Origin of the sequence: Serratia sp. 201, from assembly GCF_037027545.1 — a bacterium.
Lineage (GTDB): Bacteria > Pseudomonadota > Gammaproteobacteria > Enterobacterales > Enterobacteriaceae > Serratia > Serratia bockelmannii.
In genome coordinates, this window is the sequence record NZ_JAXCHC010000002.1 from 1,476,755 (window position 1) to 1,534,425 (window position 57,671).

General features: G+C 58.9%; 52 protein-coding genes and 1 riboswitch (2 of these 53 running past the window's edge). Of the genes, 25 read left to right on the plus strand and 27 right to left on the minus strand.

Annotated features, from left to right (window positions below; genetic code table 11):
- The 3 genes from WA302_RS15190 to WA302_RS15200 form a co-directional block, all read left to right on the plus strand.
- Window positions 1–203: the final stretch of a substrate-binding domain-containing protein gene (locus WA302_RS15190; protein ID WP_049204043.1), read on the plus strand. 721 nt of this gene lie to the left of the window's left edge; 203 of the gene's 924 nt are visible here — the last part of the coding sequence; its start codon lies off the left edge, out of view; it ends in the stop codon at window positions 201–203.
- Between the two features lie 67 nt (window positions 204–270).
- A complete protein-coding gene (locus WA302_RS15195; RefSeq protein WP_164067115.1) occupies window positions 271–1,446 on the plus strand; it encodes a Gfo/Idh/MocA family protein in 1,176 nt (391 codons plus the stop codon).
- Between the two features lie 10 nt (window positions 1,447–1,456).
- Complete coding sequence (locus WA302_RS15200; protein ID WP_025302851.1) at window positions 1,457–2,398, plus strand: sugar phosphate isomerase/epimerase family protein; 942 nt, start codon at window positions 1,457–1,459, stop codon at window positions 2,396–2,398.
- 43 nt (window positions 2,399–2,441) lie between these two features.
- On the opposite strand, the gene WA302_RS15205 is transcribed toward WA302_RS15200, so the two are convergent.
- Window positions 2,442–3,527, minus strand: a complete 1,086-nt coding sequence (locus tag WA302_RS15205; RefSeq protein ID WP_025302850.1) for an NAD(P)-dependent alcohol dehydrogenase — start codon at window positions 3,525–3,527, stop codon at window positions 2,442–2,444.
- Window positions 3,528–3,753: 226 nt separating this feature from the next.
- Entirely contained in the window at window positions 3,754–4,068 is a 315-nt protein-coding gene (locus tag WA302_RS15210; RefSeq protein ID WP_049204041.1) for an ArsR/SmtB family transcription factor, read from the minus strand.
- 185 nt (window positions 4,069–4,253) lie between these two features.
- On the opposite strand from WA302_RS15210, the gene WA302_RS15215 reads away from it, so the two are divergent.
- The gene (locus tag WA302_RS15215; protein ID WP_025302848.1) at window positions 4,254–4,676 is read left to right on the plus strand and encodes an MAPEG family protein; all 423 of its coding nucleotides are present in this window, start codon (window positions 4,254–4,256) and stop codon (window positions 4,674–4,676) included.
- Window positions 4,673–5,029: a thioredoxin family protein gene (locus tag WA302_RS15220; RefSeq protein WP_049204040.1), complete on the plus strand. Its 357-nt coding sequence runs from the start codon at window positions 4,673–4,675 to the stop codon at window positions 5,027–5,029. Before WA302_RS15215 ends, WA302_RS15220 begins: the two co-directional genes overlap by 4 nt.
- Here the strand turns inward: WA302_RS15220 and WA302_RS15225 are convergent.
- The 9 genes from WA302_RS15225 to WA302_RS15265 form a co-directional block, all read right to left on the minus strand.
- Complete coding sequence (locus WA302_RS15225) at window positions 5,010–6,545, minus strand: phospholipase D family protein (protein WP_060447167.1); 1,536 nt, start codon at window positions 6,543–6,545, stop codon at window positions 5,010–5,012. The two genes, WA302_RS15220 and WA302_RS15225, sit on opposite strands and share 20 nt — an antisense overlap.
- A gap of 186 nt (window positions 6,546–6,731) precedes the next feature.
- Window positions 6,732–6,905: a hypothetical protein gene (locus WA302_RS15230; protein WP_154649133.1), complete on the minus strand. Its 174-nt coding sequence runs from the start codon at window positions 6,903–6,905 to the stop codon at window positions 6,732–6,734.
- 4 nt (window positions 6,906–6,909) lie between these two features.
- Complete coding sequence (locus tag WA302_RS15235) at window positions 6,910–10,008, minus strand: efflux RND transporter permease subunit (RefSeq protein ID WP_192974067.1); 3,099 nt, start codon at window positions 10,006–10,008, stop codon at window positions 6,910–6,912.
- Window positions 10,005–11,114, minus strand: coding sequence for an efflux RND transporter periplasmic adaptor subunit (locus tag WA302_RS15240; protein WP_049295615.1), 1,110 nt, complete (start codon window positions 11,112–11,114; stop codon window positions 10,005–10,007). The genes WA302_RS15235 and WA302_RS15240 overlap by 4 nt, the downstream gene beginning before the upstream one ends.
- 74 nt (window positions 11,115–11,188) lie before the next feature.
- Complete coding sequence (locus tag WA302_RS15245; protein ID WP_089180905.1) at window positions 11,189–11,803, minus strand: TetR/AcrR family transcriptional regulator; 615 nt, start codon at window positions 11,801–11,803, stop codon at window positions 11,189–11,191.
- Window positions 11,804–12,193: 390 nt separating this feature from the next.
- Window positions 12,194–12,985: an AraC family transcriptional regulator gene (locus WA302_RS15250; RefSeq protein WP_025302842.1), complete on the minus strand. Its 792-nt coding sequence runs from the start codon at window positions 12,983–12,985 to the stop codon at window positions 12,194–12,196.
- A gap of 357 nt (window positions 12,986–13,342) precedes the next feature.
- The gene (locus WA302_RS15255; RefSeq protein ID WP_025302841.1) at window positions 13,343–13,660 is read right to left on the minus strand and encodes a cupin domain-containing protein; all 318 of its coding nucleotides are present in this window, start codon (window positions 13,658–13,660) and stop codon (window positions 13,343–13,345) included.
- A 314-nt stretch (window positions 13,661–13,974) separates the two neighbouring features.
- Window positions 13,975–15,021, minus strand: a complete 1,047-nt coding sequence (locus WA302_RS15260) for an NAD(P)/FAD-dependent oxidoreductase (RefSeq protein ID WP_261456369.1) — start codon at window positions 15,019–15,021, stop codon at window positions 13,975–13,977.
- Between the two features lie 17 nt (window positions 15,022–15,038).
- Window positions 15,039–16,211 carry an MFS transporter gene (locus WA302_RS15265; protein ID WP_225735576.1) on the minus strand — a complete coding sequence of 391 codons (1,173 nt, stop codon included), beginning with the start codon at window positions 16,209–16,211 and terminating at the stop codon, window positions 15,039–15,041.
- A 181-nt stretch (window positions 16,212–16,392) separates the two neighbouring features.
- Between WA302_RS15265 and WA302_RS15270 the strand changes: the two genes are divergently transcribed.
- The gene (locus tag WA302_RS15270; protein ID WP_336064407.1) at window positions 16,393–17,256 is read left to right on the plus strand and encodes a LysR substrate-binding domain-containing protein; all 864 of its coding nucleotides are present in this window, start codon (window positions 16,393–16,395) and stop codon (window positions 17,254–17,256) included.
- A gap of 82 nt (window positions 17,257–17,338) precedes the next feature.
- Here the strand turns inward: WA302_RS15270 and WA302_RS15275 are convergent, their stop codons facing one another.
- From WA302_RS15275 to WA302_RS15285, 3 genes are all read right to left on the minus strand, one after another.
- Entirely contained in the window at window positions 17,339–17,746 is a 408-nt protein-coding gene (locus WA302_RS15275; protein WP_043137360.1) for a DUF2000 family protein, read from the minus strand.
- 58 nt (window positions 17,747–17,804) lie between these two features.
- Window positions 17,805–18,653: an AraC family transcriptional regulator gene (locus WA302_RS15280; protein WP_043137364.1), complete on the minus strand. Its 849-nt coding sequence runs from the start codon at window positions 18,651–18,653 to the stop codon at window positions 17,805–17,807.
- Between the two features lie 71 nt (window positions 18,654–18,724).
- Entirely contained in the window at window positions 18,725–20,605 is a 1,881-nt protein-coding gene (locus WA302_RS15285; protein ID WP_336064410.1) for a diguanylate cyclase domain-containing protein, read from the minus strand.
- Between the two features lie 180 nt (window positions 20,606–20,785).
- Window positions 20,786–20,861, plus strand: a riboswitch (Fluoride riboswitch).
- Window positions 20,862–20,901: 40 nt separating this feature from the next.
- Here WA302_RS15285 and WA302_RS15290 point away from each other — a divergent pair.
- From WA302_RS15290 to eno, 3 genes are read left to right on the plus strand one after another with little or no spacing between them, the layout of a single operon-like run.
- Complete coding sequence (locus WA302_RS15290; protein ID WP_336064411.1) at window positions 20,902–21,867, plus strand: DHH family phosphoesterase; 966 nt, start codon at window positions 20,902–20,904, stop codon at window positions 21,865–21,867.
- Window positions 21,868–21,870: 3 nt separating this feature from the next.
- Window positions 21,871–22,299 carry a universal stress protein gene (locus tag WA302_RS15295; RefSeq protein ID WP_025302833.1) on the plus strand — a complete coding sequence of 143 codons (429 nt, stop codon included), beginning with the start codon at window positions 21,871–21,873 and terminating at the stop codon, window positions 22,297–22,299.
- Window positions 22,300–22,315: 16 nt separating this feature from the next.
- Window positions 22,316–23,599, plus strand: a complete 1,284-nt coding sequence (eno, locus tag WA302_RS15300) for a phosphopyruvate hydratase (RefSeq protein WP_049204031.1) — start codon at window positions 22,316–22,318, stop codon at window positions 23,597–23,599.
- Here the strand turns inward: eno and WA302_RS15305 are convergent.
- Window positions 23,596–24,003: a MerR family transcriptional regulator gene (locus WA302_RS15305; protein ID WP_025302831.1), complete on the minus strand. Its 408-nt coding sequence runs from the start codon at window positions 24,001–24,003 to the stop codon at window positions 23,596–23,598. The two genes, eno and WA302_RS15305, sit on opposite strands and share 4 nt — an antisense overlap.
- Window positions 24,004–24,073: 70 nt before the next feature.
- Between WA302_RS15305 and WA302_RS15310 the strand changes: the two genes are divergently transcribed.
- The 3 genes from WA302_RS15310 (at window position 24,074) to WA302_RS15320 (ending at window position 28,670) form a co-directional block, all read left to right on the plus strand.
- Window positions 24,074–25,294 carry an NADH:flavin oxidoreductase/NADH oxidase family protein gene (locus WA302_RS15310; RefSeq protein ID WP_025302830.1) on the plus strand — a complete coding sequence of 407 codons (1,221 nt, stop codon included), beginning with the start codon at window positions 24,074–24,076 and terminating at the stop codon, window positions 25,292–25,294.
- Window positions 25,295–25,799: 505 nt separating this feature from the next.
- Window positions 25,800–27,182: a diaminobutyrate--2-oxoglutarate transaminase gene (locus tag WA302_RS15315; protein ID WP_071826114.1), complete on the plus strand. Its 1,383-nt coding sequence runs from the start codon at window positions 25,800–25,802 to the stop codon at window positions 27,180–27,182.
- 18 nt (window positions 27,183–27,200) lie between these two features.
- Complete coding sequence (locus tag WA302_RS15320; protein ID WP_043137457.1) at window positions 27,201–28,670, plus strand: pyridoxal phosphate-dependent decarboxylase family protein; 1,470 nt, start codon at window positions 27,201–27,203, stop codon at window positions 28,668–28,670.
- 76 nt (window positions 28,671–28,746) lie between these two features.
- Here the strand turns inward: WA302_RS15320 and WA302_RS15325 are convergent, their stop codons facing one another.
- Together WA302_RS15325 and WA302_RS15330 are read right to left on the minus strand one after the other, a co-directional pair.
- Window positions 28,747–29,274, minus strand: a complete 528-nt coding sequence (locus tag WA302_RS15325; RefSeq protein WP_025302827.1) for a carboxymuconolactone decarboxylase family protein — start codon at window positions 29,272–29,274, stop codon at window positions 28,747–28,749.
- Window positions 29,275–29,277: 3 nt separating this feature from the next.
- Complete coding sequence (locus WA302_RS15330; RefSeq protein WP_336064414.1) at window positions 29,278–30,066, minus strand: cyclase family protein; 789 nt, start codon at window positions 30,064–30,066, stop codon at window positions 29,278–29,280.
- A gap of 106 nt (window positions 30,067–30,172) precedes the next feature.
- Between WA302_RS15330 and WA302_RS15335 the strand changes: the two genes are divergently transcribed.
- Together WA302_RS15335 and WA302_RS15340 are read left to right on the plus strand one after the other, a co-directional pair.
- On the plus strand, window positions 30,173–31,000 hold the full coding sequence (locus WA302_RS15335; protein ID WP_043137377.1) for a helix-turn-helix domain-containing protein: 828 nt from the start codon (window positions 30,173–30,175) through the stop codon (window positions 30,998–31,000).
- Window positions 31,001–31,069: 69 nt separating this feature from the next.
- Window positions 31,070–31,966, plus strand: coding sequence for a LysR family transcriptional regulator (locus WA302_RS15340; RefSeq protein WP_060447178.1), 897 nt, complete (start codon window positions 31,070–31,072; stop codon window positions 31,964–31,966).
- 116 nt (window positions 31,967–32,082) lie between these two features.
- Here the strand turns inward: WA302_RS15340 and WA302_RS15345 are convergent, their stop codons facing one another.
- On the minus strand, window positions 32,083–32,553 hold the full coding sequence (locus WA302_RS15345; protein WP_025302823.1) for a DUF2846 domain-containing protein: 471 nt from the start codon (window positions 32,551–32,553) through the stop codon (window positions 32,083–32,085).
- 413 nt (window positions 32,554–32,966) lie between these two features.
- On the opposite strand from WA302_RS15345, the gene WA302_RS15350 reads away from it, so the two are divergent.
- From WA302_RS15350 to pqqF, 7 genes are all read left to right on the plus strand, one after another.
- Complete coding sequence (locus WA302_RS15350; RefSeq protein ID WP_164099702.1) at window positions 32,967–34,016, plus strand: dipeptidase; 1,050 nt, start codon at window positions 32,967–32,969, stop codon at window positions 34,014–34,016.
- A 117-nt stretch (window positions 34,017–34,133) separates the two neighbouring features.
- Window positions 34,134–34,211, plus strand: coding sequence for a pyrroloquinoline quinone precursor peptide PqqA (pqqA, locus tag WA302_RS15355; RefSeq protein WP_004937827.1), 78 nt, complete (start codon window positions 34,134–34,136; stop codon window positions 34,209–34,211).
- Between the two features lie 58 nt (window positions 34,212–34,269).
- Entirely contained in the window at window positions 34,270–35,181 is a 912-nt protein-coding gene (gene pqqB / locus WA302_RS15360) for a pyrroloquinoline quinone biosynthesis protein PqqB (protein ID WP_197758730.1), read from the plus strand.
- 9 nt (window positions 35,182–35,190) lie between these two features.
- Entirely contained in the window at window positions 35,191–35,946 is a 756-nt protein-coding gene (gene pqqC / locus WA302_RS15365; RefSeq protein WP_261456367.1) for a pyrroloquinoline-quinone synthase PqqC, read from the plus strand.
- Window positions 35,946–36,224 carry a pyrroloquinoline quinone biosynthesis peptide chaperone PqqD gene (gene pqqD / locus WA302_RS15370; RefSeq protein ID WP_016927749.1) on the plus strand — a complete coding sequence of 93 codons (279 nt, stop codon included), beginning with the start codon at window positions 35,946–35,948 and terminating at the stop codon, window positions 36,222–36,224. Before pqqC ends, pqqD begins: the two co-directional genes overlap by 1 nt.
- Entirely contained in the window at window positions 36,217–37,353 is a 1,137-nt protein-coding gene (gene pqqE / locus WA302_RS15375; protein ID WP_025302818.1) for a pyrroloquinoline quinone biosynthesis protein PqqE, read from the plus strand. Before pqqD ends, pqqE begins: the two co-directional genes overlap by 8 nt.
- A gap of 2 nt (window positions 37,354–37,355) precedes the next feature.
- Complete coding sequence (gene pqqF, locus WA302_RS15380) at window positions 37,356–39,677, plus strand: pyrroloquinoline quinone biosynthesis protein PqqF (RefSeq protein WP_261456366.1); 2,322 nt, start codon at window positions 37,356–37,358, stop codon at window positions 39,675–39,677.
- Here pqqF and WA302_RS15385 read toward each other — a convergent pair.
- The 6 genes from WA302_RS15385 to WA302_RS15410 all read right to left on the minus strand — a co-directional run bounded on the left by WA302_RS15385 (window position 39,674) and on the right by WA302_RS15410 (window position 46,073).
- A complete protein-coding gene (locus WA302_RS15385; protein ID WP_261456365.1) occupies window positions 39,674–41,059 on the minus strand; it encodes a purine-cytosine permease family protein in 1,386 nt (461 codons plus the stop codon). The two genes, pqqF and WA302_RS15385, sit on opposite strands and share 4 nt — an antisense overlap.
- Window positions 41,060–41,220: 161 nt before the next feature.
- The gene (locus tag WA302_RS15390) at window positions 41,221–42,687 is read right to left on the minus strand and encodes an aldehyde dehydrogenase (protein ID WP_238969338.1); all 1,467 of its coding nucleotides are present in this window, start codon (window positions 42,685–42,687) and stop codon (window positions 41,221–41,223) included.
- 11 nt (window positions 42,688–42,698) lie between these two features.
- Window positions 42,699–43,736, minus strand: coding sequence for an LLM class flavin-dependent oxidoreductase (locus tag WA302_RS15395; RefSeq protein WP_043137401.1), 1,038 nt, complete (start codon window positions 43,734–43,736; stop codon window positions 42,699–42,701).
- 19 nt (window positions 43,737–43,755) lie between these two features.
- Window positions 43,756–44,685: a flavin reductase family protein gene (locus WA302_RS15400; protein ID WP_043137404.1), complete on the minus strand. Its 930-nt coding sequence runs from the start codon at window positions 44,683–44,685 to the stop codon at window positions 43,756–43,758.
- A complete protein-coding gene (locus WA302_RS15405) occupies window positions 44,672–45,499 on the minus strand; it encodes an alpha/beta fold hydrolase (protein ID WP_238969337.1) in 828 nt (275 codons plus the stop codon). Before WA302_RS15405 ends, WA302_RS15400 begins: the two co-directional genes overlap by 14 nt.
- Window positions 45,471–46,073 carry an amino acid synthesis family protein gene (locus tag WA302_RS15410; RefSeq protein ID WP_043137410.1) on the minus strand — a complete coding sequence of 201 codons (603 nt, stop codon included), beginning with the start codon at window positions 46,071–46,073 and terminating at the stop codon, window positions 45,471–45,473. Before WA302_RS15410 ends, WA302_RS15405 begins: the two co-directional genes overlap by 29 nt.
- Before the next feature lie 338 nt (window positions 46,074–46,411).
- Between WA302_RS15410 and WA302_RS15415 the strand changes: the two genes are divergently transcribed.
- Window positions 46,412–47,206: a GntR family transcriptional regulator gene (locus WA302_RS15415; protein ID WP_225735574.1), complete on the plus strand. Its 795-nt coding sequence runs from the start codon at window positions 46,412–46,414 to the stop codon at window positions 47,204–47,206.
- Between the two features lies 1 nt (window position 47,207).
- Entirely contained in the window at window positions 47,208–47,504 is a 297-nt protein-coding gene (locus tag WA302_RS15420; RefSeq protein ID WP_238969336.1) for a DUF1330 domain-containing protein, read from the plus strand.
- A gap of 54 nt (window positions 47,505–47,558) precedes the next feature.
- Here the strand turns inward: WA302_RS15420 and WA302_RS15425 are convergent, their stop codons facing one another.
- Window positions 47,559–50,594 (minus strand): autotransporter domain-containing protein, encoded by a 3,036-nt coding sequence (locus WA302_RS15425; protein ID WP_394852827.1) that lies wholly within the window; start codon window positions 50,592–50,594, stop codon window positions 47,559–47,561.
- Window positions 50,595–51,500: 906 nt separating this feature from the next.
- Between WA302_RS15425 and WA302_RS15430 the strand changes: the two genes are divergently transcribed.
- A complete protein-coding gene (locus tag WA302_RS15430; RefSeq protein WP_049207651.1) occupies window positions 51,501–53,594 on the plus strand; it encodes a putative bifunctional diguanylate cyclase/phosphodiesterase in 2,094 nt (697 codons plus the stop codon).
- On the opposite strand, the gene WA302_RS15435 is transcribed toward WA302_RS15430, so the two are convergent.
- Entirely contained in the window at window positions 53,591–54,787 is a 1,197-nt protein-coding gene (locus WA302_RS15435) for an MFS transporter (protein WP_049204017.1), read from the minus strand. The two genes, WA302_RS15430 and WA302_RS15435, sit on opposite strands and share 4 nt — an antisense overlap.
- Window positions 54,788–54,936: 149 nt before the next feature.
- Here WA302_RS15435 and WA302_RS15440 point away from each other — a divergent pair, with 149 nt between their 5' ends.
- Window positions 54,937–55,854 (plus strand): ABC transporter substrate-binding protein, encoded by a 918-nt coding sequence (locus tag WA302_RS15440; RefSeq protein ID WP_025302813.1) that lies wholly within the window; start codon window positions 54,937–54,939, stop codon window positions 55,852–55,854.
- A gap of 55 nt (window positions 55,855–55,909) precedes the next feature.
- Here the strand turns inward: WA302_RS15440 and WA302_RS15445 are convergent, their stop codons facing one another.
- Window positions 55,910–57,671, minus strand: partial view of a sigma-54-dependent Fis family transcriptional regulator gene (locus tag WA302_RS15445; protein ID WP_261456363.1) — the 3' portion only. 17 nt of this gene lie beyond the right edge of the window; the window shows 1,762 of its 1,779 coding nt (coding positions 18–1,779); its start codon lies beyond the right edge, outside the window — the gene reads right to left on this strand; its stop codon occupies window positions 55,910–55,912.

The following is a 57,671-nucleotide window of genomic DNA, read 5'->3' on the forward strand; positions in this document are numbered from 1 at the left end:
GCACACCCGACGGCCTGCAATTTATCAAAAATGGCGACCTGGCGGTGACCATTTTCCAGGATGCCAAAGCCCAGGCGATCGGCGCGGTGCAGGTGACCCGAGCGATGTTGGATCACGCCAAAACCGAGCCCTATAACTGGGTACCCTACGCCACCGTGACGCGAGAAAACTACCCGCAATTTGCGCAGATGAACCAGAAATAAGCCGTTGCCACTCTCTTTTTCAACCCACTTTGCACCCGAGTGCAAAACCACAGTATCAGGAGTCAGCATGTTAAATGGTGAAAGAAGCATCCCTCGCCCGCTGCGTTGGGCGATGATCGGCGGCGGCCGCCTCAGCCAGGTGGGCTACAAACACCGTTCCGGCGCACTGCGCGACAACACCGCCTATCGGCTGGTTGCCGGTGCCTTTGATATCGACGCGGCGCGCGGACGTGAGTTTGGCGTCAATCTCGGCGTGCCCGCCGAACGCTGCTATGACAACTATCAACAGCTGCTGGAGCAAGAAGCTAACCGCGAAGATGGCGTTGAGGTGGTAACCATCGCCACTCCCAACGGCACCCACTATGAAATCACGCGCGCCGCGCTGAATGCCGGCCTGCATGTCATCTGCGAAAAGCCGCTGTTCTTCACCACGGCGGAGGCGAGAGAAATCAAGTCGCTGGCGGCGGAGAAAGGCCTTATCGTCGGCGTAACCTACGGCTTCTCCGGCCATCCGCTGCTGATGCAGATGCGCGCCATGATCGCGAACGGCGACATCGGCGAAATACGCATGGTCGAATTGCAGTACACCCACGGCTTCAATGCCAACGAAAGCGCGGACACGTTCGAGGCACAAAAGTGGCGCGTCGATCCGAAAATCGCCGGCCCCTCTTTTGTGCTGGGCGACATCTCCACCCACACCTTCTACATCTCGCAGCTGGTGATGCCCGATATGAAGATTGCCTCCCTGCTGTGCGATCGCCAAAGCTTTATCTCTTCCCGCGCCCCGCTGGAAGACAACGCCATGGTGCTCATGCACTACGAAAACGGCGCCGTCGGCCGCATGTGGGCTTCTGCCATCAACGCCGGCGCGATGGACAGCCAAAGCATCCGCGTGGTGGGCTCACGCGCCAGCCTGCAATGGAGCGATTCCACGCCCGGCGAATTGCGCTATGAGATCCAGGGGCGGCCCAACCAAACGCTGCACCACGGCATGCCCTATCTGGACGACAGCGCGCTGGCCGAAGAGCGGCTCGGCGCGCTGCATACCGAAGGGCTGGCCGAATCCTGGGCCAATATCTACCTCAAGTTCGCCATCGCCATCAGCGCCAGCCAGCGCGGCGATCGGCAGACGCTGGCCGCGCTGATCTATCCGGATATCGATGCCGGATTGGAAGGCGTGCGCTGGATTGAAAACTGCGTTCGCTCCGCCGACAACGGCGCCACCTGGGTCAATTACCAATAAGGAAAGCACCATGAAACTTTCGTTCTGTACCGACAGCCTGGGCCATTTACCCTTCGAGCCGATGCTGGATCGGCTGCTGGAGCTGGGGGTGCGCGGCGTGGAAATGACCACCGGCGGTTGGTCCCCGGCGCCCCATCTGGATGCCGACGATCTGCTGGCCAATCCCGCCAAACGCCGGCAGCTGCAACAGGCGCTGGCCAGCCGCGGCATGGAGATTGCCGCGCTCAATGTCTCCGGCAATCCGCTCGATCCGGGCGAGCTGGGGCAGCGCCATCTGCGCCAAACCGACAATACGCTGGAACTGGCTGGCCTGTTGGGGGTGAAGAAGATCGTCATGATGAGCGGCCTGCCGCCGGCCAGCCCGCATGACACCATCCCCAACTGGATCACCTATACCGTCAGCTGGCCGCCGACGGTGAAAAACTGTCTGGATTATCAATGGAATGAGGTGGCGATCCCCTATTGGCAGGCACTGGTCGCCCGAGCCAAAGCGTGCGGCGTTGAGCGCTTTGCGCTGGAAAACTTCAGCGCCATGCTGGTGTGGAACCCGGAAACGCTGTTCCGGCTGCGCGAGGCCGTTGGCCCGATGGTGGGCCTGAACCTCGATCCCAGCCATTTGATCTGGATGGGCGCGGATCCCATCGCGGTCGCTCGCGCCCTTGGCCCCGCCATTCACCATGTACACGGCAAAGACGTTCGCCTGGAACGCGGTGTCGTCGAAGTTAACGGACTGCTGGAAACCAAACCGATCGACGAGGTGGCCGGCCGCGCCTGGAACTATGTCGCCGTCGGCTGCGGCCGGGATCTGCAGTGGTGGAAGGAATTCTTCTCGGTGGTGCGCATGATGGGCTACAACGACTGGGTGTCGTTGGAAATGGAAGATTTGACCATGTCGGTCGATGCCGGCATCGTCTCTTCCGTTCAGGCGCTACAGCAGACGATCAGCCAATAACACCCTGCGCGGCGGCCACGGCCGCTGCGCAGAGTTCATCACGTTACGGGGTTATCGCCAACTTAATCACGCCATCGCGCTTTTCGGAGAACAGGTGGTAAGCCTCGGCAATATTCTCCAGTTGAAAACGATGCGTCACGAACGGCGTGAGATCCAAACCGCCATGCTGGATCACGTTCATCATTCTGCGCATCCGTTCCTTGCCGCCGGGGCACAGAGCCGACCGAATCGTATGATCGCCAAGCCCATAGGCAAACGCCTCGACAGGCAATTGAATATCGTCGCTATAGACGCCAAGGCTGGACAATGTGCCACCGGGTTTTAAGACTCGCAGCGCCTGATTAAAGGTGGCCTGCGTCCCCAAACACTCGATGCTGGCATCCACGCCGCGCCCTGCCGTAATCTTGAATATTTCATCAATCACATCGGTTTCCTTGTAATTCAACAAGACGTTTGCCCCCATTTTTCCCGCCATCATCAGCTTTTCGGGAGAGCTGCTGATGGCAATAATCAGGCTGGCGCCCCGCAGGCGAGCCCCCGCGGTGGCACATAAGCCGATCGGGCCCTGGGCGAAAATGGCTACCGTATCGCCAATGTTAATGTTGGCATTTTCTGCCCCTTTGAAACCGGTAGACATCACATCCGGGCACATCAGCACCTGTTCATCCGTCAGACCGTCGGGGATGAGCGCCAGATTAGCTTCCGCATCAGGCACCAAGACATATTCAGCCTGAGTGCCGTCGATAACGTTGCCGAAGCGCCAACCCGCCGTGGCTTTATAGCCATGGCAGCGGCATTCGGGTAAATAGGAACCGTCCTGCGCGGGAAAGCCGTCCTGACATGAATAGGAGGTAAAAGAGGGGCAAATAGCCCCAGCCAATGCCCGCTGCCCCTCTTGAAAGCCTTTAACATTGCTTCCCAACTTTTCAATAATGCCGACCGGCTCATGGCCAATGGTCAACCTACGCGGTACCGCATACTCTCCCTTGAGGATATGAATATCCGTGCCGCAGATTGTCGTCGTGGTTATTTTGAGCAAGGCATCGTTGGGACCAGGGGAAGGAATAGGTTTTTCAATGAGTTCTATTCGCCCCTTTTCGATAAAGGCAGCGGCTTTCATCATGCGCATGGCGGAAGATCCTTTGGTTTCTGCCGAAGTGGCTACAGAAAAGAATAATCCAATCGGTCATTTTTTCCGATTTTACCGCCTTGGGAAATAATTAAACACGCCAGTAATCTTTATCGGTAAATAATATAAAAAATATAATTCAATAAAATAACATCCAATAAAATCTGCTTTGTCACGCTGCCGAAAAACACGGTCGATTTATCTCGGCCGGCGATCAACGCCCTGTTCACTTCGGCGCGTAAATCTCTCTGAGCGTGGCGATCACTTTCGCCACGTTTGGGTTATCGATGCGGTAAAACAAGGTTTGCGCTTCGCGTCGGTACGTCACCAGACCTTCATTGCGCATTTTCGCCAGGTGCTGCGACAGCGCCGATTGGCTTAGCGGCACCAATTGTTGTAGCTCCCCCACGGCAATCTCATCGTGTTTCAATAGCAGGCAAAGCACCAGCAAGCGGTGTTCGTTGCCTATCGCTTTCAACAGCCTGGCGGCTTCAATCGCCCCTTCGATCAGAAAGGGATCTTGGCTAGCTTTTGCATTCATGGTCAATCACGGCCCCGTCATCATTCAGCCGCATTATAGCGGCTTTCAGACGCTGGCACAGCATTATATTAGCACCATTTAAATTAGATGTTGCTAATTTATATAAATCTAATATAACCTTGTATTCATGCCAATTGGCTCTCCCTGAGGCCGCAGGCCTTCCCCAACACAAGTGAGAATGCATTATGAATATGCCAACCCTGGTACTGCTGGCGTTTGCCGGCTGGACCTTATTGATTCTATTCGGCACCGTCGGCGTTTATCGCTGGTCCAGAATTTTAACCGGCCGTGCCACGGTGAGCGAATGGCAAGCGAACAAACCACAGGGCAGCGATAGCTACCAGCGCGCCATTGCGGCGCATCGCAACTGCATTGAAAATTTGCCGGTTTATACGGCCCTCGTCGTGGCGATAGCTGTATTTCAGGTGGAAAGCACGACGCTGAATGTCTTGTCTCTGGTGCTGCTCGGCGCGCGCATGGCGCAGAGTCTGGTTCACATCGGTTTCGAGCAGACGGAAAACGTCGCCACATGGCGTTTCGCTTTCTTTTTCACACAAATCGTCACGATGTTTTGGATGGGGATAGAGATCGTCGGGAGCCTGCCATGACGATCACGAACCTGGCAGAGCCCCATGAGGTGGCCCATTTCCTCTATGATGCGGATAAACCCAAGGGGCAGCGGGCCATCCTCTACTTTTCCGCCTCCTGGTGTCGCCCCTGCCAGAATATGCAGGGGATCGTTGAACAGCTGCACCGTCACACCAACGAGATCGCCTTCGGCAGCATTGACGTCGCGCAGGCGCCGACGCTCGCCCCTGCATTCGGTATTAAATCCGTGCCCTCCCTCGCCCTGTTTGAGGATGCGCGCCTCGTTGCGATCATCGCGGGCGAGGTTCCCTTGCAGCGGTTGACTCAACAGGTGTTGGCGGCCTTCGCCGGCGTTACAACATCCACTCGATAGGCAACCAGCCGGCCACGGTAAGAACGATGCGTTTTACCCAGCCGGCACCGGGTTCTTGCTGGTGTACCTCGGTATGGCCGTCTTCGAAGGCTTCTTTCCACACCATTTTGCCTTCGGGCGTCAATGCCGGCCGATAGGCGGCGTACTCAAGCGGGCCATCAAACAGTTGGCGGGTGTCGGCCGCCAGCGCCGGGCTGTCGATCAAGAATCCCATTTCGCAGTTCAGGTGCGCCGAGCGCGGATCGAAATTGAACGAGCCGATAAACACCCGCTTATCGTCGATGGCGAAGGTTTTGGCATGCAGCGCCGCGCCGGACAGCCCCAGCGGCTTGAGCTCCTTGCGCCCGGTCGGTTGACCGGCGCGCAGCTTCAGCTCGAACAGTTCGACGCCCGCCTGCAGCAGCTCACGTCGGTATTTGGCGTAGCCCGCATGCACCACCAGCACGTCGGTGGTGTTCATCGCGTTGGTCAGCACGCGAATGGATTTCCCCTGTTTGGCAAGCGATTCAAAGAAAGTCGCCCCTTCTCGCCCCGGCACGAAATAGGCGGAGACCAGATCCAATTGCTGGCTGACGCCGCCGATGATCTTACCCAGTTGCGTCACCATCAAACGATCGCGCGAAGCCTTGCCCAACCCTTTCGCCGGATCGTCGGCCACCAGCTCTACCTGGGTGAATTCCGGCTGTACGGCGCCATCGCGAAAGCGCACCGCGCTGGTTTCCAGCTGCACCGCCAGTTTACGGGCGCGCTCGCTGGTTTCGGTGGCGGCGGCCTGCGTCAGGAAGGCGGAAAGATCGCCTTTTCCCCTAATAATCTGCTCAACGCCGAACACCGAGGCGCTGTTCCAGTAGCGATCGAAGACCTCGGCGGTCTCCGCCACCACGTTGCCGACGCTCAACACGTCGAGATCGAGGAAATAGTTTTCGTCACCGACCTGAAAATACTCGTCGCCGATGTTGCGGCCGCCGATGATCGCCACGGCGCCGTCGACGATGTAGGACTTGTTATGCATGCGCCGGTTCATGCGCATAAAGTCGAAGGCGTAACCGGCCAGCTTCGGCGTACGTACGGTGGACGGATTGAACAGACGGATCTCGACGTTTTCCTGGGCGTTCAGCGCCGCCAGCGTCTCATCCATGGCGACGCCGTTATCGTCCAGCAGCAGCCGCACGCGCACCCCACGTTGGGCCGCGTCATACAGGGTTTTCAGCAGGATCTGCCCGGAGGTGTCGTTATGCCAGATGTAGTACTGAGCGTCGATAGACCTTTCCGCCATCCGCGCCAGCGCCAGGCGGCTGGCGAACGCATCGTGGCCGCTGACCAGCGGCACCACGCCGCTCAGGCCGGAATGTGCCGCCATCTGTTCGGCGGCCCGCGCCGGCAATAGCGCGGTAGGATCAGCCGGCAATGCCGCCTGCGGCAGACGCTGCGAAATATCCGGCAAACGAAAGATGACTCTTGCCGCAATAATGGCGATCGTCACGGCGATAATCAGATACACGACAATTTTTATCACGGGAGGCGGCCTCGGAGGTTGACTGCTTTGCTTTATACGTCATTAGGTTGCTTCAATCTATAGGAGAAGCGCGCTATGCGCGAGGTCCGCTTGGAAAACGAAAAATATCTTACGTTACTATCCAAATCATGCCAGTTGCGCCGTATTGCGCAACTGGCATATCTATCGGCTTTAATTTATTCCAGCTTAGGCATGATGCTTAAATGACGAACATCCATTTCTGTCAGCGCAACGCCATTCAACGGCGAAGCGCCATCGATATCCCTGACGGTACCAACCTCTGGCTTTAAAAGCCAAGGCGGCAGCCCTGCCAATGCCTGATGAAACGCCGGCAATCAGAACAGCTTTATATTCAGACATTTTTTTATCCTTCAGACGTGGAATGGCTTTCGGTTGGCAAGGTTGCCGTTGGGCTCTTTATCCGGAACCAGATAGCATACATAGCAGGCAGGAACACCAGCGTAATAATGGTTCCACCCAGTGTCCCGCCTATCAGGGTATAGGCCAGGGTTCCCCAGAATACCGAGTGGGTTAACGGGATAAAGGCCAGAATGGCCGCCATCGCCGTCAGCAGTACAGGCCTGGAGCGCTGTACCGTTGCCTCAATGACCGCATGATAGGGTTCAAGCCCTTCCTGCTCGTTGTGATGGATCTGCCCAATGAGGATCAGCGTGTTACGCATCAAGATCCCTGACAGGGCAATCAAACCAACCAGCGCATTGATACCAAAGGGCTGGTTGAAGAGCAGCAAGGTTGGCACCACACCGACCAGCCCCAGAGGTGCGGTCATAAAGACCATCACCATCGCCGACATCGAACGCACCTGAAGGATAATGATCAGCAATGTCATGGCTATCATGATAGGGAATAACGGCACCATCGCTTGGGTAGCTTTCCCTGACTCCTCAATAGAGCCTGCCTGTTCAACCCGGTATCCATTCGGAAGCGTTGTGATGATGGGCTGCAGTTGTTTAAAAATCGCAGTGGAAACATCAGGTGCCTGAAGGGATTCGGCAATATCGCCTCGCACGGTAATGGTTAGCATACGGTCACGACGTCGCAGGACCGGGTCTTCCATGCGCACTTCGACCTCGCCAACCTGCGATAACGGAATACGCTGCCCTGCAGAACCGACCAGGGTGAAACCCTCTATTTTCGCCGGATCAAGTCTGATATCGCCGGCAGCGCGTCCCACGACCTGCACCGAACGGATATCTTCGCGCACCGCGGTGATAGGAACACCCGAAAGCAAGAATTGAAGCTGCTGGGCCACGGCATTTGACGTCAGCCCCACGGCCTGCAGGCGGTCCTGATTCAGGGTGAAATGCAGTGTTGGCACGCGTGAGCCCCAATCCGTGTTGACCGTTCTCATCAGCGGGCTGGCCTGCATCAGCATTTTCACCTTGTCCGCGATGTCTCGTAATACCGTCGGATCAGGCCCTGTCACACGGAAGGCAACCGGATAGGGTGAGTAAGGGCCAAACACCAGTTGGGTCACGCGAACTCGCGCCTCAGGAGCCAGTCCATCAGCCGCAGCCTGGCGAAGACGGAACTTGAGCGCCTCACGGGCTCCCTCACTGTCCGTCAGGATAACAATTTTCGCAAAAGAGGGATCAGGTAGCTCGGGTGCCATGGCGAGATAAAAACGAGGAGCCCCTTGCCCGATATAAGCCGTCACGATTTTTGCTTCTTTCTGGTGCTTCAGCCAGTCCTCAATTTTCGTCACGGCGGCGCTGGTTTGTTCAATGGACGAGCCATACGGCATCTGGACGTCCACAAGGACCTCTGGCCGGTCAGACGTCGGGAAAAACTGTTTTTTCACCAGCGCCATGCCGAGAACAGCAACGGTGAATACCGCGACGACAGAAGCCGCGACCAGCCATTTTCGCGCGATGACCTGCGCCAGCAACTGACGAAAACGGTTGTAGCGGCGGGTGTTGTAGATAGCTGTGTGCCCCCCTTGAACCGTTTTGATATCCGGCAGCATTTTCACCCCAAGGTAAGGGGTGAACACCACTGCCACCACCCAGGAGGCAATCAATGCAATTCCCACAATCCAGAACATATTGCTGGTATATTCACCCGCCGTGGATTGTGCAAAACCGTTGGGCATAAAGCCAACGGCCGTCACCAGGGTGCCTGCCAGCATCGGCGCAGCAGTGTGGCTCCATGCATAGGCCGAGGCTTTGATTCGGTCGTACCCCTCCTCCATTTTCACCACCATCATTTCAATGGCAATGATGGCGTCATCCACCAACAACCCCAGGGCCAGGATGAGCGAGCCCAGGGTAATACGGTCGAAGTTTTTACCTGACGCCTCCATGACCACAAAGACGACAGCCAGCGTCAGGGGCACAGCAGCAGCGACCACCACACCCACACGCCAACCCATACTGAGAAAGCAGACCACCATCACGACCAGCAACGCGACGAAAAATTTGATCATGAACTCATCTACGGCGGAACTGATGTTAACTGACTGATCGGTGACTTTCACGAATGTCATGCCGAGTGGCATGTCCGCATTGATGCTGGCGGCTTCCTTATCCAGCGCTTTACCCAGCTCCAGACCATTCCAGCCCTCACGCATCACGATACCCAGCAGAAGTGCAGGTTCGCCCTGATTACGCACCATAAAGGTCGCCGGATCTTCGTAGCCACGCTCGACCGTCGCCACATCGGAAAGCTTCAGCGTCCTCCCTTGCACCACAACCGGCGTTTCACGAATTTTTTCCAGTGTGTCAAAAGCCCCATCCAGACGGATAAAAACCTGCGGCCCACGGGTATCTATCGAGCCCGCAGGTGTCAGCACGTTCTGGTTGTTCAGGGCTGCAAAGATATCCTGGGCAGAGACCCCCAGGGTTGCCAGACGGTCATGGGAAAATGAGACAAATATCCGCTCGGCCTGCTCACCGATAATATTGACTTTTTTTACCCCGGGAACATGTAATAAGCGCTGGCGTAATGACTCGGCATCGCGCACCAGTAGCCGCTGTGACTCGCCTTTTGCCTTCAGCGCAAAGAGCGCAAACGTGACATCCGAAAACTCATCGTTAACCATCGGCCCAGACACCCCTGCCGGCAAATTTTTAGCCTCGTCGCTGAGTTTTTTGCGTGCCTGATAGAACGCTTCCTGGACCTCTGAGGGGGGAGTGCTGTCCAACAATGAGAGCATGGTAAAAGCCAGACCGGGACGCGTGTAGGTCTCTGTGCGGTCATACCACTTGAGCTCCTGGAGACGCTTCTCCAGCGGTTCGGCCACCTGATCCTGCATTTCCTTAGCCGTTGCTCCAGGCCAGGCGGAAATGATGGTCATCTGCTTGACCGTAAAAGGCGGGTCTTCTGCGCGCCCCAGCCCAAGGAACGAGAGAATACCGGCAACGGTGATCAACAGGATAAGAAACAGCGTAACGGAACGCTCGCGTACGGCGAGCGCGGAAAGATTGAAACGTCCGCGACTCATGGACGACTCCCGGCGACACGGATATCGCTCTGCTTCGCCAGCCGGACTGTCTCACCATCATGCAGTAGATGAGCGCCCAGCGCTACGACCTGTTCGCCAGGCTTAAGGCTGCCGGTTACGCTTGCTGCATCATCCTCGAGGCTCACGACCTGCACGGACCGCCAGGTCACTCTGGCGGGATTTCCTGAAATGCTCCAGACCCCCGGACCTTTACCCGCGTCAAAAACAGCCGCTAAAGGCACCTGCAGCAACGGCTGCGATGCTCTGCTCTGCGCAATATGGATGGTGACAGTGGCCCCCAGAGGGGCACCAGACAATGGACCGTCGAGCACGTACCTTGCTTCAAACGTGCGCGTCAGCGGATCGGCTGCATCAGAGAGTAACCGTAGCTTCGCGGAAACAGAGGGTGTATCGCTGCCGTACAGAGAGGCCTGTGCCACGCTTCCAATTACCGGGCGCAGCGTCTCAGGCAGTTGGACGACCGCTTCGCGTTGTCCAGCCCTCGCCAGCCTGATAACTGGCTGTCCGGCACTGACCACCTGACCTGGCTCGGCCAGCGTGTCCATCACCACTCCGTCGGCGTCAGCGACCAGGACTGCATAGCCCATGGCGTTTTGCGCCACATTCGCCTGCGCCTGGGCGGCACTGAGGTCAGCCCTGGCCGTCTCTGCGGCAGCCTTAACCTGATCGTAAGCGGATGCCGACACAGCACCTGTAGTGACCAGACCGCGATAACGCGATTCATCATCCGCTGTCTGTCGGGCTCGCGCTTTTGCTGCGGCGACTGCCTGCTGTTGAGCCTGAGCCTGTAGGCTCAGATCAACCGGATCCAGACGCATTAACGGCTGGCCACGTTTCACGGCCTGGCCGGTATCGACGAGACGTTCCAGGATTTTGCCTTGAACCCTGAAACCAAGGTCGCTCTGAATTCGTGCAACCACCACCCCCGTAAAAGCACGGGAAAAGTCGGTTGCATTGATCGCTGCGGCAGACCTGACCAGAGGTGGCAGACTGCGTGGATCGCGGTTATCGGAAGCCTCACCGCAGGCCACAAGGGCAAACGGCAACAGACAGACAGCAAAGGTGACAGGTTTAAGTCCGAGCATGGGTTCCCTTAATTAATTAACAGGACAGGAACCCATACTTATACTTGTGACCATTATTGTCAATGGTCACAAAGTCAGGGTGACAAACTTCTCAAGATCAGTGATGGCAGCAACACCGCCGCTGCTTGGACGGTGTCCAAATTATATTGCAGCTGAACCGGGCTGATATAGGGACGCATGACCATAAAAATCGCATCCGCCGCCTCATCCAGTGGCGTTTTTCTTTCGAACTCACCTGCCTGGCGCCCTTCAACAATGATCTGCTCGATTAGCTGCCGCAGGTGCTGCTCATGAGCTTGTGCTGAGGGCCATTTATCACGCACAGCAACAGCCGCAATATCGTGCAACTTACGGTCATGAAAAAATAAATCACAGCCAGATTCTGACAATGCCTTGAATAACCGCCTTATTTTCTCTGCAGCTGTCGGCGCATCCGCAATCGCTGCGTGGACAATATCCCTTATGATCGCCAGCCGATTAGCGCAGATCACTTCTCCAATCGCCTGCTTGGAATCGAAAAATTTATAGATATAAGCTTTTGAAAAACCAATTGCTTTGGCGAGGTCGGAAACCGTTGTTTTTTCGTAGCCATAGTGACCGAAATGCTCAGTGGCCGCGTCAACGACCTGATCGCGGACACTGTGGTCGGAAGGTCCCCTGGAAGGGGTTTCATTCATCTGTTTAGTCATTTTCCCATCCTAGCTCAATGAAGCCCGGCTGACAACGAGTGACCAATTGGTAATATGGTCACAATTCAAATTCGGTTCAAGGCTTCTTCCTGTTTGCCCTAAATACACTTGCACTCTGGCAGACTTTTCGCCGGATGATACAGCGCCCCCGGGCACTCCACTTAATCAACAAAACGGAACATCTCACCATGAATAATGACGTCATCATCATCGGCGGCAGCTTTGCCGGTCTCGCCGCAGCCCTGCTATCAATATGGTTAATGCCCGCGCGGACAGCCTCTCTGATACTCCCTCAGTCACCACGGCGCGATGGCGGGTATCTTCGCTCGGCAGTCGATGCTCACCTGAGTGCAAGCAACAACAATCTCCAAGCGGATCACTGCCATAAGGCTATAGCGTAAAGCGCGAAGGCGAAACGCCAAACAGTTTTTTGAACGCCACCGAATAGGCGCTGTGGCTCTCATAACCGCTTTCGAAGGCGGCGTGGATGATCGAGTTGCCCGCCAGCAGCAGCGGGATGGACGACAACAGCCGTAGACGCTGTTTCCACTGACCAAAGGTGATGCCGGTTTGTTGAGTGAAGTGACGCTGGAAGGTTTTCGCGCTGATCGACAATGAATCCGCCCAGATCTCAATGCCGCGATCGTCGGCCGGCGTGATGACCAACTGCCGGCAAATGTCAGCCATTCTCGCTTCCATCGGCCAAGGGAGATGCAGCGCCAGCTGCGGCTGCAGGCTCAGTTCCTCGAGGAACAATGCTCTGAGCAACGCGTGGCGTTTGGTCTCCTCGCCCTCGGGCGCCAGCGTCGCCAACTGGGCGATCAGCTCGCGCAGCAGCGGCGACACCTGCAAGACGCCGTCGCGCAACGGCAACCGCGCGGCGGTGAATTCATCAACAAAAATCCCGTAAACGCAAATGTTGCTCTGCATGACCAACTGATGTTCTACCCCCGGCCGCAGCCAGACTGCGGTGGTAGGCGGTACGATCCAGCGTCCGCAGCTCGCCTCGACCGCCATAACACCCTGTTGCGAATAGAGCAAATGGCAGCGTTTATGCGAGTGGTAAGGAATGACAAAGCCCGCCGGGTAGTGTTTCACCAGCCCCGTCACCTCGAACGCAGAGTTTTCGTGGCTGCTGAGGTCGATGCGTTTCGTTTCGGCGTTGTCGACGTCGAATCCCATGGTCGTTTGTCCCTTTTGATAACGCGAATGTCTTTTATTTGATAGAGAGGCCGCATGATCCTCCATATAGTGACGTTCTCGCAAGCCACACCAGGGGCCTTATGCGAAGAAACTCACTATTTACACCAAAATTTCATCGTTCTGCTTAAAACGAAGGCGATGACGTTGCGCATGCGCTGCGCAATGGCGGCTCGTTGCGGGGGCGACGCGGCCGAAAGTGATGGAAAGGGAAAGCGCGGTGGCTTAAATCAGGAGGTATGCGCATCAATCAGCAGGTAGCTCAGCCTGGGGGGCGGCTTAATGCTAAAGGGATAGGGAGAGCGCCTAGGCTCTCCTCCATCCAGAATGGTTATCTCGTCAACGGGCCAACTCGGCGCCGTCCAGCTCGGAAATCGCCAGACAAATCACTTCCGTGATGGCCTGTACCGTATAGGCGGTCTTGGCAGGAATGATTAACATCTCATGGGGTTGCAACGTCTGATCGTCAACCTTCAGTTCACCGCTCAGTACCATCAGTTTCACCCAGCCCGGATGAAAACGCGCCGGTTGTTGGCTGCCCGCATCCAGCTTCAGCAACGCCGTATGGCCAGGCGTCTCCCGTTTCAAAATGTGAAAGTGTACCCCATCGTAAGGCATGTTTTCGTAATGCAGTGACGCCAGTGTTCTCTTATGCATGGTAAGTGTCCTCGTGACCTGTGAGTAGCTGCTCCGCCTTCGGTCGCCGTAAAAACGATTGGCGGCTGTCCCTACCGAAAGCACCGGCTCGCAGCCTCTTGGCGAACGGATTAACTGTCGTACTTGCAGCGGCCAGATCGACCGCCGTTTCATGCCTAACCTGCCTCAGGCATGCTACTAAATATATAAGAGCCTCGCCGACGGCGCAAAAAACCGCTGCAGGGTTGAGCGTATTACGGTGCTGATCCGTAGTCGGAAAACCTGAACGGCGAGACCAAGGCGCCGTCTGCCGGAGATCGCGATGGTCTCCCCCTTCACACCCCATCATTAATAAATCGCGCCGGGCGATAAGCGTGCGGAATGGCGGAATTGACGCCATGCAGCAGCTCGTCTCCGATCAGCCGGCCAAGCGTCGGTGCGCACATCACGGCCGGATGCATCACCGCCACATAGAGGCAGGTGGCGCCCAGCGGCCCAACGATGGGATAACCGTCGCGCGGCCGGGGGCGCATCCCCACCGAACACGCCTGCAGTTTCAAGGGCGCCGTGCCTGGCAGGCGCCCTTCAATCGCCGATTGCGCTTCGCCCTCCACGCGATTTTCATCGCCGTGCGCAGGATAATCTTCCGCCGCCAGCAGATCGCCATTTTGTGCATGACGCACTTCGATGTCGTCGCCCGCAATCAGCGTGTTCACCACCTGCGCCGCCGCGTGATAGCGTAACAAAATGGCCGGCGACGCCTCGATCGGCAGCGAGAATCCGCTACCGTCCAACAGCGCCGAGATCCCCGTGCCGCAGGCGAGCACCACCCGATCGGCGGTAATCGCGCCTTCCTCGGTAACGATGCCGATTATCTGCCCGTCTTCACGCAAAAATCCGCTGACGGTTCGCCCCAGGAACAACTCCCCGCCCCACGCGCGAACGCATTCGAGCAACCGCTGCGTCACTTCTTGCGGATCGACGGCGCCGTCATGCGCCGCAAAATAGGCTTGGCTATCGGGCTGCCTGAGCCCCGGTTCCAGCGCGGTCACCTCGGCGGAGGGCAAAAGCCGATTATCGGGGTTTTGCGTCGCCGGCGCCTGACCATAGCTGAGCGCGCCGGACCAATTCACCCAGAGATCCGGGATCTCCTGCGTCAGGCGTATCCAGTCAGCCACGATCTCGCGCCGCAGAAACGCGTCGGGCGCGCCCTCAGGCACGCCTTCGCTGATCCAGCCAAACGAGCGGCCTGTGGCTCCCGCCGCGGGATGCGCCTGCTCAACCACGATAACGTGCTGCCCTTGGCGCGCGAGATGATAGGCGATCGATGCGCCGACAATCCCGGCGCCCACGATAACCATGCGTGATGATGTTCCATTCATTTAATGATGTCCGAACCTCATTTCAAGTGTTGTCGCCAAAGCAATCCTGCCGCCAGGCAGGCTACCCCGCCGCCGCAGGCCAACACGGCATAAGACGTGCCCCAGCTCTGGGTGGTATCCATCACGATGCCAAAGGATAACGGGGCGAACGAACCGATGCCGAACCCCAGCAACGATCGCCAGCCCATCACGCTGCCGAGCTGTTGCGGCGGCACGTTGTCCGCCATCGCCGCCGACAGCACGCCGGAGTCGCCAAGAATAAAGAAACTGCCGATGCTGACGAACAGCAGCGTCCAGCCCGGCCCCCAGTTCGCCGACCACCCCATCAGCAGCGATCCCAACGCACCGGCGGCGCCCACAAACGTCAGCACCGAGGCACGATTGAAATAGTCGGAAACGGTGCCGACAATCAGCGTGGCGATCATGCCGGCCAGGTGGATCACCGCCGCGGCGATCAATCCGGCGCTGAGCGGATCCAGAGAGAAACCGCTCAACGCCTCGCTGACCAGGCTGGGTGCCCAGGCCCAGTTACCGAGCAGTTCCCAGCTGTGAGCGATATACCCGATCAGCAACAGCAGGGTCGCATAGGTGATAGCATAGCTTTCTCGTTTCGTCTTCCTCCCCAGCGTGCGCGGTTGCGGTTCCTGATAACCGACCAGGGCCAACGAACCCGCCAGCGCCCCCAGTAGCGCACCGGCGGCGCACAGGGCAAACGCCACGCCGGCGCCCCAGCGCATGGCGCTCCAACCGGCGATGAAAACCGACAGAAAATACCCCAACGAACTGGCCGCCAGGATCATGCCGATGGCGTAACCGCGTCGGGCCGGGCCGTTCATCCCCATCGCTAACAGCAGCGCCGGCGTATAGGCGCCGCCCTGCGTCAGGCCGACGAAGGCCATCAACACCAGTGCGCCGATATACGAATGGGCAAACACGGCGAACAGCATCAGCGCACCGGCACCCAGCCAGGAAAACAGCAGATACACCCGACGCGCGCCCAGCGAATCACACCACCAGGAAGCCACCAGCAACGCCAGGGCGTTGGTCAGGCTGAACACCGTCTGCACTGTACCGGCGGAGGCGGCGTCGAGCTGCCACTCGCTTCTGATGGTCGGCAGCGCGCCGGCGAACATCATGGTGCCCAGGCAGAGGCCGGCCCGGCTCACGCAAAGCAAAAAGAAAGCTCGCATCTCAGGGGCGCCTCCCTGTCAACCGCAGGGTGAGGATAACGCCATTAACACGCATGACCGATAGCCAAAAGATCCGCATCATAAACTCAGCAATCAGAAGGAGATGCCTCATCATAGTGAGCAAAATCAACGGCTGACAAACGATCTTTCCTCCCTCACTTGGTTGAGCTAGACTCAACCTATGAAAAAAATTCACTCCCTGCCGCACCTGTCCGCTTTCGAAGCCGCCGCCCGTCTCGGCAGCTTCAGCGCCGCTGCGGATGAGCTGTTTCTCACCACCGGCGCGGTCAGTCGCCACATCCGCAGCCTGGAAGAACAGCTGCAGCTCAAACTGTTTTATCGCGGACACAAGTCCGTGCGGCTGACGCAGGCCGGCGAGAATTTTTCCCGCACTGCGTCCCGAGTGATAAGCGAATTGTTTTCGGCGGAAAGCGCACTGAAAGCGAGCGCCGGCCGGCAGCGGCTGGTGGTACACAGCCTGCCGACGTTCACCATGCACTGGCTGATGCCGAAATTGGCAGCGTTCAACGAGATTCATCCGGAGGTCGCGATTGATATCACCACCGCCACTGGGGCCGTCGATCGCAATATGCCGTTTGACCTGGCGATCCGGCGCGATCCCGCGCACTTCTCCGGACTGAAAGCGATCCCTTTTTTGCAGGAAGACAGCCTGCTGGTCTGCAGCCAGAGCTATTTGCGCACCATGCCGATCAGCGCGCCAGACAATCTGGCCGAGCATACCGCCATTCGCATCCGCGCCCGTGAGGATTTATGGCACAGTTGGTTGAATACCTATCCGACGGCGCTGGACGCCTCGCCGCCGCCGCTCGACCATACCTTCGCCGCCATTCAGGCGGCCGAAGACGGCCTGGGACTGGCCGTCGTGCCTTACCTGTTCTGCGCCAAACATCTGTCGTCTGGCCGGCTGGTGTCGCCTTTCCCAGCGTTGACTATCCGAACCGGCGTTTATTCCCTGCTGCTGCGCGATCGGGACGATGAGGTCGTGAGCCAATTCGCCGCCTGGCTGCAAACGTTCCAGGCGTAAGCGCCGTATCGGAAACGCGTCACCCTCCTGGACATGCGCGAGCGTTTCGCGCGTCCAGTCGGTAAACCAGGCAAAGACATTCTCAGGCGTGGAGCGTCAGGCCTTTTATCGCCTTATCCACCGCTTTCTTCGGCCCGCGCAACGCCAGGCCGACCAAATCCAGATTGTCCGCGTCTTCAGCGAGAAAAACCTGCCGGTTGGCTGCATCGTGCCCGGTCGCAAACATGGCGTGCACATAGGGAACCAACGTCAATTCCCGCTCCAGCCCTTTGCGATGCACCTTTTGCAGGCCCGGCAGATCCGCGGCAAAAATCAGCATCGGCTGCCCGGAAATGCCGCCGTAGCGTCTGCCTTGCGCATCCACATAACACTCGCCGATGATTTCCGGGGCGGCGGCGGCGATGCCCGTCGCCAGAAAGGCCACCACATTCAGCCGCTGCCAGGTCTGCAGATCGTCGCGTACGATAAACGCTATCTTGGTATCAAACATGTTTCGCTCTACTCCGTTGTGCTCTTAAAATAAAAGCGCATCATCGGCGATGGGCGAATCAGCGGTATAGAACGTTTGTGCACTGACGTTGATAGGCCGCCGGCGATAAACGGTAGGCGCGCTGGAACCAGCGGCCCAAGTGGCTCTGATCGGCAAAGCCCACCTGCATCGCGACCTGCGCCGGTTCTTCCCCCTGCGCCAACAACAAGCGTGCAGCCCGCAGCCTCAGCCGGACCAGGTAAGCATGCGGCGACTGGCCGAAGGCCCGGGTGAACTGGCGAGTCAGGCGGAAGCGGTCCAGGCCGCACTGAAGCGCAAGTTCATCCAGGCTGGGGTTACCTGCCATGTGCTCGTGCAGGTAGTCTCGTAAGCGATTCATCACAATCAAAGCATCATCGCTTTGGGAAGTCGGCCTGACGCGAATATGCCGCGCCAAAAGCGTCAGCAGTTGATCCAGGCTTTGATCGCGCGCCAGCCGGCCTTCCCCCTGATGCAACGCAAAAAAAGCCTGTTGTATCGCGGTCGCCAGCATCGGATCGTCGGTCAACGTGCTGTGGAACGCGCCTTCCAGCACAGAAACGTCCCCTAATCCGCGGCGGTTCATCGCATCGGAAACCCAATGCTGCGGCAGATAAAGCATGGCATAGGTAAACCCTTCGGCCTGCGGCGCATGACCATCGTGCACCGCGCCCGGCTCGATCAGCATGGCGCGTCCCGGCCGGCTGGTATGCAAGGAACGATGACAGTTGAAACGTTGTAAACCTTGCTGCGTCACGCCCACCAGCATTTCGTCATGATCGTGGGGATCGTAGGCATGCCCCTGAAAGTGGGCATTGACGCTCTCGATGCCGGTTTCGTCATCGCGCCGCAGTTCCAGCCAGTCTTTGTGTTGATGATTAGACGCCATGCAATCAGTCCGGAGTTCTGCCCATAGGAAAGAAGAAAACAGCTTACCCTGAGACGGTCACCGTTTCACGCTCATAACTTGCAGATGGCATAAGTGCCCTTTCCGGCCGATTTCGCCTGATACATCGCGCCGTCGGCACGGGTCAACAGCATCTCCTCCGTCACGTCAGTGTGTGAGGAAATCGCCGCCCCCAGGCTGGCGGACAGGCTCACCGTCTGCTGCCCGATCTGCGAAATATCAGCCAGCCGCGCCAACACGTTTTCGCAAAATTCGCTGACCTCGCGCTGCGGTTCCGCCAACGGCCATAGGATGACCGTGAATTCGTCACCGGCCAGGCGCGAAACGCTATGGCGCTCGCCGGCGCAGGCGCTGAGCAACCTGGCGAACGTCTTGAGGATCAGATCGCCGAAGTCATGGCCATAGCTGTCATTGAGGGCTTTGAAACCATCGAGATCGATGAACACCAGCGCCATTTGCTGCTGTTCGCAACAGGCCTGCACCGTGCTGGACAACCGACGCAGAAAAGCGCGGCGGTTGGTCAACCCAGTCAGCATGTCGTGCGTAGCATCGTACTCCAGCCGTTGCTGCAGGCGCTTCAACTCGGTAATGTCCATGGACAGAATGTAAAACCCCTGAGCCTCGCACGGCACCAGCGTAGTGTGGATCATCAGCAACCCCTTCTGGGTCTGGAGCTCATTTTCGAAGCTCACCATTTCCCCCGCCAGGGCCCTGTCTATCATCGGTTTCGCTATCTGATAAACGTTCTCCCCCATAAAATCGCGCACCGTCATTCCTCTAAGGCGGCTTTCTTCCAGGCCAAACCAGGTTTTATAGGCGCTGTTAGCGAACAGGTAGCGTTCATTACCGTCGATTTGGCTGATCAACGCCGGCATGTTGTCAGTAATGGCCCGCAGGCGTTCCTTCTCCGTGCTGAGCTGATATTCGGCGAGTACCCGGGTTTCAATCTCTTCGTTGAGTTTCTTGACGACCACGTTCAGCTCCCGCGTGCGGATTTCGACGCGTTGTTCCAGCTCGTGTTGCAGAGAGAACAGATCGGCCTCCGCCGCCTTGCGCTCGCTGATATCGACGATAACCGAGATGAAATGATCCGGTTTGCCGTTAGGCAGCCGGTTTAACGCCACCGTCAGCTGCACCCAGACGATCGAGCCATCGGCACGGAAATAGCGTTTCTCAAGCGAGTAAGTACTGATCTCGTTTCTCAGCAGTTGCTGCAGTTTTTCTAGATCGGTGTTGAGATCGAGCGGATAGGTAATGTCCTGAAAGGTGCGATCCATCAGCTCGCGCTCGGAATAGTGTAACATTTCGCAGATGCGCGGATTGACCCGCAGCCAATACCCCTGCAGCGACACCAGCGCCATCCCTACCGCCGCCTGGGCGAAGGTCTGTTCGAACAAGGCTTCCGAGCGTTGCAGGTTGGACTTCAGGTTTTCGGTATAGACATGGCGTTCAATGCTCTGCAGGTACTCTTCCACCACGGCGGCGAAGTCGTGCAGGTCGGCCACCTGTTCCGGAGAAAACGGCTGCGGCTGGCTGTCGATAATGCACAGGGTGCCGAGCGGCAAACCGTCGAGCGACAGCAGCGGTTGCCCAACGTAGAAACCGATTCGCGGCCCGCCGATCACCAGCGGATTGTCGAAAAAACGCGGGTCGTTGGCGGTATCGGGCACCACCAGCGCTTCACGTTGCAAGATCGCATGGCCACAAAATGAGATGTTACGCGGCGTTTCCCGGACATCCAGACCGTAGCGCGATAGAAACCATTGGCGATCCCGGTCGATCAATGACACCAGCGCAATGGTGACGCCGAAGTATTTCGCCGCCAGCCGTGTAATACGATCCAGTTTTTCCACCGAGTTCGAATCCAGCACGTTCAGCGAGTTCAGTACCGACAGACGTTCGGCTTCGTTTTCGGGGAAGCAGGGTTCAAGCATGTTGTCTCCCATTGTGTCACCCACGGATCCGGCGCAGCCAGCCTGCGTGATTCCGTTCAGCCTATCCGTCGGTTAGCGGCAAATATCCTTGTCCATCATAGACTCACTCAGTATCAATCCGATTGCGCATTCTCGCCAGCTTTGCCGGGCGTTGCGTTTGCCACCGCGCTGCGCTACAGTCGTTCACAAGGTGATGGTGTTCCACCTTTCCCAACCGCCGCGTTCGCTCGAACCGGATGATGACGCCTGATATACAACTTCGCTTTATTTTTTAGGCAGGTATGTCAGGAGTCGCTATGAATGAAATCTCACGTCTTACCCCTTTTCCATCCCAGCCTGATCTCGCCGTGCGGGAAATGCCGCTGTACGTTTTCGGCCATAAAAATCCCGACAGCGACAGCATCTGCAGCGCGCTGGTGGTCGCGGACTGGCTCAATCACCTCGGCAAACCGGCCGTCGCTTTCCGCCTTGGCGAATTGACGCCGGAAACCCGCTACATACTGGCCGCCGCCGGCGTACAAACGCCTGCGCTGCTGACAGACGATCTCCGTGACCGCAAAGTCTGGCTGGTGGATTTTACCGACGTCGAACAAGGGCCGGCCTCATTGCCCGACAGCGATGTGGCCGGCGTTATCGATCATCACCGGCTGGGCACCTTGATCACCCGCAACCCGCCCGATGTCTGGATCCGCGCCGTTGGCTGTTGCGCCACCGTGATCCTGTCCATACTGACGTCAGATACGCCGATGCCGCTTTCTTCCGCCCAGGCCACGCTGCTGCTGGGCGCGATTTTGAGCGATACCGTTGCGCTGAGCGCACCGACCACCACCGAACAGGATCGGGTGGCGGTCGCGCGGTTATGCGCAATCTCTCACGTTGACTATGACGCCTTCACCGCCGGATTGCTTGCCGCCAAAACCGATCTTTCGGGGCAATCCGCCCCGCAGTTGCTGCACCGTGACGCCAAGAATTACCGCATCCATAGCGTCTCGCTGCTGCTGTCGCAGATAGAAGTGCGGGCTATGAGCGATATCGATCCGCTGTTGCCCGCGCTGCAACAGGCGCTCGAGCAGGCTAAGCAGGAGGCCGGGCTGGAGATGACCGCGCTGCTGGTTACCGATATCACCCGCCACCGCTCCACCCTGTATTTCTCGTCGAACCGGGTGCTCGCCATTCGGCAGGTGTCGCTGCCCGGCATGACGAGCCGGAAAAAAGAGGTTTTACCGTGGTTAACCCTACAGATTGCTAACGCAGGGAGATAAGTCATGTCGCTCTATCAACATGCTTTACTGCTGGTGCAGGATGAACGCGACGGCCGGCTGCTGTTACGCCATGCCGAACGCCTCAATCAGCAGATGAATACGCGCATTACCGTGGCGCACATCAGCGCCGACTATGCCGAGCTGGACTACCTCAGCGATGCACAAACCAAAGATCGCCAGTCCAGCGAGGTGATCGCTGCCAAAGCCATGCTCAGCAGGCTGGTGGAAGACTGCACAATCCCCCTGGAGGTGCGCGCAATTGTCAGTATTCACCGCTTCAAAGACATCGAGGCCCTGATTGCCCGTGAAGGCGTCGATCTGTTGCTGCTCGGCCATCAGAACCGTCCGTTCGGCGTCTTTGCCTCCTTCGGCTTCGAGTTCATTAACCATTTGTCGATCGACGTGCTGATAAAGCACGTGCCCACTCCCTAGAATGAGGTGATCATCCATGAGCTATGAAATTGAAAACGTAACCGCCAGAGAGATCCTGGATTCGCGCGGCAACCCCACCGTCGAAGTTGAAATGACTGCGGCGGGCGTCGTGGCACGGGCTTCGGTTCCCTCCGGCGCCAGCACCGGTTCACGCGAGGCGGTGGAACACCGCGACGGCGATCCGCACCGTTACGGCGGTAAAGGCGTTCAGGAAGCGGTGCAAAGCGTCAAAACGGCGATCAATGAAGCGCTGCGCGGGGTGGATGTACGCCAACAAGGGGAGATTGACCGCCGGTTGATCGCACTGGACGGCAGCGAGAACAAGAGCCGATTGGGGGCCAACGCCCTGCTCGGCGTTTCTCTGGCCGCCGCCCGCCTCGCGGCGCAATTGTCGCAGCTGCCGCTGTATCGTTATCTGGGCGGTCTCGGCGCCAACCTGCTGCCGGTGCCCTGCATGAATATCATCAACGGCGGCGTGCATGCCCGCTGGCAAGGTGCGGACTTTCAGGAATTTATGATAGCGCCGCTGGGCGCGCCGTCGCTGCGCGAGGCCGTGCGCTGGGGCAGTGAAGTTTATCAGGCGCTGCGCCAAATTCTGTTGGAGAAAGGCCTGTCGGTCGGCGTTGGCGACGAAGGCGGTTTTGCGCCGGCGGTTGCCTCTAACCGGCAACCGCTGGAGCTGATCGTACAGGCGATAGAGAAAGCCGGTTATCAACCGGGAGACGATATCGCCATTTGCATGGACCCGGCCTCGAGTGAATTCTATGCCAACGGCAAATACCGCCTGCGCAGCGAAAACGCTGAACTGGATGCCGAACAGATGACGGCCTATTACCAGCGGCTGGTGCAAGATTTTCCCATCGTGCTGATTGAAGACGGTTTGGCCGAGGACGACTGGGCGGGCTGGCGCATTCTCAGCGACGCCCTGGGCGATCAGGTGGAACTGGTCGGTGACGATCTGTTCGTCACCAACGTGAAATACATCCAGCGCGGGATTGATGAAAGATTGGCCAATGCGGCGCTGATCAAGCTGAACCAGATTGGCACGCTGAGCGAAACTTTCGCCGCCGTGCAGCTTTGCCAGGCAAATGGCTGGGGCGCCTTTATCTCACACCGCAGCGGCGAAACCGTCGACAGCTTTATCGCCGATATGACGGTTGCGATGCGAGCTGGCCATGTGAAAACCGGCGCGCCGTGCCGCGGCGAGCGGATCGAAAAATACAATCAGCTGATGCGCATCGAAGACCAATTGGGCATCGCGGCGGTATATGCCGGGCGCGCCGCCTTTAAACACCGTTAATCTTTGCAGGCCGGCCACGCACCGGCCTGTTTTTCATTTTTTGCGCGGCATAATCCCGCCACGCCGGATTCCAACAGAATACGCCGCGTCGCCATCAACGTCTCACGCTGCTCGTTCAGCGTCGCCATCATCCGCTCGATTTCCGCCAGCCGGCTGTCGACGCCCTGTATCAACCCATCCTGATAGGCGCTGCCCTGCAGCGCCAATACCCCGCGGATCGCCTGCAGCGAAAACCCCAGATTCTGGCCGATTTGGATCAGGTGCAGCCGCTCCAGCGCGCTTTCGCTATACACCCGATATCCGTTAACGCCGCGCACCGCTTTGGGCAGCAGCCCCTGCTGTTCGTAGTAACGTATCGCCGAGGCGGCCATGCCGGCGCGCTCCGCCAACTCTCCGATTTTCATGCCCTATTGACCTTAAAGTTAACTTTAACCCTAGTATAGCGCCATTCCCCCTGCGACAGGAACGTACCCGATGTTTACCCCACTGATTCTGCCCAACGGCAGCCGCTTACCCAACCGTCTGGCCAAGGCCGCGTTGGAAGAAAATCTGGCCGATGAAGGCCAACTGCCCGGCCCCGCGCTATGGCGCCTGTATCGCCACTGGGGTATCGGCGGTGCCGGCCTCATCATCACCGGCAACGTGATGATCGACGGACGCGCCATGACCGGCCCCGGCGGCGTAGTGCTGGAACAGGATACGCCGCTCGAGGCGTTCAAAACCTGGGCGGCGGCCTCGCGCCAAGAAGGCGCGCAGGTATGGATGCAGCTCAGCCACCCGGGCCGTCAGGTGATGGCCAACATGGGCGGTAACGCCTGGGCGCCCTCCGCCATCCCAATGGCGATGGGCAAGTACAGCAAGCAGTTTGCCCCGCCGCAGGCCATGAGCGAAGCGCAGATTGCCGAGGTGATCGCCCGCTTCGCCGCCAGCGCGCACGCCGCCGAACAGGCCGGGTTTACCGGCGTGCAGATCCATGCGGCGCACGGCTACCTCATCTCCCAGTTCTTGTCGCCGTTGTCCAACCAGCGCAGCGATCGTTGGGGGGGCGAGCTGGCGAATCGCGCCCGCCTGCTGCTGGAGGTGGTGCGCGCGGTGCGCCAGCGTGTCTCGCCAGGCTTTTGCGTGGCGGTCAAACTGAACTCCGCCGATTTTCAGCGTGGCGGCTTTTCGCCGGACGAGGCCCGACAGGTATTGTTGATGCTCAACGAACTGCCGGTCGATCTGGTGGAGTTGTCAGGCGGGAGTTATGAGAGCCCGGCGATGCAGGGCGAAGCGGCGGACGACAGCACCCTGGCGCGCGAAGCCTATTTTCTGACCTTCGCCCGCGATCTCGCCGCAGTGGCCCGCATGCCAGTGATGACTACTGGCGGCATCGCCCGCCCGTCGGTGGCGCAACGGGTGCTGAACAGCGGCATCGCGGTGGTCGGCATCGCCACCGCCATGGCGGAAATTCCCGATCTGCCGCACCGCTGGCAAACCGGCGAAGCCCCTCATGCGCTGCCCGCACCGGTAAAATGGCGCGATAAAACGCTGACGCTGCTCGCCCGTATGGCGCTGATCAAGCGCCGCATGCACGCCCTGAGCCGCGATCGGACGCGCAACGTGCGTTACTCCCCGCTGTGGTCGCTGCTCATCGACCGGTGGCGCACCCGCCGCACTCTGCGGCGCTATCACGCCTGGTTACGGCAACGTTAATAACCGCGGTGCCGGCAGACTCGCCGGCACCGCACAAAAATCCCGCTTTTTTGATCGCGCTACGTAAAATCTGCAAGAAATCACCACTCTGGGTACTGCGCTTTTAACGCTCGACCGCTTATATTCATCACAAATTTTGTGTATATAACCGCTATAGGACTTAAGGTGGTGAATAGATGAAAATAAGCCGCTATTTTCTATTTATGTTATTAATCGGAAATTCACCTTAATAATAAATGCATTAAAGAAGTAGCCAAAGGAAAGCAGAAAAGGATTTTTACGCAATGTTAAAGAAATGTTGTTTTTTGCTGGCAAAACCAACGGTCAACAAATCAACAACATATTGATGAGCCTAAGAAAAAACTAAACAATTCAAAACAAAATCGGCTATTGAGTCCCAGGCAAAAAAGCCATATATTGGTCGCGCTTTTCACAAGGCAGTTACTTTTCTAATTCATTAATTCAATCGTTGCGTCTTGAGACCTTCGGTTGTAGGAGAGATATGATGACGGATAAAGTCCGTATTGATACTTTAGTTGCAAACTCATTAAACGGAAACAATGAAACCTATTTGGCGCGTCAAGCCGAATTTGAGTCGAATGTTAGGAGTTATCCGCGCAAATTGCCGTTGGCAATTGCGAAAGCCCAGGGCGTTTGGATCACTGATGTTGAGAATAATCAATATCTTGATTGCCTGGCCGGGGCGGGAACGTTGGCTCTTGGACATAATCACCCCGACGTCCTGCAAAGCATCCAAAATGTCATTACCAGCGGCTTGCCGTTACATACTCTCGATCTCACGACCCCGTTGAAAGATCGTTTCTCCGATTACCTGCTCTCTCTGTTGCCTGGCGAAGGCAAAGGGTATTGCCTGCAGTTCTGCGGCCCGTCCGGCGCCGATGCGGTGGAAGCCGCGCTGAAGCTGGCGAAAAAGCACACCGGCCGTTCCGGCGTGATCAGCTTCTCCGGCGGCTACCACGGCATGACCCACGGCGCGCTGTCGGTCACCGGCAACCTGTCGCCGAAAGCGGCCATCAACGGCATGATGCCGGAAGTGCAATTCATGCCTTATCCGCATGAATACCGCTGCCCGCTGGGCATCGGCGGCGAAGCCGGCGTCAAGGCGCTGACCTACTACTTCGACAACCTGATCAACGACGTGGAAAGCGGCGTGCGTAAACCGGCGGCGGTGATCCTAGAAGCCGTTCAGGGCGAAGGCGGGGTTAACCCGGCCCCGGCCGAGTGGCTGCAGCGCATTCGCAAAGTGACGCAGGAACACGGCATTCTGCTGATCATCGACGAAGTTCAGGCCGGTTTCGCCCGTACGGGCAAGCTGTTCGCCTTCGAACACGCCGGCATCGAGCCGGACATCATCGTGATGTCGAAAGCGGTCGGCGGCGGCTTGCCGCTCGCGGTGCTGGGCATCAAAAAAGAGTTCGATGCCTGGGAACCGGGCCACCACACCGGCACCTTCCGCGGCAACCAGCTGGCGATGGCCACCGGCCTGACCACCCTGCAGTACCTGAAAGAGCATAAGGTCGCCGATAAAGTGGCCGCTCAGGGCGAATGGCTCAAAGGCAAGCTGACCGAGCTGCAGAAACGTTATCCGGTGATCGGTCACGTCCGCGGTCTGGGCCTGATGATCGGCATCGAGATCGTCAAGCCGAACGAAGCGCAGGATCACATGGGCTGTTACCCGGCCGATGGCGAGCTGTCCGCGCTGCTGCAGAAAAAATGCTTCGAATCCGGCTTGATCCTGGAGCGCGGCGGGCGCAACGGCTGTGTGCTGCGCCTGTTGCCTTCCCTGCTGATCACCAATGATGAGCTGGGTATTTTCCTGGATAAATTTGAGCAGGCGCTGTTGGCCGCCGGCGTCAAGCCTGTCTGATTGGAGCGAATGACCGCGATGTCCAAGTTAAACCCGATTCTGGCTTCCTCGGCGCACAGCGCCGAGGCTTACCGCCAGGCGATCGCACAGAGCAGTGAAGCCGTCGTGCAGTGGCTGCAACAGCCCGAGATGTATCAGGGCAAAAGCGTTGCCGAACTGCGCGAGCGCATCCAGCTAGACTTTACCCCGCAAGGCCTGGGCAACCAGGCGGCGATCGAGCGCGCCATCGAGTACTTTTTGAAAGACAGCCTGTCGGTGCACCACCCGCAGTGCGTGGCGCACCTGCACTGCCCGAGCCTGGTGATTAGCCAGGCTGCCGAAGTGCTGATCAACGCCACCAACCAGAGCATGGACTCCTGGGATCAGAGCCCGTCGGCCACGCTGATCGAAATGAAATTGATCGAGTGGCTCCGCGCCCAGGTCGGTTACCCGTCCGGCGACGCCGGGGTGTTCACCAGCGGCGGCACCCAGAGCAACCTGATGGGGCTGATGCTGGCGCGCGACGCGTTCTTCGCGCGTCAGGGCCACTCCGTGCAGCAGGACGGTCTGGTGGGCGATCTGCGCAAGCTGAAGGTGTTCTGTTCTGAAAACGCCCACTTCTCGGTGCAGAAGAACATGGCGCTGATGGGCCTCGGCTATCAGTCCGTCACCCTGGTGAAAACCGATCGCTTCGCCCGCATGGACGTGAACGATCTGGCGGAAAAACTGGCGCAGGCCAAGGCCAACGGCGAGCAGGTGATGGCGATTGTCGCCACCGCCGGCACCACCGACGCCGGTGCCATTGACCCGCTGCGCGACATCGCACGGCTGGCGGCGGAGCAGCAGATTTGGGTGCACGTGGATGCGGCCTGGGGCGGCGCGCTGCTGCTTTCCGAGCAGTACCGCGACTACCTGGACGGCCTGGAGCTGGTGGACTCCATCACCCTGGACTTCCATAAACAGTTCTTCCAGACCATCAGCTGCGGCGCCTTCCTGCTGAAAGACGAGCGCCACTACGAGCTGATGCGCTATCAGGCGGCCTACCTGAACTCCGAGTTCGACGAAGCGCAAGGCGTGCCGAACCTGGTGTCCAAGTCGCTACAGACCACCCGCCGCTTCGATGCGTTGAAGCTGTGGATGGGGCTGGAAGCGCTCGGGCAGAAGCAATACGCCGAGATCATCGATCATGGCGTGACGCTGGCGCAACAGGTGGCGCGCTACATCGCCGATCAAGAAGCACTGGAACTGGTGATGCAGCCGCAGCTGGCCAGCGTGCTGTTCCGCTACCGTCCGGCGCAGCTGGCGGCGAACGGCGATGCGGCCGTCGCGCTGTTCAACCAGCGTATCGGTGACGCCCTGTTGGAATCGGGCCGCGCCAACGTCGGCGTGACCGAGTTCGATGGCGTGACCTGCCTGAAGATGACGCTGCTGAACCCGATCGTGACGCTGGAAGACATCAAGCTGTTGCTGGCGCTGGTCGAGAAAACCGCCCAGCAGCTGCCCGCGTAACCCTCTGCCACTGCGCATTAAAAGCCGATAACCCCAGGTTATCGGCTTTTTTATCGCGCTCACGCCGTGCGCGTATTCAATCCGTTGACATGTTTTCCCAGGATGTCGCTTGTAGGTCCAGATCGATTTCCAGCGTTTCCAAAAAGCGCGCCGTCATCATGTAGTGCCCAATCATTAATGCCAGTTCAGCCAGTTGAACCTCGTCATAATAGCGCCTGACCGCGTTAAATGTGTCGGCAGAGACCTTCACCTGCTTCACGCATTCATCGACAAAATGCAAGATGGCCGTCCCTCTGGCGTCGATGCCCACACCCTGCTCTATTTTCTCGATGTCGTCATCGCGCCACCCCGCAAGGATCGCCAGCGGATAGTGTTGCATACGCTCATAAGCGCTGTGGCTTAACGCGCCAACCCTTAATATGATCATTTCCCGATCTTTATCACACAGTCGCCCGGCCGGAAAAGAAGCGCCCAGGGACAGATATCCCTGCGCCGAACGGCTGGTTTTCAACAGACCCAGCGTAAGATTGGCGGGAAAACGGGCATATTGCTGCTGCTGCTCAGCCGTTAATTCACTCACTACCGGCAGTTTTATTCTGGCCATCGTTTATTCCCCTGCGCGTTCATCGATAATTGCAACCGGCCGAGCCCAGCCGGCGGATGCCTTATAAACCTTCACCGGCAGACTGATCACGTTAAATCCGCAGGGCGGCAGCAATTCAAGATTGCACAGTTTTTCAATCTGGCAATAAGGATATTGACTGCCGGCATAGTGCCCTTCCCAAATAAGCGAAATATCGCCGCTTTGTTCAAATTTGGTGCGCGTATGGCTGAATGGCGCGTCCCAGCTCCAGGCATCGGTGCCCACCACCCTGACACCACGTTCAGTAAGATACAGCGTCGCTTCACGGCCCATGCCGCAACCGCGATGAATAAAATCTTCGCTGCCGTAACGCCCGCCGGCCGCCGTGTTGACCAGGACAATATCGCCGGCGGCGATAGGATGGCCGATCCTCGCTAATTCACGCTCAATATCATGTGCAGTGGCTACATAGCCGTCGGGAAAATGCCGAAAATCCAATTTGACGCCAGGGCAGATACACCATTCCAGCGGTATTTCATCAATGGTTTTTGATGCAGAGCCGTCGTCCATATGCGAATGGTAGTGATACGGGGCGTCCATATGCGTCCCCGCGTGGGTGCTCATGCGGACAAATTCCACCGCCCAGCCCTCCTGACGCGGCAGCGCTAAGGGATCCAGGCCGGGAAATGATTCCGCCAGCTGCAACGCTCCGCGCTTGTTGTCAACATACTCGATTTCCGGCAGAAACCGCTCCGGATCGGAAGCGATCCCGCTCATCAGCGGCACCGAAAGATCAATGATTTTACCGTACATATTGTTACCTTTATCCAGGGGAATGACCTGCCCAGAGTAAGCTTTCCCCATAGAATAGAAATGCCGATTATCAGACAACTTATTGTTATAATAGGAAGGCGCAGCCATGAACGGACAGGAAGGCGTCATGAAACCGTCAGAATTGACCGGGGAAATCCCAATATCGATTTGGTTCAGAAATAAATCCTGGCCGGCAGGAACGCAATTCCCTTTACAGGCGTTGCCATGGGGCAAACTGATGTATTCCATGAAAGGGTTGGCGGAAATAAATATTGAGAACAATATTTATTTATCCACACCAGAATATGCCATTTGGCTCCCCGTTAATACCGAACATGAATCCGTAGCAAAGAGTGCAATTGACTATGTCATTCTTCATGTCAGCCCCTCGCTATGCCAATCCTTACCGAGCAGACCGCAAACCCTGCGGCTGAATAAGATCGTCAAAGCGGTGCTGGCCGATTTTTCAGAAAGGCTTATTGGCTATCCGCACACGCCTCAGGACCAGACGCTGGTTACCGCGTTGCTTGAGCAGCTGGCGCTGTCGGAGCGTTTTGACAGCTACCTGCCGCTCGGCAGCGATGACGTTGTCAAGATCATGACCGAAAAGATGAGCGCCGCGCCGCACGATCTCAACACCCTGACACAATGGTCGGGCATGCTGGGCTTGAGTGAGCGTACGCTGTCGCGGCGATTTCTCGCCGCTACCGGCATCTCTTTCAATGAATGGAAGCTGAGAAGCAAAACCCTCATGGCGATGACGCTGTTACAGGAAGGGAAAGCCGTCAAATATGTCGCCTCTACCCTGGGATATAACGATCCGTCCGCGTTTATCGCCATGTTCAGACGGCAAACGGGCCAGTCCCCCTCCGGTTTTTTAGCGGTAAGTCATGGCACAGCGAAAACAGGCTCAGGCATAATGCATGGCGACTGATGCAGCATTCGCACGCACAAACTGCATCGAACGCCTTTCCCCCTATTCAGCATGACAGGATGCGCACGCATGACCGACCCTGATTTCAACCTGCTGATCGCACTCGACGCGCTGCTGACGGCGGGCAGCGTTGCCGGCGCGGCGCGGCGTCTCGGTTTAAGCGCCTCGGCGATGAGCCGCACCCTCAGCCGGCTGCGCACGGCCACCGGTGATCCTCTGTTGGTGCGCGCCGGCCGTCATATGGTGCTGACGCCCTATGCCGAAACGCTGCGCGAACGGGCGCGAAACGCGGCATTCGAAGCCCGCGCAGTGTTGCGTCCGGCGCAGGGAGCATTGGATCCCGCCGCGCTGGATCGTACCTTCACGCTGCGCGCCAATGACGGCTTCGTCGAGGCCTTCGGCCCGGCGCTGATCGCCGCCGCCGCCGAACAGGCGCCGCGGGTGCGGTTGCGCTTTGCGCCCAAGCCGGAGAAAAGCGACCGCCCCCTGCGTGAAGGTCTGGTCGATCTGGAGATCGGCGTGTTGGGTGACATGGGCCCGGAAATCCGCCTGCAGGCGCTGTTCCGCGATCGCTTCGTTGGCGTTATGAGAACCGCACATCCGCTGGCGCAACAGCCAGAGATTGGCGTCGCCGACTACGCCGCCTGCGGCCACGTGGTGGCCTCGCGCAGCGGGCGCATTCTCGGGCCGGTAGATGCCGCGCTGGCGGAGCTGGGGCTGGCACGCCATATCGCCGCCGTGGTGCCAAGCTTTCCCGCCGCGCTGGCGGTGGCGCAAGCCTCAAACCTGTTGGCGTTGCTGCCCACCTCTTTCCTGCAGGCTCAACCTGCCGATGGCCCGCTGCGCGTCTTCGAGCTGCCGGTGAAAACGCCGCCCATTACCGTCTCGCAAATGTGGCACCCGCGCCTGGACGCCGAGGCGGATCACCGCTGGCTGCGGCAGTTGGTGTTGTCGGTTTGTCATTAAAGAAAAACGGAGTGACATCGTCACTCCATTCATAGCCGTAGGGTAAACAGCGAAGGTTTAAACAGATAATGGGAATTTCAGGAGGAATATCCCTGAAATCCCACGGGCAAGGAGCATTAGCTATCGCAACGGCCGCCCTTGGCAAGCTTTACCGCAGCTTTAGAAATAACACGTTTGCCTTCATCCTCTGTCGATTGACTCAGACCGGCACCGCCGACGAATACACCCATCTTAATATATTGTCTTACGAAGTAATTTTTCCCCGCTTCGGTATAAATGGAAAGATCGTTAGGAGAAAATTCAGATTCGGTAGAGATTTTATGCTGTTGTCCGCCGTCAACCTGGGTATAGAAAAACGTTTTATCCGCGGTCTCACCCACGCATTTGCCGTCAAGATAAACATCTTTCTTCAGCGCCTTGCCGACAAAACTGTCACGATAAATATAGAGGCCCGCTTTGTTTTCATCCAACGCAGGGAAGCTTTTGGCATGCGCTGATTCTTGATCTGTTGCGAGAGGGATGCTTGCACACCCGCTTAATAATAATGCGCTCGCCAGTGAGGCGGAGAGGAGTAGTCTTTTGGTCATGATCAATCCTTCGGTATAAAAATGTAGCAAGGAACAACGCTTAATTCACTGTGAACATTTAATTATCACATTAAATATAACCAACAGTTATTATATTGATAGTGGTGAAATTCATTTTCAAACAGTGAGTTAGGGGGGCGGCGTGCCCAACACACAAGCGATGACGATATTGCCACAAATAAAATTTGATTCAAGAAATCAATGTCTAAAATATTACAGAACCATCAATTTTATTGGCATAATCAACGCTGATCCACACGTTTAAATTACCTTGACCGCTGGCTGAAAATAATTTCGGTCAGGTTAATCTCCGTATGTTCACTGCATTCGAATCTCCCCATCGAGCGAGGGTTGTTCCCCCTCGCTCGATGGGAGAACATAGCGTTCACGATGCCTGACTCAGTGAAACGCCCATGACGCTTCCCCCTCTCTGGCCGGTCTTCGACGGCCATAACGACCTGCTGCTCAATCTGTGGCTGCAGCATGACGACGATCCGGTCGCCGCCTTTTATTCCCGCGTCACGCCGGGCCACCTCGATTTCTCCCGCATGCGGCGCGGCGGATTTTTCGGCGGGCTGTTCGCGGTATTTATTCCTCCGGTCAGCTATATCGCCCAGATGCGTAATCAAACGCAGGACGAGGCGCAGGCCACCTTCGATCCGCTGGCGATCGCCGAACGGCAGATCGCCATCCTGCAGCAGCTGGAGCAGGCTTCTCAGGGACAGCTGCGCATCTGTCGCACCGCCACCGAAATAGAACAGTGCCGCCTCAACCGGCAAATCGCCGCGGTGCTGCATATCGAAGGCGCCGGCATGATCGATGCAGAACTGACGCAGTTGGAGGCCTTCTACCGGCTGGGCGTGCGCAGCATCGGGCCATTCTGGAATCTGCCAAACGCCTTCGGTACCGGCGTCAGCGGGCCGTTCCCCGGCTCACCCGATACCGGCCCCGGCCTGACGCCGGCCGGCGAGGCGCTGATCCGTGCCTGCAATCAGCGCCGCATCATGATAGACGTCTCGCACATGAACGAGAAAGCCTTCTGGCAAACCGCCGCGTTGAGCACCGCACCGCTGGTCGCTACCCACTCCAATGCCCATGCCCTCTGCCCGCAGCCACGCAACCTGACCGACGCGCAGCTGGACGCCATCGCCCAGAGCGGCGGGATGGTCGGCGTCAATTTCGGCACCGCCTTCCTTCGGGCGGACGGTAAACGTGACAGTGCAACGACCGGCTTAACAGAAATTGTTAAACACGTTGAGTATTTGATCGCTAAACTTGGTGAAGATCGCGTGGGGTTTGGCTCTGATTTTGACGGGGTCAACGTACCGCAACCGTTGGAGGACGCCGCAGGCCTGCCGCGCCTGACGCAAGCGCTGGCGCAGGCCGGGTTCGATAACCGGCTGCTGGAGAAGCTGACCTGGCGCAACTGGCTGAACGTGCTCGCCGCCACCTGGGGTGAATAACCCGGTTACGCTTTAAAGGTTGCGATCTCCGTCACATTTCGTCAACATTGGGCCGGCCGAATGCGAACGTTTCTCATTGGGTTCGACATATTACGATGCATGCTAAGGAGCACCGCTATGACTACCTGGACTAAACCTGAGTTTGTTGACCTGCGTCTGGGGCTGGAAGTAACGCTGTACATTTCCAACCGTTAATCGCCCGTCTGCCCGCCCTTCGCGCGGGCATTTCTTTCCCTCTCTTTCTGGTTTAGACATGCAGATAAAAGTTCTCGGCTCGGCGGCGGGCGGCGGCTTTCCCCAGTGGAATTGCAACTGCGACAACTGTCGGGGCGTTCGCGACCACAGCATCAGCGCCACGCGCCGCACGCAGTCTTCCATCGCTATCAGCGACGACGGTAAAAACTGGGTGCTGTGCAACGTTTCCCCGGACATTTGCCATCAACTGTTGGCCTCGCCCGAATTGAATAACCCCGACGTGCTGCGTGGCACCGGCATCGGCGCGATCGTGCTGACCGACAGCCAGATCGATCACAGCTCGGGCTTGCTCAATTTGCGTGAGGGCTGTCCGCACCAGGTCTGGTGCACGCCTGAAGTACATGACGATCTCAGCACTGGCTTCCCGGTGTTTCCCATGCTCTCCCACTGGAACGGCGGGCTGATTCACCACCCGGTGACGCCCGGCGAGCCGTTCCACACGGCGGTCTGCCCGACCGTGCGCTTTACCGCCATTCCGCTGCTCAGCAACGCGCCGCCCTATTCGCCGTACCGCGATCGTCCGTTGCCGGGCCACAACGTGGCGCTGTTTATCGAAGATACCGCACGCGGGGTCGGGCTGCTGTACGCACCGGGCCTGGGTGAGCCGGACGAGGCGCTGATGCCGTGGCTGCACCGCGCGGACTGCCTGCTGATCGACGGCACGCTGTGGCGCGACAACGAGCTGGCCAACGCCGGCGTGGGCCGCAATACCGGCAAGGACATGGGGCATCTGGCGCTGGCGGAAGAACACGGGCTGGCGGCCCTGCTCGCCACCTTGCCCGCCAGGCGCAAAATCCTGATCCACATTAACAATACCAACCCTATCCTCAATGAAAACTCGGCAGAGCGGCAAAGCCTGACCGCCGCCGGCATTGAAGTGAGCTGGGACGGCATGAATATCGAACTGTAGGGAACCGCCATGACGCAACCACTCCCCCTTGACCCACAGGCGTTTGAAGCGGCGCTGCGCGCCAAAGGCGCTTATTACCATATCCACCACCCGTACCACATCGCGATGCACAACGGCGAAGCGACCCGCGAGCAGATCCAGGGCTGGGTGGCCAACCGGTTCTACTACCAGACCAGCATTCCGATTAAGGATGCAGCGATCATGGCCAACTGCCCACAACCGGAAACACGCCGCAAATGGGTACAGCGCATCCTGGATCACGACGGCTACGGCGGCAGCGAAGGTGGCATCGAGGCCTGGCTGCGCCTGGGCGAAGCCGTTGGGCTGCAGCGCGACACTTTGCTCTCTGACGAGCGGGTACTGCCGGGCGTGCGCTTCGCGGTGGACGCCTACGTCAACTTCGCGCGCCGCGCCTGCTGGCAGGAAGCGGCCTGCAGCTCACTGACCGAACTGTTCGCGCCGCAAATTCACCAATCGCGCCTCGACAGCTGGCCGCAGCACTACCCGTGGATCGACGCCGCCGGCTACGACTATTTCCGCAGCCGCCTCGGCCAGGCCAACCGCGATGTGGAACACGGCCTGGCGCTGGCTCTGGACTATTGCGACACCGTTGAAAAGCAGCAGCGCATGCTGGAGATCCTGCAGTTCAAGCTGGACATTCTGTGGAGCATGCTGGACGCCATGAGCATGGCCTACACCCTGAACCGCCCGCCTTACCACAGCGTGACCGCCGCGCGGGTATGGCACAACCAGAGGCTGGTGTAATGACGCTGAACCCTGAACACACCCCCGTCTTCCGCCGCGGTTACCGCCTGCAATGGGAGCAGGTGCAAAACAGCCATGTGATCCTCTACCCGGAAGGCATGGCCAAGCTGAACGACAGCGCCGCCGCCATTTTGCAACTGGTCGACGGCCACACTACGCTGAACGGCATCATCGCCCAGTTGAACGCCCGCTTCCCCGGCGCCGAAGGGTTAGCGGACGACGTGCTGGAATTTTTCCAGCGCGCCTACGAACAAAAATGGGTGACCTTCCGTGACTGAACCACGTGCGCCGGCGGTGAATCCGCCGCTCTGGCTGCTGGCGGAGCTGACCTACCGCTGCCCGCTGCAGTGCCCCTATTGCTCTAACCCGCTCGATTTTGCCGCGCAGGAAAAAGAGCTGACCACCGCGCAGTGGATCGAGGTGTTTCGCCAAGCGCGGGCGATGGGCAGCGTGCAGCTCGGCTTCTCCGGCGGTGAGCCGCTGGTGCGTAAAGACCTGCCCGAGCTGATCGCCGCCGCCCGCGATCTCGGGTTTTACACCAACCTGATCACCTCCGGCATCGGCCTGACCGAGAAAAAGCTGCAGACCTTCGCCGACGCCGGGCTGGATCACATTCAGATCAGTTTTCAGGCCAGCGATGAAACGTTGAACGCCGCGCTGGCGGGCTCCGCCAAAGCATTTCAGCAGAAGTTGGCCATGGCCAAGGCGGTCAAGGCGCTCGGCTATCCGATGGTGCTCAACTTCGTGCTGCATCGCCATAATATCGGCCAGATCGACCGCATTATCGAACTGGCGATCCAGCTGGACGCCGACGACGTCGAGCTGGCGACCTGCCAGTTCTACGGCTGGGCGCACCTGAACCGTGAAGGTCTGCTGCCGACCCGCGAACAGATCGCCGATGCGGAAACCGTGGTGAAACGCTACCGCGAATGCATGGCCGCCGACGGCAAGCTGGCCAACCTGCTGTTCGTCACGCCGGACTACTACGAGGAGCGCCCCAAAGGCTGCATGGGTGGCTGGGGCGCCATCTTCATGAGCGTGACGCCGGAAGGCATGGCGTTACCCTGTCACAGCGCCCGTCAGTTACCGATCGCCTTCCCGTCGGTGCTGGAGCACGATCTGCAGCATATCTGGTACCACTCGTTCGGTTTTAACCGCTATCGCGGCTATGACTGGATGCCGGAGCCCTGCCGTTCCTGCTCGGAGAAAGAGCAAGACTACGGCGGCTGCCGCTGTCAGGCGTTCATGCTAACCGGCAACGCCGACAACGCCGACCCGGTGTGCGGCAAATCGCCGCACCACGGCACCATTCTGGCGGCGCGGGAAGCGGCGAACCGTTCGCAGATCGGTATCGATCAGCTGCGTTTTCGCAATCAGACCAACTCCCGACTGATCTTCAAGGGTTGACGATGGCACTCGCCGGCGCCTCTTGGCAGCTCGAGAACGGTTTGGCCGTCAAGGCGATAAGCGACCCTGCTGCCGACTGCGCCGCCGCGCTGGTGCGCATTGAGGCGGGCAGTTTTCAGGCGCCCGTCGCCTGGCCGGGCCTGGCGCACCTGCTGGAGCATATGTTGTTTCGCGGCAGCGCGAACTTCAGCGCGCAAGAGGGCCTGATGAGCTGGGTACCGTCGGTCACTGGCCGACTGAACGCCACCACCCAGGCTACGCAAACCGCGTTTTTCTTCGAGGTGGGCACCGAACATTTGGCGCAGGGGTTGGCGCGGCTAAGCGATATGCTCTCCGCCCCACAGCTGGCGACCGAGGCGATTGAGCAGGAGATCGAGGTCATCGACGCCGAATACCGCCTGCTGCGCGCCGAGGTAGAAACCCGCTGCGAAGCGGCGCAGCGGCAGATGTTCGGCGGCCTTGGTGCAATGCATCGCTTTCATATCGGCAGCCGCGCCGCCTTCGGCAGCGACATTTCCGCGTTGCAGCTGGCGCTGCGGCAGTTTCACCAGCGCTATTTTCGCGCGCCAAACATGACGCTGTGGCTGCAAGGCCCGCAATCGCTGGCGCAGCTGCATGCGCTGGCACAGCGCTACGGCAGCCGCTTGCCATCGGGCAGCGCCATACCGCACGAAGCCTCACCGCCGCTAACCGCCGCGAAAGATTACACCCTGTCTCTTCCCGGCACGCCGCAGCTGAGGCTGGTATTTGCCCTGTCGCGTTCCCATTCACGCGGTTGGCTGCGGCGGCTGGAGCGCCTGCTGTTGGACGAAGCCCCCGGCGGGCTGCTGGCGCGGCTGCGCGCTCAGGCGTGGTGTGACGCCGTTCGGCTGGACTATTCGCGCTGCAGTGAGAACAACGCCCTGCTGAGTTTTATCTTTACCGTCAATCGCGGTTCAGCCGCTGAAGCTGCCCACATCGAAAGCGCCCTGCTGGCGTGGCTACAGGCGCTGCAGGTGCTGACACCGGCTCAGCTTGCGCATTACGAGCGGCTGGCAAATCGCGATTTCCACCGTTTGGCGCCGCTCGATCAGCTGCAGGCCAGAGCGCTTGGGCTACCGCCGGTGGAGTCGAACGACGATTGGCCGCGGCATATTGCGGCGCTGATTAGCGCGCCGCGCCGTCGCCTGGCCGTGCGGCCTGATGGCCACGGCGAAACCCGTGAAATTCAAGGGCTGCCGCTGGCGCTTGGCCCCTTCGCCGGCGCCGCGCTGACGTCTGCCGCGGAACCTTTCCGCTTTTTCGCCACCTCGGCGGCGCTGCTTAGTCCGACCTTGCCTTCCGGCCTGGCGCCGCTGCGGCATCTGCTCCCCGGCGAAGCGCAGCCTGTGCTGCTGCTGCGGCCGGCGCCGTCGAGCCGCTTCAGCGATGGACAGGCCTACGGCTTACAGGCGGCGCTGCGCACCGGGGCGGCAGAACTGGCGCATCGGGAGGGACATTTGAGCTTCGAGCGCCATCAGGGCGTGTGGCTGCTGCAACTGGCGGGCAGCCACGCGCTGATCTGCCACGGGCTGAGTGAGGTGAACCGAGCGCTGGCGGTGTTGCCGCCGACCGTTCTCAGCGAAGCGGCGAGAAACCTGCGCCATACGCAGCTGAAAGAACAAAGCGATATCGCCATTCGCCGCCTGTTAGCTCAATTGCCGGCGGCGCTCAGTGCGCCAACCGAAGCAGCACAATGGCATGCCACCTTGATCGGCGGCGATGGCGAGTTAAAACGGCAGCTGTCGCACCTGCTGTACGACTTCCCCTATTTCGTGGCCGCGGAGCCGCCGCTGCCGACACATCAACATCATTGCCCCATCACGCTGACGGAAAGCGGCGCCGAAAGTGCCTTACTGCAGTTTTACCCGCTGCAAAACGATGAAGCCGAAGGCCGTTGGGCGCTGCGCGTGCTGGCCCAGCTTTACGCGCCGCGCTATTTTCAGCGGCTGCGCGTGGAACGCAACGTGGGTTACGTGGTGCAATGCGCCTTCCACCGCTGCGCCGATGCCGAAGGCCTGCTGTTCGCGCTGCAATCCCCGACGTTCACCGTTGAACAGCTGAGGCAGTTAACCGACGAATTCTTATTGCAGATGCGTCATGAGTTGCCGCACGTTAGCGCGGGTGAACTGGCGCAAATACAACAGGCGACGCAACAAAACTTGCAGCGCCTCAGCATCGAATCGTTGCAGCGCGCCCGAGAAATTGCCTTGGAAGATCGCGTGGCCATGGCTGACGCGGCGCCAGTCACGCTGACCCAACTGTTGCACTGGCAGCAGCGGCTTTTCCAGGGCGATGACATTTAAAGCTGCACTGCCCAGTTAGCCCGTCGTGAACAACACAATGGGTATGCGATACCGGTCAGCACCATGCTGATCACCCAGGAAATGTCTGCGCCCGGGATCAGATTGGCGTAAGGGCCGGAGAAGAACGCGTTCTCAACAAAAGGCACCTGCACCGCAATACCGCCGAAATAAACGCCGAGCGCGCGGGTGTTAAGCAGGCCATAGCGCCCGCCGTCGGCGCTGAAAATGGCCGAAATGTCATAGCGTTGGCGGTTAAGCAGGTAAAAATCGATCAGGTTGATCATGCACCACGGGATCAGCACCGAGATCAAGGCAAAGATCAGGTTCAGGAACAGATGTACAAAGTTGGCCGAGGCGACCAACGCCACCCATACCGATCCCAGCAGAATCAATGTCGAGAACAGCGTGCGTATACGCGCATTCGGCATCCACTGCGGCAAGAAGGTTTGTACGGCGGTAATCAACGAGAGCACCGCACCGTACAAATTCATCGAGTTATGGCAGATGATGTTGATCAGAAACAGCACCATCAGCACCGGCCCCACCCCTCCCGTCGCCTGACGCACCGCCTCCATGACATCATCGCTGCCGGCGACCAGATTGACCGCCACCATGCCGAACACAAAGGCCAAAATGGTGCCGCTGCAGGCGCCGAAGTAGGTATACAGGAACGGTTTGGCAATGCCGACTTCCGCCGGCAGGTAGCGCGAATAGTCTGACGTGTAGGGCGAGAAGCTGATTTGCCAGACGGCGCCGATGCAGAACGTGGCGAACCAACCGGCAATGCTGAACGATCCCCGCAGCCAAAAATCCGCCGGCAGCGGTTGAGAAAACATCAATACCAGCCCGAGGATCAACGCGCTGCCCATCACCCAGGCGCCGATTTTGTTGATCTTATGGATGAAACGGTAGCCCACCACCCCGATCAGCGTCGCCAGCACCGCGCCAATCACCGTCGCCGCGCCCATGTTCAATGACGGGATGACGTTATGGATGACCTTGCCCGAGAGCGTGATGTTAGAAATGAAGAATCCCAGATAGATCACCGTGGCGAACACGATCACCAACAGCGACCCATAGCGGCCGAACTGCGCCCGACTCTGCACCATTTGCGGTATCCCGACCTGCGGCCCCTGGGCCGAGGTCAGCGCCAGAAAAATGCCGCCGAACAGGTGGCCGGCGATAATCGCGCTCAGCGCCGAGAGAATATCGAGATGAAACGTCTGCGTGGAGATGGCCCCGGTCACGACCGCCAGCGGCGCAATGTTGGTGCAAAACCACAGGGTGAACAGGCTGCGGGCATGGCCATGACGCTCCCCGGCGGGAACAAAATCGATCGACTTGTCTTCAATAAACGCGGTCTGCTCTGGCTGAGAATTCATATATCCCCCGGTTAACCTGGATTATTATTTTTTACAGCGTGTAGGGTGCCAATACGTCGAAAAAAGCGTGCGTTTGCCCCGGCGACATTGCGGTCGCCGGTTTCAACGCGATGAAAACTGGGTTGCCGGCGCGATCCGAGATCGCGCCTGATTGCGCTGGCTCAGCGCATGACGAAGGGATCGTCTATCGGATCGTCACTGGTGCGCAGCCATACCGTCTTGCTGGTGGTGTATTCCAGCGCGGCGTCAATCCCGCCCTCGCGGCCAAACCCCGACTTGCCGTAACCGCCGAACGGCGCCAGCGGCGATACCGCTCGATAGGTATTGAGCCACACCACGCCCACCCGCAGGCGACGGGTCACCCGGTGCGCGCGCGTCAGATTCTGCGTGAAAATACCGGCCGCCAGGCCATAGGCAGAATCATTGGCGAGCTGAATGGCTTCCGCTTCGTCCCTGAAGGTCAACACCGACAGCACCGGGCCGAACAGCTCTTGCTTCACGCACTCGGCGTCGGGTTGCGCGCTGCAATCGACGATCGTCGGCGGGTAGTAAAAGCCTGGCGAAGCGATCGCCGCATGGCCAATCACCAGTTTCGCCCCCTGCTCCAACGAACGGTTGACGATGGCGGCGATCCGCGCTTGCTGCTGCCGGGTGCAAAGCGGCCCGAACTGAGTGTCTGGGCGATCCGGCGGCCCGATGCGAATGCTGCGTATCTTCTCCGTCAGCCGGGCCAAAAACGCGTCTTTGATGCTTTCCGCCACCAGCAGCCGCGAACCGGCCACGCAACTCTGGCCCGACGCAGCGAAAATGGCCGCCACCTGCGCATTCGCCGCGCTGGTCAGATCCGCGTCGTCGAAGACGATAAACGGCGATTTCCCGCCCAGCTCCAGCGAGGTGCTGGCGAGATTTTCCGCACTGCCGCGAACGATGTGCTTCGCGGTTTCCGCGCCGCCGGTAAAAGCGATGTGGTCTACCTGCGGATGCGCCGTCAGCACCGCGCCGCAGTCGGCGGCAAATCCGGTGATCACATTGCACACGCCGCGTGGAAAGCCGGCCTCATCTATCAGTTTGGCGAACGCCAGCAGCGGCACAGGCGCAGTTTCCGCCGCCTTGACCACCAGCGTGCAGCCGGCGGCGATCGCCGGGCCGATTTTCACCGCCGCGAGAAACAGCTGGCTGTTCCAGGGCACGATCGCCGCCACCACCCCAATAGGTTCGCGTCGAACCCAGGTTTCCATGTCGGGTTTGTCGATCGCCAGCACGCTGCCTTCCATCTTGTCGGCCAGGCCGGCGTAGTACCGGTAGTACTCCGCCACATAGGCGATCTGCGCCCGGGTTTCCCGGATGATCTTGCCGGTATCCAGCGTCTCCAGCCGCGCCAGCTCGGGGGCGTGCTGCTCAAGCAAGTCGGCCAGCCGCAATAACAGCTTGCCGCGCGCGCCGGCGGTCATGTCGCGCCATTCGGCCCCCTGAAATGCCCGGTGCGCCGCCGCAACGGCGCGATCCACATCCTGGGTGCGCGCTTCCGCCACCTGCGCCCAGGGTTCACCGGTCGCCGGATTGAGCGAGGCGAAGGTCGCCGATCCGCCATCAAATCGGCCATCAATGTAAAGTTCGAACGACTCCATTAGCGCCTCCGTCAGTGAAATTCCGGCATCACGCAGCGAATGAACCGCTCCAGAGAGGCCTTTTTACGCGCAAAGCTCATGCCGCTGTCAATCCACAACGCAAACTCGTCATAACCCAGCGCCTCATATTTTTTCAGTCGCGTAATGACCTCATTGGCGGTGCCGATAGCTAGGTTGCTACGCATCATGTCGGCGGAGTAATAGGTATTGGCAGCAATCTCCTCGTCGCTGAGCGGCTGAATCAACCCTTTTTGAACCGGACGTTGATTCTTGAACCAGGCGCCGAAGTAGTGGTAGAAACGGTTGAGTTCTTCCGCCGCCAGGCGGGCGTCCGCCTCGTCTTCCGCCACGTAGCCATGCTGCAACAGCATGATCTTCAGCGGCTGCTCGGCGGCGAAACGCGCGCGAGCCTCGTTGAAACAGGTTACCAGCCTTACGATCTCCTCTTCCCCCTGATGCAGCGGCGTAACCTGAACGTTGCAGCCGTTTTGCACCGCAAATTCGTGACTGTTGGGATCGCGCGCCGCTACCCAAATCGGCGGATGCGGTTGCTGTTTCGGCAGCGGCGAAGAGGTGGTCGCCGGGAACGACCAGTATTCCCCCTGATGGGCATAGTCGCCCTGCCACAGTTTTTTCACCGCCGGGATCAGCTCGCGCATGCGCTGCCCGGCATCCCAGGCGGTTAAACCGGGCATCAGCCGTTCGTATTCATAGGAATAGGCGCCGCGCGCAATGCCCAGCTCCAGCCTGCCGCCGGTGATGATATCGGTCATCGCCGCCTCGCCCGCCAGACGGATCGGGTGATTGAATGGCGCAATGATGGTGCCGGTGCCGAGCCGCACCCTGGACGTGCGCCGGGCGATATCCGCCAGATTGATGAACGGATTCGGCGCAATGGTGAAATTCATGCCGTGGTGCTCACCGGTCCAGATGGCGTGCATGCCACCGCGATCGGCGATTTCACACAGTTCGATCATCTCCTGGTATAGCTTTTCCTGGGATTCTTCGGGTAACGTTCGTTCCATATGCACGAATAAAGACAGTTTCATCACACTCTCCCGCTTAGCTTCAACCGGCGAATTGCTTGATGGCACCGCTGTGCTCATCGCCATAATAGATACCGTAATTCCCCACGGCGTTTTCTTTGACGAACCGGCCCATCATCGACCGCAGCGCCGGATCCTTGATCGGCAACCGTGCCAGCGTCGGCATGTCGAACCATTCCGCCGTGCTCAGCTGCGGCGTCAGGCTGCCGGCGTCGGTCGGCAGCGCGCACAGAAAAACGATGTGTTGCTGGTTCTTCTGCCGGTCGTCGTAGACGGAATAGACGAAACCCGGATGGGCATTGATGCCCAACTGCTGCAGTAAATCCCCCAACGTTTCGCTGACGCTGCGTTTCTCCACCGGGCTGGACGGCAGCTGATAGCCGCCGTCGTTTTGCCGCACCATCACGGCGTGCCCTTCAAACTCGATCAGCGCGCTCACCACCACCTGCGGCCCGCCAATCAGCGACTGCGCGTTTTGATAAGGCGTGAAGTATGCACCGCGGTAATACCCCAGACCGGCGGTCGCGTTGGACTCGAACCCCTCTACTTTGCCGATCAGAATGGCATGGTCGCCGGCGTCCACCACCTGATGCAGCGCGCAGTCGAACCACGCCGAACTGTTATCGATAAGCGGCACCCGTGACGCGCTCCAGCGCCAATCGATCAGCGCAAAGCGGTCTTCGTTCTTTTGCGCAAAAATGGTTGAAGCCTCTTTTTGCCGTTCCGCCAGAATATTGATGGCGAAATGGCTGCACTGGGTAAAGTGCTCCAAGTTCGCCGAACGCTTATCGATGCTCACCAACAGCAGCGCCGGATCCAGCGAGACCGACGAAAACGAATTGGCGGTGAAGCCAATCGGCCGCCCGTGCTTGTCCACCGAAGTCACAATGGTGACGCCGGTCATAAAGGCGCCGAAAGCGTCGCGCAACTGCCTGCGTTTATCCGCGTCCATTAGCCGCTCCTAAAGTCAAAGGTTGCTCTGCGGTCAGAAAATCGAGCATCAGCGCGTTGACGCGTTGCGCATCGGTCAGACTGACCATGTGTTTGGCGTTCTCAATGATCACTGCGCGCCCGTTTGGGGCGGCCTGCGCCATTTGCCGCGCCATCTCAGGGCTGGAGTTGGCGTCGTGCTCGCCGGTCAGCACCAATACCGGGCAGCGGATAAGGTGCCAACGCTGGGCATACACCCGATCGCCGGTTGCAAATGCCTGATACGCGCGGGCATAGCCCGCAACGTCCACCTGTTGCAACCAGCCGCCCACCTGCCGGCGCAGATGCTGTTCGACAGGATCGGCGCCGAACCACCGGCTCAGCGGCGAGTCGAGCTGTGTCTGGCCGTTGGCCAACGCGCTGGCGCGTTGCGCGACCGCGGCGCTGGCTTGGGCCGTACGCTGGAACACGCCGCTCATCACCACGGCACGATTAACCCGCTCCGGATAATCGATCGCCAAACCGGCCGTGATCAAGGCTCCCATCGAGTGCCCCGCCACCGCAACGCTCGGCGCATCCAGGGTGTTTAAGAAAGCCGCCATCCAGCGCACGTAATCCTCCAGCGTCGCGGCGTGGGAGAAGCCTTCGCTTTCGCCGTGGCCCGGCATATCGACGGCGATAACCCGAAAGCGCGCGCTGAGCGCATCGAGCTGGGGATACCAGACCTCCGCATTCATGCCTACGCCGTGGATCAACACCAGCTGCTCGCCACGCCCGGCCTCCAGATACCCCACCCGCAGAGCGGGCTCAGACAGCTGCCGGATTGTTCTGATCATGGCCCAACTCTTTCAGATCCAAATAACGGTTTCCGATACGGTGATGCGGCCGCCCCCCCAGCGCCGCGCCCAGTGCAATGACGATTTCGTCGTCGAAAGGCGCGTCGTTGATGTTGAACTGGAATGTCAGGTAGTGCTCACGGCTGCCTTCGTCGTTTTTCCCCATCATCGGGATCAGAATCGGCGCGTTGGCCGGCCCACGGGTATTGTTGAACGCCAGATAGCTTTTGCCGTTGACCGCCGAGCGGTAGTGGTTGCCAAAATGCAGCGTGTGGATCAGCGCCGAGGCGTGTTCCAACTCGCCGCCCAGCCCCACCACCGCGCTTTTGCCGAAGGCTTCCACCCGCTCGCCGGAACCGGCCTCCTTGAGGATCAAACCGGTCAGCAGCTCACCCAGCACCGGCGCCATTTCTCGAATCTTTGGCGCCAGATCCTCGACAAAGCCTTGTCTGGCCCAGGGGTTTTTGATGACCGCCGCAGCGGCGATCATCACCAGCGGTTTGCCCGCCGATTTGCCGCCGTCGGTGTAGATCGTTTCGGTAGAGACCAGGGTCTTGCGAATGTCTTGATGCATAAGGGACCTCGAAAAGTAAATCGAATGTTAACCATGTGTCACGATTCGAGGGTATAGCATCGGGCAGATTGGCATGTCAAAATTTGGTATACCATAATACGGTATTCTTATTTTACGATGAGACGGCAAAAATAAATTGGAAATAACACTTATTAATCAATGCATTAATAAACTCGATTGGGCTTTGACTGGGGGCAAAACGCCGGCCATGACCGCCCCCACTCGGCAACCTGTGCCGATGCCGAACCCGTTGAGCCAGCGGGTATCGGCAACGAAAAGCGGTTTTTTTAGGCTATCTTTCGATTTTGTGAGCTGCTGCAACATTCACCGTTTTGGCGATGCGGCGCGAAATCGGCCGCCGTTGCTTTGCGGGTTGGAAAGATGTTAATAGTACCGGGCAAACGGGAATTCGCGTCGTTATCCGGATTAATGATGATCCACAAAAAATAGAGACAATTATGGTTCAGGCATCATTGAAGATTGAGAATGCACCGGTCACCTTGCGCGAATTGGCATTGGCGAAAATTAGGCAGGCGATTATCTCAGGGTATTTTCAGGCCGGCGATCGTTTGGTGGAACGCAGCCTGTGCGAGGAGCTGGGCGTCAGCCGCAGCGTAGTGCGTGAGGTGATCCGTTATCTCGAAGCGGAGGGACTCATTGAGACGCTCGGTAAGAAAGGGCCGATTGTCGCTATTTTAACCTGGGACATTGCCGAGCAGATTTATACTATTCGTCTGCTGCTTGAACAGGATGCCGCTCACGACTGCGCCTTGAACGCTGGGCCGGAAGATAAAAAGAAACTGCATGAAAAATTAATTGCAATTAATCAGGCTTCGGCCGGGCAGGACGATATTCAGCGCGTTGAAGCGTCGCAGGCTTTTTATGAAACCATTTTCCAAGTGGCCCATCACGCCATCGCCTGGGAAATCGTTCAACGCCTGAATAGCCGCATCAGTCGCCTGCGTGCCCTGACCCTGAAAACCCCGGAGCGTCAGCTGGCCGGTTTCGAGCGCATGACGCGGATCTATCACGCCATCGAGCAAAACAACCCGACGCAGGCCAGGCAAGAGGTCATCGAACATCTGACCGAGGCTGCCGCACTGGCCAAGCGCATTCTGCAGCAGGAGTCCTGAAATGCCCGCGTATTGGATTGCCCATGTCACCGTAAGAGATCCGCAGCAATATCAGCATTATATGAATTTGGCGCCCCAGGCGTTTCGCCAGTTCAACGCCCGTTTTCTCGCCCGCGGCGAACAGGCGCAAACGCTGGAAGGCCCGGCGTTCATAAAGCATGTGCTGATCGAATTCGACGACTACGCTACCGCGTTGGCCTGCTACCATTCACCGGCCTATCAATTGGCAAAACAACAGCGGCGCCACGTGGCGGAAGCCATGATTACCATCGTCGACGGCTTGCCGCCCGCACAATAAAAAACCCCCATCGTCACGATGAGGGCTGAATAAAGCGAAGCACGCTAACCGCGATCAGAAGCGCCAGGTCAGACCGGCGTTGACGCTGTTATCCTGGTGGTTGGACGACAGCTGCCCGCCGTAGCCAAGGGACAGGACGGCGTTTTTGTTAATCGACACATCGACGCCCGCTTTCAGAATCGCCCCATCGCGGGAAACCGGCACGCTGTTTACGTCGAACGCCGCATCAGTGCGTTTGAACATCAGCTGCGTTTTACGTTCCAGCTTGCCGTACTGATGTTGCCAACCCAGCTCGCCGCGCAGCGCGATCGCCACACTGTCGGTTTGCCACTCGGTGTCGGCGCGGAGACCCAGCGTCGAGGCGGTGGCGGACTGACTTTGTTTGTCGCCGCGCAGTGCCGCTGCCCCGCCTTGCTCGTTGATCTCCTCGTTACGGTAATGGGTATACGCCAGGTTGGCGAACGGCTCAAGGTTGACCGCATCGCTCGACCAATCGTAGCCGCTTTCGATGAACAGCTGACCGGTACGCGCGTTATACTTGGCCTTCTCGCGATCCGACTGCGCGCCGTAGTTCACCGAGCGCGAGGTGTCGATGCGATGCCAGGTATAGGTGCCGCCTGCTCGCAGGGCCAACGCGCCGAAGCGTTTGTCGCCGTACAGCCCCAGATGGTAGTTGTCGCTGTGGGCATCTGACTGATAACCGCCATCCAGCGAAGTGCGGGTATACCCGGTCATCACCCCAAGCCGGCCGTCGTCAAACAGTTCGCTGTCCAGACCTAACAGTACGCCATAGGTAGAGGTCTGGTAGCCGGTGGCGTTGTCGTTGCCGGAAGCATGCCCCCAGTTGCCCAGCAGTTTCGCCCAGGCCCCATTATCATCCGCCTTGATATCGGAAGCGATACGGCGGCCTTCCGCCTGGCGCAAGCGCTCGGTGGCGGCATCGCGCAGGTAACGGCTTTCGTTAATCTGGGCGGAAGCCATATCCGCGTGGATCTGGCCGGACAGTTGACGGGTCGCCTGTTGCAGCTCTCTGGCCGACGTGAAGCCGAGGAAGCTTTCATACACCGGATGGCCGGTTACGACGCCCGCATCTTCGGTAGCGGCTTGCGCTTTGCCTTCATCACCTTGCAGTGCGCTTAGCGCCTCAGCGGTAGGGGCAGCCACGCTGCGCTTCACCGTTTCCGTGACTGGCTCCGTCGCGTTGAGCGTCTCCACCGCACGAGCTACCGCTTTCTCGTTCTCAGTGCTGGCCAGGCTGTCAAAGCTGGCGTCGGTGCGCGTGATGCCAAGGCCGACGTCATTGCCCTGATAATCCAGCGCGACTTTAACAAACGGATACGCTGGGTTGGCGTTTTCGAACCGGCCGTTGACGCCGTCCGTCGTGGTCAGGATGGTGTACTTGTTGCCCAGCAGACTCTGCGCCTCATTCTGCGACAGCAGGTTTTGGCTGCGCTCCAGGCTGACATTCACACTGCCGCCGTTGAGGAAAGCGCGCCGCGCGGCGATCTTATCGCTGCGGCCATTGTCCGCCACTTCCACGTTATACTGCGAACCGCGATCAAAAATGGCGTCGTGCAACACATGCAGCGTGCCGATGCCGTTACCCGGCGCGACGCTGCCGCCCCGAACCGCTCTGAAGGCGCCTACGGTACCCTCACCGGACAACGTGCCGCTATTTTCGATATAGACGTTGGAGGCCACCGAACCGTTGATCGCCAACACGCCCTGTTTCACCCAGGTATCACCGCGATAGGTGTTATTACCCAACAACGCCAGCGTACCGGCGCCCGTTTTGGTCAAGCCGCCGTGCCCGCTGATGTCGTTACTCCACGAATCGAAGTCGCATTCGCTCGACGTGCAGCGCCGCTCAACAGAGGTACCGGGTTCGACGATATTTCCCAGGCCGGGGATATTCACCACGAACTGTTTTTCACTGTAGGAGCCCGGTACATAATATTCCTGCGGGATATCCTCTTGGGTAATAAACATTTTCGGGCCGTTGATCGCATCGCGTAAATTGACACGTCCCCAGCCGAACAGATTATCAATACCGGCAACACCCAAATCGGTGGCGGTGGTTTTAATTACCGCGGATATTTGATCGGCGCTCATATAAGGGAAACGTTGCATCAATACGGCGGCAACGCCGGTAACGTGCGGCGCCGCCATTGAGGTGCCGGATTTATTGCCGTAGCCGGGATTAACCGACAGCTCGCCCTTATTATAAGCTTCGCGATTCACGGCGCCACCGGTATTGGATTCCAGCCAGCCAACGGTGCTGTAAATATCAGAACCCGGCGCGGAAACGCAGTAGCTGGCCGTTTGTCCGCAGCTGGTCGAGGAAACGCTTAACTGATTTTCGTCACTCAGGTTGGTCACAATCAGGTAATTATTCAGTACGTCCGGGAAAGCGTAAGGCAGTGACTTTTGCGCTTCCGGGATATTGTAGTTGTTGTAATTTCCTGCCGAGAAGACGATCAGCTTGCCATGCCTGGCCGCCCGCAGCAGCGTCGACATGGCGCTGTGCCCGCCGGTGGGCACCGGTTGTTCGCTGCCCCATTCCACGCTGGATTTGCTGCGCATCATCTCGGCGATCACTTCGTTTTTTACAAATGCCACGTAGTCCGGCCTACCGTTCGGCAACCAGATGATATCGCCTTTGGCGTCTCGCCGTATATCTGGCGCGATCCCCCAGCTGTTATTGATGACGCGGGCTGCGCTCTGAATCAGCTCTTCACGGCCGTTGCGATTACCGTAATCATTCAATTTGGTGCCGATAATATCCGCGTCGAAAGCAACGCCGTGCATACCTGCGCCATCTCTTTTAGCCGCCGCGATACCGGCTACGTGCGTGCCGTGATCGCCGAAAGACATATTATCTTGTTTATCATACGAGAAGTTATAACTGCCGTTATCCAGGCGTGTCAGTTTACCGGCGAATTCAGAATGGGAAAGAATGGCGTTATCGATAATGCCGATGGTTATACCTTTTCCGGTATAGCCTCTGGCATAGGCGAATTCGGCGGAAATAGCCTTAAGCCCCCATTGGCGATTAAACTCCGCGGTTTTCCAACTGTCAGGCACGCCCAATCGACCGGGATCCTGATAAGCGGCAAGAGAAGAATGAATGGATAAGCCATAACAACCCAGAAAAACGCAATACGCTAACTTCAATCTTTTATTAAGTATCATTTTACGCTCCATGTTTATTTATACCCAGAAGAAAACTTACGTTTTAACCGCGCTGAAACCTCCTATGATCGTGAAACGACGGATAACACATGCGGGCCCGACGCGGGCCGCGCGAACAGACAGGCTGAGAGATGCAAATGGGCGCAGACTGACAAAGAGATGCCATCGCGCCGGGCGCCTATGGCGCAGACGTTTGGAGAGGAGGCGAATGTACGCTTGCCGGCGCCGTTGCGCCGAAATGCCCCGACCATCGGGTGCGGGCGTAAGGATCAGGCTGTGGGTGCATTTCGCCTCACCATCCAGTTTTGCTAATGATTATCATTCGCGAGGCTATCTTATACGTAAGTAAAGTGTCAACAGATGAAACAAAACATTTCTTGATTTGCATCATAACTTTTCTCTAAACGCCGGGCGACGGTGCTGCGACAACCGCTGAAGAGTGCATAAAATGGCGGTTATTGCCGCCATAAGTGAGATTTTCGTCAGTGAAGACGCATAGCGCCGGCAGAGCAACCGGTGGAAGAGCATAAAACACCTGAACATTTCATCAAATAGAAACATCAGATTGATTAATTTTTATGGCAAAACCCCATCGTGGTCCGATCACTTATTTTTCGTTGCAATATAAGGGGGGCTTATAAATAACAGGAGTATTCCTAATGCGTTCACGCTGGATGTATTCCATGCTAGCGGGCTGATTTTTAGCCGCGCCCGCTGGCTATTCCCAATTTCATTGGCAAGACTATATTGAAAGAGGCTCTGCTAGAGAGCGAGAATATGGGTAATTTTCCGAGGAAATGCCGCATGACCCTGTTGCCCAAGCAGACCAATAACAAAAATCCGATTGATCTCTATAGCGAAATCGTAGACGACTTGCCCGGTCTGATTTGCTTCGGCAACCGCCTTGGCGGCTACTTCAATAAACAGTGGCGCGACTATACCGGCGCAATCGCCGGTGAACACGGCGCCGCTGATTGGCTCGATACCCTGCACCCCGACGATCGCGAGCGGCTGGCCACACAATGGCGCCAGGCGATCGTTGCCCTCTCCTCATTCGCCGGTGAGGCCCGCCTGCGCGATCGCAGCGGCGCCTACCGTTGGTTTATGTTGGCGTTTAACGCCCGTCAGGACGGCATGGCGCTGGAGCCCAGCTGGTACCTCACCGCCACCGACATCCACCCGCAAATGCTGCAACGTCAGCAAAACGTTCAGGCGCTCTCTATCCAGCAAGACATGCTGGACGCCAGCGTCGACTGCATCAAAGTGATCAATCGCGACGGCACGCTGCGGCACATGAACCGCTCCGGCAGCCTGGCGCTCGGCCTGGATCCGGCGCAAAAAGAGTTTGGCATGCCCTGGCTGGGGCTGTTGTCGCCCGAAGTCCGCCGCCGTGGCAGCAAGGCGCTGCACAGCGTCAGAGCCGGTAAAAATGCGCGCTTCGCGGGATTAAGCGTGACGCCGCAAGGAAAAAAACAGCATTGGGACAACATTCTCTCTCCCGTCAGCGATGAACACGGCGCAGTGGCCGAGATCTTGTGCGTCTCGCGCGACGTGACGTCGCAACGCGTGATGGAACAGCGTCTGTTGCTCGCCAGCGAATATGACGAATTGACCGGCCTGCCCAACCGGCGCTTATTCAAGAAAAAGCTGAAGCAAGAGATGAAGCGCGCCCTGCATGGCAACAAGTCCCTCGGGCTGATGCTGCTGGATCTTGACCACTTCAAGCTGGTGAACGACACGCTGGGCCACGCGGCGGGCGACCATCTGCTGCGGGTTCTGGGTAAAAGGCTCAGCGCCTGCATGAATACGCATTCGTTCGTCTCCCGCCTCGGGGGGGACGAATTCGCGGTGGTAATCAGCGACGTTGAAAACGAGCAGGATATTTTCCGCATCGCCAACAAGTTTCTGCTGCAGCTGGAGACGCCGATCACCCACGGTGGCAAGACGCTGCATTGCGGCATGAGCATCGGCGGCGCCATCTACCCCAAAGATGCCCGCGACGCTTCGGAACTGATGAAATGCGCCGATACCGCGCTGTATGAGCTGAAAGACGGCGGCCGCGGCGGCGTCTATATGTTCGATCGCAAGATGATGGACAAGGCCCGTGCGCGCGCCAGCCAGCTCAACTACGCGCGCCAGATCGTGCGCGACAACTGCATCCGTCCCAGCTACCAGCCGAAGGTCAGCCTCTCCGACGGCAGCATCGTCGGCTTCGAAGCGTTGCTGCGCTGGCATTGCCCGCAAAACGGCATACAGCTGCCGGCGACGGTCAGCGAAGCCTTCAACGACTACGAGCTGGCGACCAAGATCAGCGAAGCCATGCAGCTGAAGGTCTTCGCCGATATCGCCCGCTGGCGCACGGCCGGCGTGGCGGTACGCCCTATCTCGCTGAACGTGTCGCCGATCGAATTTTTACGCGACAACTACGCCGAAACCTTCCTGCAGCGCCTGCTGAAATTCCATATTCCCCACCACCTGATCGAACTGGAAGTGACCGAGCACGCGTTCAACAAACATGGCTCCAAGTACGTGCTGCGCGCGCTGCAAATGCTCAAAGAGATGGGCATCCGCATCGCACTGGACGACTTCGGCACCGGCCATTCCTCATTCAGCCATATCATGGATTACCCGCTGGACTGCATTAAGCTGGACTGCGATTTCGTTCAACGCATGAACACCGAACCGGCGATCCTGGCGATCGTGGAAAGCATCGGTATCCTCGGTCAGAAGCTGTCGATCGATATCATCGCCGAGGGCGTGGAAACCGAGCAGCAGCGGCAAACGCTGTGCGAAGCCGGTTTCCATATTGGCCAGGGTTTTCTGTTCAGCCGGGCGGTGGAATCCCAGCGGGTGCCCGAGCTGCTGCAAGCGGTGCCGCAATCTGTCGAGGGCCGTTAAGCCCCCTGCCGTGCGCCAAACGGCGCCAGTTGCATACCGATAAGCGTCACTACGCAGATGAGTGCCCCGGCGTAGAAGGTGGAGGCGGAACCGAACAGCTCCCACAAGGTTCCAGCCCCAAGACTCGCCAGCAGCAGCGCCACGCCGCTGATCAGATTGAACATGCCAAACGCGGTGCCGCGCAGATGAGCCGGCGCTGTATGCGCCACCATCGCCGCCAATAGCCCCTGGGTCATGCCCATGTGCACCCCCCACAGCGCTACGCCAAACAGCACCCCGCCCCAATGATCGCTCAGCGCCAATACCAGGTCGGCGGCGATCAGCACCAGCAACCCGGCTTTCAGCAATCCTTCATGGCTCATGCGGTCAGACAGTTTTCCGAACGGATAGGCCGAGCAGGCGTAGACCAGATTCATGGCGACCATCACCAGTGGGATCAGCGCCAGCGGCGTGCCGCCCTGCTGCGCCTTCAACACCAGGAACGCTTCGCTGAAGCGCGCCAGCGTAAAGATCGCGCCGATGCTCACCACCCACCAATAGCTGCGCCCCAGCAGCCGCAGGTTGGCGCGGGTGATCGGGTTGGTGCGCTTGTGGGTTATCGCGGCGGTCGGCTCTTTCAGGCCGAAAAACAGCAGCGCAATCGCCAGCGCCGCCGGGACCGTCGCCACCCAAAAGATGGCGCGAAAATCGTTGTGCCACAGCAGCATCAGGCCGACGGCCAGCAGCGGCCCTAAAAAGGCGCCGACGGTATCCAGCGACTGCCGCAGCCCGAAGGCCGCGCCGCGAATTTCCGGCGGCGTCACGTCGGCCACCAGGGCATCGCGCGGCGCCCCGCGGATGCCTTTGCCCACGCGATCCAGCAGGCGCGCGCTCATCACCATGCCGGACGACGATGCGATAGCGAAAAACGGCTTGCTGATGGCGCCCAGCCCGTAGCCCAGCAGCGCCAGCCCTTTACGTTTACCGAGGTAATCGCTGAGCACGCCGGAGAACACCTTGACGATCAATGCCGTCGCCTCCGCGAGCCCTTCGATCAGCCCGATGACGATCACGCTGGCACCGAGCGTCGTCGCCATAAACAGCGGTAGCAGGCTATGGATCATTTCCGAGGAAACGTCCATCAGCAGGCTCACGCCACCCAATACCCACACGCCGCGCGGTATGCGGCCCAACGTAGCGAAACGCGACGACATGCTTCATCCTCGATCGATTCAGCGCCGCCAGAGGCGCCTCATGATTTTTCCAAGATTGGTTAGTTGATTTTGTTCGTTCACAGATCTGCAGCCTTTAGAGATAGTGCAACGACCGTGTGACACCCATAATAATGAAGGTAATTAACATAATGATATATAGCAAAAAGATGATAGTGATTGCGGCGCTGCTGAGTTTTTCCGCCGCCGCCGCACCGGGCGTGGATCTCGTCGCCAACGAAACGCCGATCCACACGGTGAAGAGCGCCGAAGCCGTGGCCAAAATCCCCGCCGGCTTCCGGTTCGTGGAACCCGGCACGCTGACGGTGGCCATTTCCCTGCTGGGCAGCGGCCCGCCGTTCGGCCTGTACGCCCGCGACAATAAAACGGTGATCGGCAGCGAGGCGGACATCGCGCGCCTGGTGGCCGACGGTTTGGGGTTGAAACTCAAACTGGTGCCCACGTCGTGGGAAGACTGGCCGCTGGGGGTGGCCTCCGGCAAATATGACGCCGCGGTTTACAACATCACCGTGACCAACGAACGCAAGACCAAATTCGATTTCGCCACCTATCGGCAGGATACGCTGGGCTTCTACGTCAAGTCCGACAGTAAAATCACCCAGATCAAAACGGCGCCGGATATCGCCGGTAAAAAAATCATCGTCGATTCCGGTACCAATCAGGAAGCGGTGCTGCTGGCCTGGGACAAGGAGAACCGCGCCAAGGGATTAGCGCCGCTGCAGCCGGTGTACGTCACCGATAAGGCCGCCTCCACGTTGGCCATTCAGTCTGGCCGCGCCGACGCCACCTTCGGGCCCAACGTCTCCGGCGCTTATCAGGCGCGGCTGACCGGCAAAACCCGGCTGGTGGGCATTGTGCCCGGCGGCTGGCCGAAGACCGCCAACATCGCCGTCACACTGAAGAAAGGCAACGGTCTGGTGGACGCGGTGCAGGCTTCGCTCAACAGCGCCATCGCCAACGGCAGCTATCTGCAGGTGCTGGATCGCTGGGCGGAAAGCGACGAGAAGATTGCCCGTTCGGAGATTAACCCGCCGGGGCTGGGGGACTAGAGCATGAACCGGCCCCGCATCGAGGGGCCGGTTATTGATGAGCAATCATGACGTTTCATTCCGCCACCGCTTTCTGCCTCCACAACTTGCGGTACAGCGTGCTGCGCGAAACGCCCAGCGCCTTCGCCGCCCGGCTGAGATTGCCGCCCGCCCTGTCGATCGCCGTCTGCAGATCCGCCTGGCCGGTATCGGCGTTCTCCTGGCGCGGCGCCAGCACCGCGATGGACTGAGGCAGATCGTCCAGGGTGAGCACCGCATGATCGTCCGCCAATGCCAGCAGCACCTTGAGCGTACTCAACAGCTGCCGCACGTTGCCGGGCCATGGATAGCGCGCCAGCATCGCCAGCGCCTCCGGCAACAGGCGAATGTCGCGCCGCTCGCCGCCCAGCTCACGCCACAACTGCAAAATGAAGGTCTCCAGCTGCGCCCGCTCTCTGAGCGGCGGGATGCACAGGCTGTATTCCTGTATGCGGTACAGCAAATCCTCACGAAACGCCCCGGCCTCTACCTGCCGATGCAGATCGTGGTGCGTGGCGCAGACCAGCGCGAAATCGACCGGATAAGCGCTGCGGCTACCGAGCGGCGTGACCGTTTTTTCCTGTAACACCCGCAGCAGGCGCGTTTGCAGGCCCGCCGGCATGTCGCCGATTTCATCGAGGAACAGCACGCCGCCGTCCGCCTCGCGGATCTTGCCGATATACCCTTTCGGGTTGGCGCCGGTAAACGCCCCCGGCGCATAGCCGAACAGTTCGGATTCGATCAGCGGCTCAGGCAGCGCCGCGCAGTTGATCGCCACGAAGTTGCCGTTGCGCCAGCGGCTCTGTTGAAACAAGCGTCGGCTGAAATGCTCTTTACCGCAGCCGGTTTCGCCGGTCACGCACAGCGAAAGGCCGGCGTTGAGAATGCGTAGCGCCTTCTGATGCTGTTCGTCATGCCGTTCCGCCGGCGGCGGAACCGAACGCAGGGCGCTAACGCGGCGCTGCGGCGCCTCGAGCAGCGAATAATAATGCCGTTGATTGCCGGCCAGCGTCTGGTGCGGTGCGCCGGAGGGCTGTCGCAGCAGGTCGGGAAACAGCTGGGCAAACTCAACCGAGCCTAATGCGGCCGGTGAAAGCCGGAACTCCAGCATCGCCAGCCGATTGGCGGCGACCAGCACTTCGTCGTGAAACACCAGCAGCAGCTCCTGCGCGCTGCCCAAGCTCCCGGCGTTGGCGTGCAGGCGCAGCGTCCAGTGACGGTCGGCGATCGCGCTTCTGACCCAGCGGTGTTCGATATGCCGCACCGCCTGCATGATCAGGCGCTGTGCATCGCGGTACGGGCGCTGCGCGGGGGCGGAGAGATCCAGTATGCCGGCAATGCGGCCATCCGGCCGATAGATCGGTGCGGCGGTGCAGTTCAATCCGGCATTTTGGTTGAGGAAATGCTGGTCGCCGCGGACCTCGCAGAACGCGCCGAGTGCCAGCGCGGTGCCGATGGCATTGGTACCCCGATCCGCTTCGCCCCACTGGTTGCCCGGCGCCAGCGCAAAGCGCGACGCCTTGTGCAGAAAGTCGGTATTGCCGCGGGTTTCCAGCACCAGTCCGTCGGCGTCGGCGATCACCACGATGGCGGGCTGGCGCGTAATTTGCGCGCCCAGCTGCTCGATCAGCGGCTGTACCCGTTGCGGCACCCAGTCATTGCGGCTGCGTAGCTCTTCGAGTAATCCGGCTTTGATAAAAGGGATATGTTGATCGGCGCGCGTCAGGCCGTAGCCCCGGCTGCGCTGCCAGGATTCCGCCAGCGGGCGGGTCAACAAACTGGCGCCCTCGGTGGGCAAG

Coding starts and splice junctions, on each gene's coding strand:
- WA302_RS15415 (WP_225735574.1), top strand. CDS start 46,412: ATGCGGCGCGAAATCGGCCGCCGTTGCTTTGCGGGTTGGAAAGATGTT.
- WA302_RS15265 (WP_225735576.1), bottom strand. CDS start 16,211: ATGCGAGCTTTCTTTTTGCTTTGCGTGAGCCGGGCCGGCCTCTGCCTG.
- WA302_RS15325 (WP_025302827.1), bottom strand. CDS start 29,274: ATGGCCAGAATAAAACTGCCGGTAGTGAGTGAATTAACGGCTGAGCAG.
- WA302_RS15330 (WP_336064414.1), bottom strand. CDS start 30,066: ATGTACGGTAAAATCATTGATCTTTCGGTGCCGCTGATGAGCGGGATC.
- WA302_RS15200 (WP_025302851.1), top strand. CDS start 1,457: ATGAAACTTTCGTTCTGTACCGACAGCCTGGGCCATTTACCCTTCGAG.
- WA302_RS15435 (WP_049204017.1), bottom strand. CDS start 54,787: ATGTCGTCGCGTTTCGCTACGTTGGGCCGCATACCGCGCGGCGTGTGG.
- pqqF (WP_261456366.1), top strand. CDS start 37,356: ATGGCACTCGCCGGCGCCTCTTGGCAGCTCGAGAACGGTTTGGCCGTC.
- WA302_RS15210 (WP_049204041.1), bottom strand. CDS start 4,068: ATGAATGCAAAAGCTAGCCAAGATCCCTTTCTGATCGAAGGGGCGATT.
- WA302_RS15385 (WP_261456365.1), bottom strand. CDS start 41,059: ATGAATTCTCAGCCAGAGCAGACCGCGTTTATTGAAGACAAGTCGATC.
- WA302_RS15405 (WP_238969337.1), bottom strand. CDS start 45,499: ATGATCAGAACAATCCGGCAGCTGTCTGAGCCCGCTCTGCGGGTGGGG.
- eno (WP_049204031.1), top strand. CDS start 22,316: ATGAGCTATGAAATTGAAAACGTAACCGCCAGAGAGATCCTGGATTCG.
- WA302_RS15285 (WP_336064410.1), bottom strand. CDS start 20,605: ATGCTTGAACCCTGCTTCCCCGAAAACGAAGCCGAACGTCTGTCGGTA.
- WA302_RS15230 (WP_154649133.1), bottom strand. CDS start 6,905: ATGTCTGAATATAAAGCTGTTCTGATTGCCGGCGTTTCATCAGGCATT.
- WA302_RS15395 (WP_043137401.1), bottom strand. CDS start 43,736: ATGAAACTGTCTTTATTCGTGCATATGGAACGAACGTTACCCGAAGAA.
- WA302_RS15280 (WP_043137364.1), bottom strand. CDS start 18,653: ATGGCGTCTAATCATCAACACAAAGACTGGCTGGAACTGCGGCGCGAT.
- WA302_RS15315 (WP_071826114.1), top strand. CDS start 25,800: ATGACGGATAAAGTCCGTATTGATACTTTAGTTGCAAACTCATTAAAC.
- WA302_RS15420 (WP_238969336.1), top strand. CDS start 47,208: ATGCCCGCGTATTGGATTGCCCATGTCACCGTAAGAGATCCGCAGCAA.
- WA302_RS15195 (WP_164067115.1), top strand. CDS start 271: ATGTTAAATGGTGAAAGAAGCATCCCTCGCCCGCTGCGTTGGGCGATG.
- WA302_RS15260 (WP_261456369.1), bottom strand. CDS start 15,021: ATGAATGGAACATCATCACGCATGGTTATCGTGGGCGCCGGGATTGTC.
- WA302_RS15295 (WP_025302833.1), top strand. CDS start 21,871: ATGTCGCTCTATCAACATGCTTTACTGCTGGTGCAGGATGAACGCGAC.
- WA302_RS15310 (WP_025302830.1), top strand. CDS start 24,074: ATGTTTACCCCACTGATTCTGCCCAACGGCAGCCGCTTACCCAACCGT.
- WA302_RS15305 (WP_025302831.1), bottom strand. CDS start 24,003: ATGAAAATCGGAGAGTTGGCGGAGCGCGCCGGCATGGCCGCCTCGGCG.
- pqqD (WP_016927749.1), top strand. CDS start 35,946: ATGACGCTGAACCCTGAACACACCCCCGTCTTCCGCCGCGGTTACCGC.
- WA302_RS15400 (WP_043137404.1), bottom strand. CDS start 44,685: ATGGACGCGGATAAACGCAGGCAGTTGCGCGACGCTTTCGGCGCCTTT.
- WA302_RS15250 (WP_025302842.1), bottom strand. CDS start 12,985: ATGGGATTCGACGTCGACAACGCCGAAACGAAACGCATCGACCTCAGC.
- WA302_RS15255 (WP_025302841.1), bottom strand. CDS start 13,660: ATGCATAAGAGAACACTGGCGTCACTGCATTACGAAAACATGCCTTAC.
- pqqA (WP_004937827.1), top strand. CDS start 34,134: ATGACTACCTGGACTAAACCTGAGTTTGTTGACCTGCGTCTGGGGCTG.
- WA302_RS15390 (WP_238969338.1), bottom strand. CDS start 42,687: ATGGAGTCGTTCGAACTTTACATTGATGGCCGATTTGATGGCGGATCG.
- WA302_RS15340 (WP_060447178.1), top strand. CDS start 31,070: ATGACCGACCCTGATTTCAACCTGCTGATCGCACTCGACGCGCTGCTG.
- WA302_RS15320 (WP_043137457.1), top strand. CDS start 27,201: ATGTCCAAGTTAAACCCGATTCTGGCTTCCTCGGCGCACAGCGCCGAG.
- WA302_RS15335 (WP_043137377.1), top strand. CDS start 30,173: ATGAACGGACAGGAAGGCGTCATGAAACCGTCAGAATTGACCGGGGAA.
- WA302_RS15410 (WP_043137410.1), bottom strand. CDS start 46,073: ATGCATCAAGACATTCGCAAGACCCTGGTCTCTACCGAAACGATCTAC.
- WA302_RS15270 (WP_336064407.1), top strand. CDS start 16,393: ATGAAAAAAATTCACTCCCTGCCGCACCTGTCCGCTTTCGAAGCCGCC.
- WA302_RS15215 (WP_025302848.1), top strand. CDS start 4,254: ATGAATATGCCAACCCTGGTACTGCTGGCGTTTGCCGGCTGGACCTTA.
- WA302_RS15235 (WP_192974067.1), bottom strand. CDS start 10,008: ATGAGTCGCGGACGTTTCAATCTTTCCGCGCTCGCCGTACGCGAGCGT.
- WA302_RS15290 (WP_336064411.1), top strand. CDS start 20,902: ATGAATGAAATCTCACGTCTTACCCCTTTTCCATCCCAGCCTGATCTC.
- WA302_RS15245 (WP_089180905.1), bottom strand. CDS start 11,803: ATGACTAAACAGATGAATGAAACCCCTTCCAGGGGACCTTCCGACCAC.
- pqqB (WP_197758730.1), top strand. CDS start 34,270: ATGCAGATAAAAGTTCTCGGCTCGGCGGCGGGCGGCGGCTTTCCCCAG.
- WA302_RS15345 (WP_025302823.1), bottom strand. CDS start 32,553: ATGACCAAAAGACTACTCCTCTCCGCCTCACTGGCGAGCGCATTATTA.
- WA302_RS15220 (WP_049204040.1), top strand. CDS start 4,673: ATGACGATCACGAACCTGGCAGAGCCCCATGAGGTGGCCCATTTCCTC.
- WA302_RS15240 (WP_049295615.1), bottom strand. CDS start 11,114: ATGCTCGGACTTAAACCTGTCACCTTTGCTGTCTGTCTGTTGCCGTTT.
- pqqC (WP_261456367.1), top strand. CDS start 35,191: ATGACGCAACCACTCCCCCTTGACCCACAGGCGTTTGAAGCGGCGCTG.
- WA302_RS15350 (WP_164099702.1), top strand. CDS start 32,967: ATGACGCTTCCCCCTCTCTGGCCGGTCTTCGACGGCCATAACGACCTG.
- WA302_RS15205 (WP_025302850.1), bottom strand. CDS start 3,527: ATGCGCATGATGAAAGCCGCTGCCTTTATCGAAAAGGGGCGAATAGAA.
- WA302_RS15430 (WP_049207651.1), top strand. CDS start 51,501: ATGACCCTGTTGCCCAAGCAGACCAATAACAAAAATCCGATTGATCTC.
- WA302_RS15440 (WP_025302813.1), top strand. CDS start 54,937: ATGATATATAGCAAAAAGATGATAGTGATTGCGGCGCTGCTGAGTTTT.
- WA302_RS15275 (WP_043137360.1), bottom strand. CDS start 17,746: ATGTTTGATACCAAGATAGCGTTTATCGTACGCGACGATCTGCAGACC.